The sequence below is a fragment of the Rhizobium sp. AN5 genome (genome assembly GCF_900215255.1).
In the GTDB taxonomy this organism is placed as follows: domain Bacteria; phylum Pseudomonadota; class Alphaproteobacteria; order Rhizobiales; family Rhizobiaceae; genus Agrobacterium; species Agrobacterium tumefaciens.
Genome location: NZ_OCMJ01000003.1, coordinates 1,513,186 through 1,570,732 on the forward strand (window position 1 = coordinate 1,513,186; position 57,547 = coordinate 1,570,732).

Below are 57,547 nucleotides of genomic sequence, written 5' to 3' on the forward strand. Positions count from 1 at the left end.
CGTTGTAGAGGGTTAGCACCAGAACCGGCATGAACATCTGTTTGATCTGTGCCACGAAGCTTCCCCAGTCCGTCACCTGCAGATTGGTGTCGTAGACGGAAGGGAGCCATTGCAGATAGGAGCTGAAGATGACGACCAGCAGCACGCCGGTGAAGAAGGTGGGAACCGAATAACCCACCATCGAAACGAAGGTGCCGATCTGGTCGAAGATCGAATATTGCTTGTAGGCGGAAATGACGCCGATCGGGATCGCCAGAAGCGCGCCGAAGAGATAGGCAAGGCCGACCACCCAAAGCGTTTGCGGCATGCGCTGGATGACGAGATCGACCACCGGGCTGCGCGTTGCCCAGGACAGCACGCGCATGCGGCTGCCGTCGCCGATCTGCCAGCCTGTCAGCTTTTCGAACAGGTTCAGCGGTTCATTGATGAAGAATTGCTGCAGCCACAGCATGTAACGGATGAAGAAGGGCTGGTCGAGACCGAGCGAGGCGCGGATCTGCTCGCGCACTTCGGGTGGAATGGTCAGCGGCAGGTCGCCGGTCGGATCATTCGGCGCCAGATCGAGCAGGGCGAATATGACGAAGCTGATGACGAGCAGCGTCGGTACGGCAAAGGCAAGCCGCCGGAGCGTAAAGGTAAACATCGAAAAGTCTCCAGACCGTCAGGGTCTCGCAAAATGAGCGCGGTCCCCCCGTCAGGGGCGACCGCGCATTTGCGGGTTACTTCTTGCGGGACCAGTCCGCGACGTTCCAGAGTTCCGAATCCCAGGCGTTCATGCGAACGCCTTCGAGTGTCAACGAATGCGAGGAGACGCTGCCGCGATGGATCAGCGGAATATGCGCGCCTTCTTCGGTCAGCATATCGTTCAGCTGCTTGGAAATCTCACCGCGCTTGGCAAGGTCTGCGGTTTTGGAGAGTTCGCCCACCAGCTTGTCGAATTCCGGGTTGCAATAACGCGGAATGTTCTGTCCCTGCCAGCCGTTAGCCGGAGCCGGGATCTTGTCGCATAGCCATTCCGCCAGATATTTTTCCGGGTCGGTACCGTCGAAATTGTTGGTGTACATTTCAACGTCGGCGAAAAATTTCTGGAAGGTGTCGGGGCTTGCCGGATCGCCGCCGAAGAAGACGGAGGCGCTGACATTGCGCAGTTCGGAAGCAACGCCAATCTGCGACCACATGTCCTTCACCAGTTCCTGCGTGGCCTGGCGAACGGAGTTTGTGGAGGTCTGGTAGAGGAAGGACAGCTTCACACCGTTCTTGGCGCGGATGCCATCGGCGCCCTTTACCCAGCCCGCATCGTCCAGCAGCTTGTTTGCGCCTTCCAGATCCTGTTTCAGGCACCAGCTGTCATTCTTCGTCGAAGCGACGGCTTCCGGGGCCGGCACGATATTGCAGGTCGGCTTGCCCGCCTCGCCATAACCTGCCTCGTCGATGATATCGCGGTCGATGGCAAGTGAGAGCGCGCGGCGCACGGCCGGGTCGGAAAGGGCCGGATGCGGGCCGCCTTCCTTGGTGGAGCGCTTGTCACCCAGCGCAGGATCGGCGTTGTACCAGTTGAGATTGATACGCTCGACCTGGGTGCCGAAGGCAGTTTCCAGCTTGCCCTTGCCGGCCGCTACCATGGTGGCCAGAATTTCCGGCTCCACCTGCATGTTCCAGGCGTAGTCGAATTCGCCGGTTTCAAGAACGGCGCGTGCAGCGGAAGCTGCATCACCGCCGCCCTTCAGGGTAGCCGTGGCGAAGGCGGGCTTGGCCGGATCGCGATAATTGGGGTTGGCCACGAAGCTGATGACGTCGTTCGGCTTGAAATCCTTGACCACGAAGGGGCCGGTGCCGATGGGGCCGAAATTGGCGGATGTGCAGCCGGGGGCGGCAGCGCCGACGCATTTTTCAAACTGCTTCTTCTGGATGACAGGCGATTGTGCGCCGACGAATGCGGAGTAGGGGTAGGGCTTCGGTTCGTTGAAGCTGATCTTGATGGTGTGGGCGTCGATCGCCTCGACGTTCTTCACGCCTTCATATTGCGCCGCCTGCGCGCAGCCGCCGTCCGGTGCGATGCAATATTTCCAGGTGAAGATGACGTCTTCAGCGGTAAAGGGCGTGCCATCAGACCATTTGACGTCGCTCTTCAGCTTCCACGTCATGCTGAGCAGATCCTTCGCGATGCCGCCATTGTCGACCGTCGGAATTTCGCTCACCAGCATCGGCACCAGCTCGCCTTTTTCGTCGTAGCGCGCCAGCGGCTCGATCACCATGGACGAGCTGTAGACTTCCTTCGTGCCAGCGGAAAGATATGGGTTGAGTGTCGATACAGCCTGCCAGAAAAGGATTTTCAGTTCGCCGTCACTGCCACGCTCGGCATGGGCGGCAGAGCCTGCCATGGCCAAGGCCGCCACCGTGCTGGCAAAGAGAACGCTGCGCTTCTTCATTGTGATTTTCCCCTTTTAAGATTTTATCTGTTTGAATGTTTGACGCTTTTCCTCAACGTCATTTGCAAGTCTTTTATTTTAAGTGTTTGACTTTGCTAACGAATATTCCTCCGTTCCCAATGATGCTATTGTCAGTTTTTTTGAAATGCAAGCCCCAAACTCTGATTGATGAACAAAATTTGAGCCGATTGGCTTCGGGCCTATTTTTCATTCATCTAGCGAAATTCATACTTGCAAAAGCAGAAATTCCAAACGCAATATGGTTCCCGACAACCCGGCGGGGAACAAAAAAAGGAAAAATGGGAATGCCGATATTGAACCGTGTGGCCGAGATGCAGGAAGAAGTAGCCGGCTGGAGGCGCCACCTGCACGAGACGCCGGAGCTGCTCTACGACGTCTTCGAAACCTCGAAATTCGTGGCGGAGAAACTCAAATCCTTCGGATGCGATATCGTCGAAACCGGCATTGGCAAGACCGGCGTGGTGGGCGTCATCAAGGGGCGGCATGGGGACGGCCCGACCATCGGTTTCCGCTCCGACATGGATGCGCTGCCGATCCTCGAAACCAGCGGCAAGCCCTGGGCTTCCAAGGTTCCGGGCAAGGCCCATTCCTGCGGCCATGACGGGCACACCGCCATGCTTTTGGGCGCGGCGCAATATCTGGCCGAGACCCGTAATTTCAAAGGGTCCGTGGCCGTCATCTTCCAGCCGGCTGAAGAGGGTGGCGCAGGGGCACTTGCCATGCTGAACGACGGCATGATGGAGAAATTCGGCATTTCGCAGGTCTATGGCATGCATAACGAGCCGGGCATTCCGGTCGGCAATTTCGCCATCCGCAAGGGTTCGACCATGGCGGCGGCGGATAGTTTCGAGATCGTCATTACCGGCAAGGGCAGCCATGCGGCGGCCCCCCATCTTTCCGTCGATCCGGTGCTGACCTCGGCCTATATCATCATCGCCCTGCAATCCATCGTCTCGCGGGAAACGGACCCGTTGAAATCGCTGGTCGTCACCGTCGCCACCACCCACGGCGGCACGGCGGGCAATGTCATCCCCGGTTCGGTGACGCTGACCGGCACGGTGCGCACCCTGCTGCCGGAAACCCGCGATTTCGCCGAAAAACGGTTGAAGGAAGTGGCGACAGCCACCGCCATGGCGCATGGCGCGACGGCGGAGGTGAGATACGATCGCGGTTATCCCGTCACCTTCAACCACAATGACGAAACCGAATTCGCAACCAGCGTGGCGGCAGGTGTGGCAGGCGCAAACGCCGTCAACACCAATCCCAACCCGCATATGGGCGCGGAAGATTTTTCCTACATGCTGGAAGCACGCCCCGGCGCCTTCATCTTCATCGGTAACGGCGACACGGCCGGGCTGCACAATGCCGCCTATGACTTCAACGACGAGGCCCTGCCTTACGGCATCAGCTACTGGGTCTCGATGGCCGAAACCGCGCTTGCTGCGTAAGACATCCGGCGGCCTTCATGGCCGCCTTTCGCTTTTCAGGAGATCGGCATGCTTTTGGCGGCAACATCCATGGAACAGACCGGCGGTTCGGTAAGCCCGGTACTTTCGGTTCAAAATCTGACCACGTCCTTCCGCGTTGACGGCGGCTGGAAATCGGTGGTCCGCAATATGAGTTTCGATATAGCGCCCCGCGAGACGGTGGCGATCGTTGGCGAAAGCGGCTCGGGCAAAAGCGTGACGTCGCTGTCGATCATGCGGCTTCTCGATAAGAAAACGAGCCGCATCGAGGGCAAGGTCATGCTCGGCGGGCGCGATTTGCTGGCACTTCCGGAAGAGGAGATGCGCAAGGTTCGCGGCAAGGACATTTCGATGATCTTCCAGGAGCCGATGACCAGCCTCAATCCGATCTTCCCGATCGGCAAGCAGATCGCCGAAGCGCTGACCGTGCACCAGGATATTTCCTCATCTGCCGCCAAGGCCGAGGTTGTCAGGCTTCTGGAAAAAGTCCGCATTCCCAATGCGAAGAACCGTTTCAACGACTATCCGCACCAGTTTTCCGGCGGCATGCGCCAGCGCGTGATGATCGCCATGGCGCTTGCCTCCAAGCCGAAGCTCCTGATCGCCGACGAGCCGACGACGGCGCTCGACGTGACCATTCAGGGCCAGATTCTCGACCTTATCAAGCAATTGCAGGAAGAGGAGGGCATGTCGGTCCTGTTCATCACCCATGATATGGGCGTGGTGGCGGAAGTGGCTGACCGCACCATCGTCATGTTCCGCGGCGACGTGGTGGAAACCGGCACGACGGACGATATCTTCCATCGCGGGAACCATCCCTATACCCGCGCCCTGCTTTCGGCGGTGCCGAAGCTCGGTTCGATGAAAGAGCGGGTGCTGCCCGCCCGTTTTCCGATCATCGATATCAAGACCGGCGAAAGCCAACCGGTCGAAGAGGTCAGGAACACGGTTTCCGGTGGTCGCACACCCATTCTTTCGGTCCGGGACCTGACGACCCGCTTCGATATCCGCTCCGGTCTTCTCGGCCGCAAGTCCGGTGCCGTGCATGCGGTGGAGAAGGTCTCCTTCGATCTGGCTGAGGGCGAGACACTATCGCTGGTCGGAGAATCCGGCTGCGGCAAGTCCACCACCGGGCGATCGATCACCCGGCTGATCGAGCCGACCTCCGGTAACGTGACGCTCGACGGTTACGAGGTGATGAAACTCGACAAGACGACGTTGCGCACCATGCGCCGCAGCGTGCAGATGATCTTTCAGGACCCCTTCGCCAGTCTCGATCCGCGCATGAGCATCGGCACGGCGATCATGGAGCCCTTCATCGAACACCGGCTTGGACCGAAGGCGCAGGCGCGTGAAAAGGCGGCGGACCTGATGGAGAAGGTTGGCCTCAGCCCGGATATGATGCGGCGCTTCCCGCATGAGTTTTCCGGCGGCCAGCGCCAGCGCATCGCCATTGCCCGTTCGCTGATGCTTGACCCCAAGGTCATCGTTGCCGATGAAGCGGTGTCGGCGCTCGATGTCTCCATCAAGGCGCAGGTCTGTAACCTGCTGCTCGATCTGCAACAGAGCCTCAACCTCGCCTTCCTGTTCATTTCCCACGATATGGCTGTGGTTGAGCGTGTCAGCCATCGTGTCGCGGTGATGTATCTCGGCGAGATCGTCGAAATTGGCCCACGCGCCGCCGTCTTCGATAATCCGCAGCACCCCTATACGAAAAAGCTCATGTCCGCCGTTCCGGTGCCGGATCCGGCCCGGCGCCAGATCAGGCGCAACATGGCGACGGACGAGATAAAAAGCCCGATCCGTCCGGTGGACTATGTTCCGCCGCAACGCCATTACCGCGAGGTTTCGGCGGGGCATCTGGTGCAGGAAGCGGCTTGATATAGTGGCAACTGCGCTGGGATAGGTGCCTCTGTGTTCGCGACGTCATCTTCGGTCTTGTGCCGAGTATCTGCCAATGTCTCGTAAATAGGTGCGTTGCAGATGCTCGGGACAGGCCCGAGCATGACGGTGGCAATGTTTTACATCCTCTTTAGAGGTGCCCGGTGCCGCCAAACGCTTCGCTCAGTCGCTGCGCCGTTTGACAGGCGGCCTGAAAAAATGCCAGCAAATGCTCGAACATAATTCTTAGAGGGCGGCGGCATGGCCAGACGGAACGACGCACATGGACGGCTGGATGATGCGGCGCGCGCGGGCTGGCTTTATTATGTCGCGGGTCGCACGCAGGACGAGATCGCCGCTGCCATGGGCATATCCCGGCAATCGGCGCAGCGGCTGGTGTCGCTGGCCGTCGCCGAGCGTCTGATCAAGGTCCGGCTCGATCACCCCATTGCCGCCTGTCTTGAAAAGGCGGAGCGGCTGAAGCAGAAGTTCGACCTTAGATATATCGAGGTGGTGCCGAGCGATCCCGCTGGCGTTTCCTCCACGGTCGGCATCGCCGAGGCCGGCGCGGCGGAGATCGAGCGCTGGCTGAAAAATGCCGATCCCATCGTGCTTGCCATCGGCACCGGCCGTACGCTGAAGGCGGCTGTGGACCAACTGCCGCCGATGGAATGTCCGCAGCACCGCATCGTGTCACTGACAGGCAATATCGGGCCGGATGGATCGGCGGCCTATTACAACGTCATCTTCAGTATGGCCGATGCCATCAAGGCGCGGCATTTTCCGATGCCGCTGCCGGTTCTCTGCTCGTCTGCGGAAGAGCGGGAATTGCTGCACGACCAGTCCATGGTGCGCTCCACGCTGGCGCTGGGTGCCGCCGCCAATGTCACCTTCGTCGGCGTCGGCGAACTCGGAGAAAACGCACCGCTCTGCGTTGATGGTTTTCTCGGTGTCGACGAGATGAAGGCCCTGATGGCAAGCGGTGCGATCGGCGAAATCTGCGGCTGGATGTATGATGCCAACGGCCACATTCTCGACCATTCCGTCAACGAGCGCGTCGCCTCTGTTCCCATCCCGTCCAGAGAGACCTGCACGGTCATCGGCATGGCGCAGGGCGCGCGCAAGAATGCCTCGATTCTCGCGGCACTGCGGGGTGGTCTTTTGAACGGCCTCATCACCGACGAAGCGACAAGTGAATATTTGCTCACGCATTGAGCAAAAATTAATCCATCAAAATCAATGACTTGATTTTTCCATGTGCGCCGCAGCACAGGATGTTGCTTGACTTTTTTCGGCTGCGGGTGAGTAAATGCCCCAGAGCAAAGCGAATGCTCATAAATTTCTTCTGGGAGGAAGATATGACATTGAAGACCATTTTGCTGGGCGCATGCTCGGCACTCGCCTTTTCGACCCTTGCTTCCGCCGAAACGCTGACCATCGCCACCGTCAACAACGGCGACATGATCCGCATGCAGGGTCTGACCTCCGACTTCACCACCAAGAACCCCGACATCAAGGTGGAATGGGTCACGCTTGAAGAAAACGTCCTGCGCGAGCGCGTGACGACCGATATCGCCACCAATGGCGGCCAGTACGACATCATGACCATCGGCAACTATGAAGTGCCGATCTGGGCCAAGCAGGGCTGGCTGCTGCCGCTCGAAAAGCTTGGCGACAAATACGACGTGGATGATATTCTGCCGGCGATCCGTGGTGGTCTTTCCAGCGAAGGCAAGCTTTATGCGGCGCCCTTCTACGGCGAATCCGCCATGATCATGTATCGCAAGGACCTGTTTGAAAAAGCCGGCCTGAAGATGCCTGAAAACCCGACCTGGGAATTCATCGGTGACGCTGCCCGCAAGATTACCGATCGCAAGACGGATATCAACGGCATGTGCCTGCGCGGCAAGGCTGGCTGGGGCGAGAACATGGCCTTCATCAGCGCGCTCACCAACTCCTTTGGCGGCCGCTGGTTCGATGAGAACTGGAAGCCGCAGTTCGATCAGCCGGAATGGAAGAGTGCTCTTCAGTTCTACGTCGATCTGATGAAGGATGCCGGTCCGTCGGGTGCTTCCTCCAACGGCTTCAACGAAAACCTGACGCTGTTCCAGCAGGGCAAATGCGGCATGTGGATCGATGCCACGGTGGCTGCTTCCTTCGTTTCAAACCCGAAGGATTCGACCGTTGCCGACAAGGTCGGTTATGCGCTCTTCCCGACGCATGGCGAGCTGAAGAACCACGGCAACTGGTTGTGGTCATGGAACCTTGCTATCCCGAAGAGCTCGCAGAAGGCGGATGCCGCCGAGAAGTTCATCTCCTGGGCAACCAGCAAGGAATATACCCAACTCGTCGCTGCCAAGGAAGGCTGGGCAAACGTGCCTCCGGGTACCCGCACCTCGCTTTACAAGAATGCTGACTATGAAAAAGCCGCCGCCTTCGCCAAGCCGACGCTTGCTGCGATGGATGCCGCCGACATCACCAAACCGACCGTAAAGCCCGTGCCTTACACCGGCGGTCAGTTCGTGGCGATCCCTGAATTCCAAGCGCTCGGCACCACGGTCGGTCAGCTGTTCTCGGCGGTTGTTGCCGGCCAGTCCAGTGTCGACGATGCGCTTGCCAGCGCCCAGTCGACAGCGACGCGTGAAATGACCCGCGCCGGTTACATCAAGTAATCCTCCTGAAGATCGCTGTCCGGCGCCAATGCCGGGCAGCGAACCTTGGGGGCGCAAGCCGCGAGCTGCGCGGCGGCCTTTAAGCCTTTCAAATCAAAACTGGAATGAGCCGGTTCTTCCGGATATGCCGGGCGCATATCGTGATGCCCGAGCCCATGGGGAGGTTAGTGCAATGGCAACACGAAACACGAGCGGTCTGGCGCGGGTTATGCTTGCGCCTTCGGTGCTGCTTTTGCTGGTGTGGATGATCGTGCCCCTGGCGATGACGCTGTGGTTCTCGTTCCAGAACTACAATCTGCTCAACCCTGCCAATGTCAGCTTTGCAGGCCTGTTCAATTACCAGTATTTCTATACCGATCCGGCCTTCTTCCAGTCGATCTTCAACACGCTTGCCATCGTCGGCGGCGTGCTTCTGATCACCGTCATCGGCGGTATTGCGATTGCGCTTCTGCTTGATCAGGACATCTTCGGTCAGGGCATCGTGCGCATCATGATCATCTCGCCCTTCTTCGTCATGCCGCCTGTTGCGGCGCTGGTGTGGAAGAACATGATCATGCATCCCGGTTACGGCGTGCTTGCCGATCTGTCGCGCTTCTTCGGCCTGCAGCCGGTCGACTGGTTCGCGCAGTTTCCGCTGCTCTCCATCATCATCATCGTCGCCTGGCAATGGCTGCCGTTTGCCACGCTGATCCTGCTCACCGCCCTCCAGTCGCTCGATGGCGAGCAGAAGGAAGCGGCCGAGATGGATGGCGCCAACTTCATCAACCGCTTCATCTACCTGACGCTGCCGCATCTTGCCCGCGCCATCACCGTCGTCATCCTCATCCAGACGATCTTCCTGCTCGGCGTTTACGCGGAAATCCTCGTCACCACCAATGGCGGACCGGGTTACGCCTCGACCAACCTTGCCTTCCTCATCTATCGCACGGCGCTTCTGGGCTACGACGTCGGCGGCGCATCGGCCGGTGGCATCATCGCCGTCGTGCTCGCCAATATCGTCGCCATCTTCCTGATGCGCGCCGTCGGCAAGAACCTCGACCGTTAAGGAGAAGCGATCATGGCCCGCAAGACAACGACACGCGCAAAGATCGGCTTCACCATCGCGGCATGGGCCGTGGCGTTGCTGCTGTTCTTCCCGATCCTTTACGCCTTCCTCACCTCGATCAAGACCGAGCCGGAGGCGATCGCAGGCTTCAGCCTCATTCCCTCGGGCACGCTCGAAAACTACATCACCGTGCAGACCCAGCGCGATTACTTCAAGCCGTTCATGAACTCGGTCGTGCTGTCGCTCGGCTCGACGATCATCGCGCTCATGATCGCCATTCCCGCCGCCTGGGCCATGGCGTTCTCGCCGACCAAACGCACCAAGGACATTTTGATGTGGATGCTCTCCACCAAGATGATGCCGGGGGTGGCGGTGCTGGTGCCGATCTACCTGATCTTCCGCAATGCCGGCCTGCTCGATACCCGCATTGGGCTGACCGTCATGCTCACCTTCATCAACCTGCCGATCGTGGTGTGGATGCTTTATACCTACTTCCGCGAAATCCCCGGCGAGATCCTGGAGGCCGCCCGCATGGATGGTGCCTCGCTCTGGAACGAGATCGTGCATGTGCTGACCCCAATGGCGGTTCCGGGCATTGCCTCGACGCTGCTCCTGAACGTCATTCTCGCCTGGAACGAATCCTTCTGGACCATCCGGCTGACGACCACCAATGCGGCACCGCTGACAGCCTTCATCGCCTCCTTCTCCTCACCGCAGGGGCTGTTCTGGGCAAAGCTCTCGGCCGCCTCGATGATGGCGATCGCCCCCATTCTCGTCATCGGCTGGTTCTCGCAGAAACAACTCGTGCGTGGCCTCACCTTTGGCGCCGTGAAATAAGGAACGACAATAATGGGCAGCATTTCCCTTCAGAACGTGTCCAAGCTCTTCGGCGAGGCAAAAGTCATCCCGTCGATCGATCTCGATATCCATGACGGCGAGTTCGTCGTCTTCGTCGGCCCGTCCGGCTGCGGCAAGTCAACGCTGCTGCGCCTGATTGCCGGGCTGGAAGACGTCTCCGGCGGCAGAATAGTCATCGACGGCAACGACGCCACCGAAAAGGCCCCGGCCGAGCGCGGCCTTGCCATGGTGTTCCAGTCCTATGCGCTTTATCCGCATATGAGCGTGCGCAACAACATCGCCTTCCCGCTGAAGATGGCCAAGCTCGACAAGGCTGTCATCGACAAGAAGGTCGACGATGCCGCCCGCATCCTCAACCTTACCGATTATCTCGAGCGCCGGCCCTCGCAACTGTCCGGCGGCCAGCGCCAGCGTGTTGCCATCGGCCGCGCCATCGTGCGCGAACCGAAGGCGTTCCTGTTTGACGAACCGCTCTCCAACCTCGATGCGGCGCTGCGTGGCACCATGCGGCTGGAAATCTCCGAGCTGCACAACACACTGAAGACGACGATGATCTACGTCACCCACGACCAGGTGGAGGCCATGACCATGGCCGACAAGATCGTGGTCCTCAACCGCGGCAATATCGAGCAGGTCGGCTCGCCGATGGAGCTTTACCGCTCGCCCGCCAACCTCTTCGTCGCCGGCTTCATCGGCTCGCCGCGCATGAACCTGGTGACCGGCGATTACGCCCGGCAAAAGGGTGCGACCACCGCCGGCGTGCGACCCGAGCACCTGACGCTGTCGAAAGAAACCGGCCTGTGGCAGGGCAAGGTCACGGTTGCCGAACATCTCGGCTCCGACACCTTCCTCCACCTCGACGTCCCCGGCATCGGCCCCATCACCGCCAGAACCGACGGTGAATTCGAATGCAAACACGGCGATACCGTCTTCATCACACCAGATGATGCCAAAATCCACAGGTTCGATGACAAGGGCATCGCGATATGACGCGAAGACCGGAAGGCAAATCCGCGCTGCGTGCCGGGTACCTGTCATCCGGTCCTGGCACAAACAACGTTTCCCCTTCGAGGATCGTGACATGACATGCAAACTCTCCCTCGCCACGCTTGATGAAGCCAAAAAAACCGCGGCGATTCCGGCCTATTCCCGGGCCGATCTTTCCGCGGGAATCGTGCATTTCGGCGTCGGCAATTTCCACCGCGCCCATCAGGCGGTCTATCTGGACGACCTGTTCAACACCGGCGCGGACCACGACTTCGCCATCATTGGTGCGGGTGTACTGCCATCGGACGCGGTAATGCGCGAAAAACTTGCCGCGCAGGATTTCCTGACCACGGTGGTGGAGCAGGACAATAATCGCACCGGTGCGCGCGTCACCGGGCCAATGATCGACATTCTGAAGGTTGGCGATACCCGAGGCATCATCGACACCCTCGCCGATCCGAAAATCCGTATTGTTTCGATGACGATTACCGAAGGCGGTTATTTCATCGATGCCTCCGGCTCCTTCAATCCACAGCATCCCGCGATTGCCGAGGATGGCAGGAACCCGTCTTCCCCGAAAACCGTGTTCGGACTTATCGTTGCCGGGCTGAAGGCGCGGCGCGACAAGGGGCTTTCACCCTTCACCGTCATGTCCTGTGACAACATTCCCCATAATGGCAAGGTGACCAAGAACGCGGTGGTCGGTCTCGCCGCCTTGTCCGATCCGGCCTTCGCCAACTGGATCGGCGATAACGTCGCTTTCCCCAATTCGATGGTCGACCGCATCACCCCCGCCACCGGTGAACGCGAACGCAATATCGCCCGTGACGATTTCGGCATCGAGGACAATTGGCCGGTCTTCTGCGAGGAGTTCAAGCAATGGGTGATGGAGGATAATTTCCCGGCGGGCCGACCGGCGCTCGAAAAGGCGGGCGTTCAGTTCGTCAAGGATGTTGCGCCTTACGAGCACATGAAGATCCGCATCCTCAATGGCGGCCATGCGGCGATCGCCTATCCGGCAGCGCTGCTCGACATTCATTTCGTGCATGAGGCGATGGAGCATCCGCTGATCCGGGCGTTTCTGGCAAAGCTCGAAAAGGAAGAGATCATCCCGGTCATTCCGCCCGTGCCCGATACCGATCTTGGCGAATATTTCGGCCTGATCGAACGGCGTTTCCTCAACCCGAAAATCGGCGATACCATTCCGCGCCTTGCGCAGGATGGCTCCAACCGCCAGCCGAAATTCATCCTGCCCTCCACCGCCGACCGTCTGGCGCGCGGTGAAGATATTGTCGGTCTGTCGCTGGTTTCGGCACTGTGGTGCCGTTATTTCTACGGCACCTCCGACAGCGGCAGGCAAATCACCTTCAACGACGCCAGCGCCGAGCGGCTACAGGCGGCAGCCACAAAGGCCAAGGACGATCCGATGGCCTTCCTTTCACTTGACGATATCTTCGGGGAGGTTGCCGAATCGGAGCTTTTCCGTAAACGCTTCTCTCATGCATTGACGACACTGTGGCACGAAGGCACGGCGAAGACCTTGCAGCTTTATCTGGATGACAAGCTGGCTGAAAAGTGACGTGAGATGCGAGACGGGACCGGACCTCTTCTGATTTTCGACTGCGACGGTGTTCTGGTCGACAGCGAGCCGGTCTCCATCTCAGTTCTTCTAGACATGCTTTCCCATCTTGGCGTGGAGATGGGGGAGGAAGAGGCCTACAACCGCTTTCTCGGTCGCAGCGTTGCCAGCATGACGACGACTTTGTTTGAAGAATACGGTATCGAGACCGACATCGATTTTCTCGAGCATATGCGCGCGACGTTGTTCGAGCGTTTCCGCACCGAGTTGCGTCCCATCGACGGCATTGCCGAAACGCTGGACAGGCTGGTGGCCTTCAAACGCTGCGTTGCCTCCTCAAGTCAACCGGAACGCATCCGTTATTCGCTGGGGCTGACCGGCCTGATTGATAAATTTGAGCCGCATGTTTTCAGCGCCACCATGGTGAAGAACGGCAAGCCGGCACCCGACCTTTTCCTGCATGCGGCGCGACAGATGGGCACTGACCCGCGTCAGTGTATCGTGATCGAGGACAGCCCGGCGGGTATTGCGGCGGCGAAGGCAGCAGGCATGGCGGTTTTCGCCTTTACCGGCGGCTCGCATGCGCGGTTTCCGGCATTCCGCGAAAAGATCGCGGAGCTAGGGGCCGATGCCACGTTTGACGCCATGGAAGATTTGGTTCAACTTGTCGGCGATTATATGGGGAAGGGCGGTTTTGACAGCCAGGTGGAACGTGACGCAGGCTGAAGGAAACCATGCCTGCCACCGCCCGGAGGTCGTTACGCAAGGGATGGAACTGAAGTCTTGATGCGTCAAAATCTCGTCGCTGTCGATGTCGGAACGGCGAGTGCCCGCGCCGGGATTTTCGACCCGACCGGCAGGCTTCTCGCCCGCTCAACCCATCCCATCCTGATGCAAAGGCCGCAGGAAAACCACGCCGAACACGATTCCACCGATATATGGAACGCCGTCTGCCTTGCGGTGAGAGCAGCGCTTGCCGACGCGTGTGTGTTACCGGACAGCATAGCGGCCATTGGTTTTGATGCTACCTGCTCGCTCGTTATCCGTGATGAGCGTGGGGAACCGGTTTCTGTCTCCGTCACGGGCAAAGACCGGTTCGACACCATCGTCTGGCTGGACCATCGGGCAATTGGCGAGGCCGACCGGCTGACGGCATCCGGCCACCGCGTGCTGGATTTCGCCGGTAAAAGCGTGTCACCGGAAATGCAGATGCCGAAGCTGATGTGGCTGAAGGCGAATTTGCCGGCAAGCTGGGCGCGCATGTCTTTCGCCTTCGATCTGGCGGATTTCCTGACATGGAAGGCAACCGGTTCCACCAAGCGTTCAAATTGCACACAGACGGCGAAGTGGAATTTTCTGGCGCAGGAAAATCCCGGCTGGCAGGCGGATTATCTCAATCTTGCCGGGCTTGGCGATCTGAAACAGCGGGCAGGCCTGCCCGAAACGACCGTGATGCCGGGCACAGCCATCGGCCCGCTTTCGCCCGAGGCTGCCGCCGAACTCGGCCTCGACACCGGCTGTCAGGTGGCGGCGGGCATGATCGATGCTTACGCCGGCACGCTGGGTGCGCTTGGCGGATGCCTTTCTGATGATGTGGGTAAACATGTGGCGCTGATCGCCGGCACCTCCAGCTGCCTTGTCGCCATGTCCGAGCGGCAGATGCCAGGCCACAGCCTGTGGGGTCCCTATTGGCAGGCAGTGCTGCCCGGCCACTGGCTGGTGGAGGGCGGGCAATCTGCCACCGGCGCGCTGCTCGATCATATCGTGCGCATGCACGCGGCGGGCGGCGAGCCGGATACGGCGCTGCACGCCCGCATCGTTGCGCGGGTTACCGAATTGCGCGCGCTCGAGGGCGCGGCCTTTGCCGAACGGCTGCATGTACTGCCGGATTTCCACGGCAACCGCTCACCGCTCGCCGATCCGCATGCGGTGGGCGTCATCAGCGGGCTGACGCTCGATACATCCTTCGACAGTCTCTGCCGCCTCTACTGGCGCACCGCCGTGGCGATTGCGCTTGGCGCGCGCCATGTGCTCGATGCGATGGAGCGTTTCGGTTATGCCGTCGAAAGCCTGCATGTTACCGGCGGCCATGTGAAGAACCCGCTGTTGATGGAGCTTTACGCTGATGTGACCGGTAAGCGCATCGTCGTGCCCGCCACAGCCGACGCCGTTCTTCTCGGCACGGCGATGACAGCGGCAGCCGCCGGCGGTGTGCATGCGGGCCTTGCAGCGGCGGGTGCCGCCATGTATCCGGGCAATACGGAAATCTCAGGCAATCCGGCGCTCACACCGCTTTACGAGCGGGATTATCGCCGTTTTCTCGCCATGCACCGCCATCGCCAGGAGCTGGAAAGCCTCTGATCTTCGCCGACAACGGCAGGTAAGGTCGTGGCGGACGGGCGCGGCCTGTTTCCTCCCACAGAGGGTCAGATGCCAAGCGAGCGTTTCAGGCCGGTGAGGTTTTTCATGCGTGCCGTGCGCTGCTCGTCGGCTCCGGCAATCAGGCTGCAGAGGGTGAATTCCATCAGTGCAACGAGCTGCAGCAGGCCTTGTCCGCCGGTCTGGGTGTGCGGCATGGCAAGACAGATATCGGCGCTTTCCGGTCCCCATTCATAGAACCGGGTGGTGATCAACAGGGTTCTGTAGCCGCTCTTTCGTGCCGTCGCAGAAAGGCTCTGCAAGGGCGTGATGCTGCCGCCGCAATCCATGAGGATGAGAAGCGCTTCTGCGGGATCGAAGTCCCAAAGGGCGATATAGGCGGCGCTGTCGCTGCCGAGGTAGTGCACGCGTCTGCGATATTCCAGCAACCGCCCGTGAAAGTGCCTTCCAGTGCCAAGGCCTTCCGGTGACGTTGCCAGAAAAACATCTGCCGCCGAAGCGATCTCGCTCATGGCGACGCGCCATATCGGCTGGTCCGTCATTTCGAAAGCAGCCTGAATGGCCTGGATCTGTTGGGAAAGCAGTTGCGAAAACGGATTGGACTTCTGATCGCCGCTTTCAACGATAGCGGGCTGGTCCACGCTTGCGGATTCTTCGGCGTGGCGCAGATCGATGCGAATATCGCTGAATTGCCGGTATCCGAGCGAGCGCAGAAAACGGCCAACCGTCATCGGACTGAGACTGAGCTTGGCAGCCAGCGTCTGCGCCGTTTCAAACGGCAATTCGTCCAGATGCTCGATCAGATATTTGGCGATCTTGCGCTCTGAAGGCGTACCGGCCTTCATGGCACGGGTCAGATTCAACAGTAGCTGTTCCACCAACGCCTCATTCTTTTATATTTATGAACGATGATGCATCCGCGCGCCCGGGCGAGCGTGCGAACCGCGACTTGTCGGTGGGGGCGAGCTTTTCCGGCCTTGTCCTCCACCGGACCGGAATGCGAATTCTAATAGATAGATTATTATATTTTAGAGAAGTCTTTTATTCAAGGGAAATTCCATCTGCGGTTTAATTCCCAACAGCGACGTCTTCATTCCTGTCTTGCGGAGCGGATGGGCGGCGCCTATCTCTCCTGAACACCAGTTCTAAACGCGAGAGGCGGCACAGGAGTTCCGAATGATTTTTAATGCGGCGAGGCTTGCCTTCAGCAATCTTTTTGCCACCGAGACCCGGTCGGTGTTCTGGAAGGTTCTGGGGCTGACGCTTCTGGTGCTGGCAGCGCTGTGGTTCGCCATCCGCTCTGTCTTCATCTATTTCGCCTTGCCGTGGGTGGATACGCTGATCCCCAGCGTGCCGGACTGGGCGGGATGGCTGACTTTCGTTTTCGCCATTTTCGCCGGAATCGGGCTGGCTTTGGCGTTGGCCCTGCTGATCTCGCCGGTCACTGCCGTTATTGCCGGACTGTTTCTCGACGATGTCGCCGAAGTCGTGGAGAAAAAGACCTATCCCGATGATCCGCCGGGCAAGGCGATGCCCATCGGTGAGGCCATGGTGTCATCGATCAAGTTCTTCGGCGTCGTCATTGCCGGCAACCTGATTGCGCTTTTGTTGCTGCTGGTGCCGGGCGTCAACCTCATCGCCTTTTTTCTGGTGAACGGTTATCTGCTGGGCCGGGAGTTCTTCGAATTTGCGGCCATGCGTTTCCGCTCGCCTGCTGACGCGCGGCTTTTCCGGCTGAAACACCGCACAACCGTGTTCATGGCCGGGCTGGTGATTGCAGCGTTCCTTGCAATCCCCTTCCTCAACCTTCTGACGCCGCTTTTTGCGGCTTCGATGATGGTGCATCTGCACAAGGCCGTCAGCCGCCGCGATCCGTCATTCGCCGCTGGCCGCACCGAACAATTGCGCGGGTAATTCCACCAGCGGAGCTGGAATATCGAAGGTCTTTTCCGGTGATTTGCAGATATCGGCAATCACGCAGCGCTCGCATTCCGGTTTGCGCGCCTTGCAGCAATAACGCCCGTGCAGGATCAGCCAGTGATGGGCATGGAACAGATATTCTTCGGGAATGATGCGGACGAGCCGGTCTTCCACTTCATCCGGGGTTTTCCCCGGCGCAAGACAGAGCCGGTTGGCAATACGAAAAACATGGGTGTCCACGGCGAGTGTGGGCACACCGAAGGCCATCGACATCACCACATTGGCCGTCTTGCGGCCGACGCCGGGCAGGGTCACCAGCTCGTCGCGCGTCCTCGGCACCTCACCGCCGAAATTGTCGATCAGCATCTGTGACAAAGCGATAACGTTCTTGGCCTTGTTGCGGTAAAGCCCGATGGTCTTGATATGGCCGATCAGCTCCTCCTCGCCAAGTGCCTGCATTTTTTCCGGCGTATCGGCCACCTTGAACAACGCCCGCGTCGCCCGGTTCACGCCCACATCGGTCGCCTGCGCCGAAAGCGCCACGGCCACCAGCAGGGTAAAGGGGTTGGTATGTTCCAGCTCGCCTTTCGGCTCCGGCCGCTGAATGGAGAAACGGCGGAAGATTTCGTTCAACTCGTCCTTCGAATAGATCGTCTTCACACGCGCCGGTCTGCGGGCGGATGTCGCATTTGACTTTTTCAATGTTTGGGTGCTGGATCGTTTTTTGGCGACTGTCATGACCTATCTATAGCCAGCCCGCCCTGAGGAAATCAACGTGGATACGCTCAACGATCAGCCGATTTTTGCGGCGGAACTCGTTCCGCACCGTTCGCTCGGAAGAAGGGGTTTCCGGCTGCTTCTCGCCTTGTCCGGGCTTGCCTGCCTCCTATATGGCGGCTTTTTCCTCACCACCGGCGCATGGCCCGTCGGCCTGTTCCTTGGGCTGGATTTTCTGCTGCTTTATGTCGCCTTCCGCGCCAATTACCGGGCAGCGAAGGCGCGGGAAGAGGTGAGCGTCTCGCGCACCAGCCTGTCTATCCGCAAATTCTCCCCGACTGGCCGCGTCGTCGAGCATCGTTTCAACCCCTTCTGGGCCCGCTTCAGGGTTCAGCGGCACGAGGAAATCGGCATCGTCTCCATGCATGTAACGGGTGAAGGCAAGGCAACGGATATCGGCTCGTTTCTCAATCCTGATGACCGGGAAAGCTTCGCCAAGGCTTTCGGCGGTGCGTTGGCGACGGTGCGGCGGATGTGAGTGGATAATTCCGCTTACAACCCGTCATATCGGCTCGAGGCAGGTATCTCGGCAGAAACTGAGTACGGCGCAAGAAACGGGTGGAGACCGACGCGCTTTGATGGTTTTCTGTGAAGCGTTAGGAGACATGCGATGAACGCCAATATCATGCTGAATGAAGACATCACCCCCATCGGTTCGGATTACGATACGGTGCGCGGGGTTATCGAGCTTTTGACGCTGGATTATCGCGACCAGCCCTCCCTTGAAGCCATTGCCGCAAGGCTCGGCCAGTCGCCAACGCAATTGCAGAAGACCTTCACCCGCTGGGCCGGTCTTTCCCCCAAGGCGTTTTTGCAGGCCGTAACGCTCGATCATGCCAAAAGGTTGTTGCGCGAAGAGGATCTGCCGCTGCTGGAAACCTCGATCGAGGTCGGCATGTCTGGGCCCGGCCGCCTGCACGATCTGTTCGTCACCCACGAGGCCATGTCTCCAGGCGAATGGAAGGCCAAGGGCGGTGGGTTGACGATCCGGTACGGTTTCCATGTTTCACCCTTCGGTCTTGCATTGGTCATGGTGACCGATCGCGGCCTTGCCGGCTGCGCTTTCGCCGATCCCGGCGAGGAAAGAGCCTGTTTCGAGGACATGGCAGGTCGCTGGCCGAATGCGGATTATGTCGAGGATCGTGAAGCCACCGCGCCCTATGCTGCACGCATCTTCGACCCGTCCATGTGGTCGGAGGACAAGCCGCTGCGCGTCGTGCTGCTCGGCACGGATTTTCAGGTGCGGGTATGGGAAAGCCTTCTGAAAATTCCCATGGGCCGCGCCGTCACCTATTCGCACATCGCCTGCGATATCGGCCAGCCAACCGCCTCCCGTGCGGTCGGTGCAGCAGTCGGCGCCAACCCCGTCTCCTTCGTCGTGCCCTGCCATCGCGCCGTCGGAAAAAGCGGGGCGCTGACGGGTTATCACTGGGGCCTTACCCGCAAGCGGGCGATGTTGGGATGGGAAACGGGGAAGGTGTGACGGGGTTTTGATTGTCTTTGCCGATCCGTCGAGGATCGGCTATTCTTTGTCCATGAAGAGCACGATCGAACTTCCCGATGATCTGAAGCGCCGGATAGACCTTCTGGCCGAGCGCTCGAATTTGAGCCCCAGTCGCATCATAGAAGATGCGCTGTCGCATGGCCGTTCCTTGGCATGGCAGGAGAAGTGGACAAGCGGTGTCAGGGCTGGGCTGGCTGAGGCAGAAGCCGGAGAGTTCGTTTCCGAGGAAGAGATTGACGCTGTTTTGAACAAATATGCCAAGGCCTGAAACGCGTGCGGTTGGTCTGGACGCCGCGTTATCTTAAAGAACTTGGCGGTATCGGCGACTACATTGCGGGGCGTAATCCGCGTGCGGCGGCAAAGGTCGTTCGGGCAATCCACCAGACAACGGCACGCCTTCTGTCCGCCAATCCTTATCTCGGTCGTTACGGTGAAATCGAAGGGACGAGGGAGCTGGTTATTTCCGGTCTGCCCTACATCGTGGCTTATCGCGTGACGGACAGGCAGATCGAGGTCCTATTCGTTCAGCACGCTGCCCGGGAATGGCCCGAGAAAATCTAAACCAGTTCCATCAACGCCCTTGCCGCCGCCTCGTCTGTAATCAGCGTATTGCACCCGATGCGCTTGATGGTGGCGCGGATGGCGATGGCGCGGTGGGCGCCGCCGGAGGCGAGCACGATGTGTTTGGCCTTGCGCAGCGTGTCTAGATCGATCGCCATGGCGCGCTCGTTGATCGGGTGATCGACGGAGCGGCCTTCCGCGTCGATGAAGTTGAACATGGTGTCGCAGACGCAGCCGGCATCGATGAGTTCCTGAAGCGTTTCCTTCGAAATGAAACCTTCCGACAGCGAAGTGGAATGTGGGCCGATATCGCCGCAGGAGACGATGGCGAGGTCGAGCGTTTCGGCCAGATCATAAAGCGTTGCAAGTCCGCATTTTTCAATCAGCGCCCGTTTGGTCTCGACGGAGTCCACCAGCAGCGGTGCAAGGAACATGTAACATTCCGCCCCGAGCGCGCTTGCCAGCCGCCAGGTGTAATCAAGCGGGTTTGTCTGGTGCACGGCGACGATACCGCCGAGCAGCGAGACGACCTTGCAGTTTTCCCGGCGCGGTGGGCGAAAGCTGGATAGCGAGGCGGTCATGGTGCGGCCCCAGCCGACGCCGATGGTGGCATCGTTCGGCACCGCTTCGGAAAGGAATTGCCCGAGCGCCAGGCCAACGGCCTTGGCCGTGCCTTCGGCATTCGCCTTGCCGGGGAATTGGCCGGGGGAGGGAATGATCACCGCCTCATCCAGCCCATAAGCTGCCTCCAGCCTGCCGGCCAGATCGACGAAATCCTCGATGCCCTCGTTGATCCAGATCTGTACTTCGGAGCGTTTCATCGCCTCGTCCAGAAGGCGTATGACAGTGGAGCGGCTGATGCCGAGCTTCTCGGCGACATCTTTCTGCGTCAAACCCTGATTATAGTAGAGCCATGCGGCACGCAGCCTCAGCGAAGCCGCTTCCGAATAGGCCGTATGGGTTTCTCTTCTCAGTTTCGCCACGGTTTTTGTCACTCTCTTTATGGGGCGGAGTATCGCAGGCGTGAAACTTATGTCAATTGCGATGCGCAAATGTCTTGACTTTCGACCTTGCCGCTTGCGATAGTCGGAGCCGGACAAAACCGTGATTTCGGCCTTGGGCGCACCATGGTGCGGGAACGAAAAGACGGCTGTGCAAGTTTACAAGAGATCATGAAGGATCATTCGCCATGACGTCCAAACTCGAACAACTTCGCGCTATTACCACGGTCGTTGCCGATACCGGCGACATCGAGGCGGTTGCGCGCCTGAAGCCGGTGGATTGCACCACCAACCCCACCATCGTTCTGAAGGCGCTCGGCACCCCCGCTTTTGCGGATGCGGTGAAGGAAGCCGTTGCCTGGGGCAAGAAGCAGGGCGGCCAGTCTGACGCTGTCGTTGCTGCCGTTGCTGACCGTCTTGCCATTTCCGTCGGTGCGGCCCTTGCAGGTCTGGTTCCCGGCCGCGTATCGACCGAAGTCGATGCCGACCTGTCCTTCGACACGCAGGCCTCCATCACCAAGGCACGCCACATCATCGCCTCCTACAAGGAGCGCGGCATCGAGCGTGAACGCATCCTCATCAAGCTGGCTTCCACATGGGAAGGCATCAAGGCTGCGGAAGTTCTGCAGTCCGAGGGCATCGACTGCAACCTGACGCTGCTGTTCTCGCAGGCACAGGCCATCGCCTGCGCGGAAGCCAAAGCTTTCCTCATCTCGCCCTTCGTCGGCCGTATCCTCGACTGGTACAAGAAGTCGACCGGCGAGACCTACACCGCCGAGACCGATCCGGGCGTCGTTTCGGTGCGCAGCATCTACAATTATTACAAGGCCAATGGCATCGGCACCGTCGTCATGGGCGCATCGTTCCGTAATGTCGGCGAGATCGAAGCGCTTGCCGGTTGCGACCGCCTGACGATCAGCCCGGCGCTGCTGGAAGAGCTGGACAAGGACACCGGCACGCTTGAGCGCAAGCTTTCGTCCGACAATGTGAAGGCCGAGCCGCTGCAGTCGCTCGATGAAAAGGCGTTCCGCTGGGCAATGAACGAAGACGCGATGGCAACCGAGAAGCTCTCGGAAGGCATCCGCCTGTTCGCCAAGGATCTGGTAACGCTGCGCGAAATGGTCCGCAAGGAACTGACGCTGGCTGCCGCCTGATAACAAAAAGGGGAACCATCCCGGTCCCCTTTGCGTTTAAGATACAGAAATCTCCAGTCACTTTAAACGCGATCGGTCCCTGCCGGTCGCGTTTTTTTGTGCGTCTCAGAGGGTTCCCTGACCCGTCGCCACTTCGGAAATGCGCCTTGCCGCATCGCGGATCAGTACCTCGCAGGCCTCGCGCGTCGGGGCCTTGCCGCCAAGCGGGGTGATATAGGGGCAGGTGATGACGGCAAGTGCCGTACCATCAAGTGTCAGCACGGGGGCGGAAATATTGCGCACGCCTGCGGTCTGCATGCTGTCCATGGATTCGAAGCCATTTCTGCGAACTTCCGCCAGCCGCTCCTCAAGGTCTGAAGGCTCGGTTTCCCCGCCACCGCGCACCTGCTCGGTGATCATGATCTTGCGCTGTACCTCGTTCTGGAAGGCCAGCAGCACATGGCCGGAACCGGTTTGGAAGAGGCTCATCTGCGCGCCCACCCGCATGGACATGGCCCAATAGGTGGAGGACTCCTGTTGGGCAATGACGACAACACTGCCGCGGTCGTAAACGGCGAGATGACAGGCCTGCTCGGCGCTTGCGGAAAAATCGCGCATCACCGGGGCTGCGAAAGAGACCAGCCGGCGCACCGGCGCGTGGAAATGTGCGAGCCCGAACATTTTCAGCGTCAGCGAAAACCGGTCACCCTCCAGCCGCTGCACGTAACCACGGCGCACCAGCCGGTCCAGCATGCGGTAAAGCTCGTTCGGGGTTTTGCCTATGGCTTTGGCAATCTCGATCTGCGTCAGCCCGCCATCCGTCCGGGCGAGAAGTTCGAGAATGTCCAGACCCTTGTCGAGGGCGGGGGCGCGATATCTTTCGCTGTCGTCTTCGGTCATCTTGCCTCGGTGGCGTTTTGCAAGGATTGGCTGGCGGGAAATGCACTTTGGAAATACCGTTGCCGCACGCTGCCCTTTTGCGCAAGCCTGCTTGACGTTACATGAATACCGCGTTTACATATGAATTGTCGATCCATATTTGAGATCAATGAAATTCACTGGCGAAATTCAGCGGCTCGGCCCCAGCGGGCGGGTGCGCCGTAGCGGGAGGCTATTGATGGTGCAGGATTTTAACGGGCGGACAGTGGTGATCACCGCAGCCGGCCAGGGTATCGGCCGTGCGACGGCGGAGCGATTCATATCGCTCGGCGCGCGCGTCATCGCCACTGATATCAACGAGCAGGCGCTTTCGACCCTGAAAGGTGCGGAAACGCGGGTTCTGAACGTGCTGGATGGCGATGGTGTGAAGGCTTTTGCTGCCGATATCGGCCATGCGGATGTTCTGTTCAACTGTGCCGGTTTCGTTCATTCCGGCACCATTCTCGATTGCGAGGAAAAGGACTGGGATTTCTCCTTCGATCTCAATGCCAAGGCCATGTACCGCACCTGCCGCGCCTTCCTGCCAGGCATGCTGGAAAAGGGTAAGGGCGCAATCGTCAACATGTCCTCAGTCGCATCCAGCGTGAAGGGCGTGCCGAACCGTTTCGCCTATACCGCCTCCAAGGCTGCCGTTGTCGGTCTGACCAAGGCAATTGCTGCTGATTTCGTCACCAAGGGCATTCGGTGCAACGCCATTTGCCCGGGCACGGTGGACAGCCCGTCCTTGCATGACCGCCTGCGCGCCACCGGCAATTACGAACATGCCCTGGCCGACTTCATTGCCCGCCAGCCTATGGGCCGCATTGCCACGCCGGAAGAAATCGCCGCACTCGTCACCTATCTCGCTTCGGATGAGGCAGGTTTCACCACTGGCCAGATCCATGTGATCGACGGTGGCTGGACAGGCTGATAATTCTATACGGGAGAGAGGAGAAGGCGACCGGCCCGAAAGCCGGTCGCCTTTTTTATTACGCCACCACGCTTCCAGCGATCAGTGCAAGCACGAGGAAGACCAGGAAGATCACGACGGCGATGAAGAACAGGATACGGGCAATGCCCGACGCCGCTGCCGAAATGCCGGTAAAGCCGAATACGCCCGCGATCAACGAAATAACAAAGAAAATAAGAGCCCATTTCAGCATGGAGCTTCCCCTTTCGCTTAATTTTCATGAGTTTGCCGCTTGAGGGCAAGCTCATGAAAATGACGCGCAAAAGGCGAAAATGTTCCACGCGCCCGCAAAAATCGTTCTTTTACACCACCGTTTCATTGGCGGCGTCGATCCGGCGGGCCTTGAGGCTGGTGCGAATGAATGTCGCGACGAATGCCAGGCTCATGAACAGTACAATGGTCGGGGCTGGCGCGCTGTCGATCAGGAAGCTTAGCCATATTCCTGCAAGCGAAGAGAGAACTGCAACCGAGATGGCGACCAGGAGCATGGCGGAAAAGCGCCGCGCCAGCAGAAAGGCGATGGCGCCGGGGGTGACCAGCATTGCGACGGAGAGGATGATGCCCACAGCCTTCAGCGCGCCGACCACGGCAAGCGACAAAACCATCAGCAGACCGTAATGCAGGATGCGAACGGGCAGGCCGATTGCCTTGGCATGCTGCGGATCGAAGGCATTGACCAGCAGGTCCTTGCGCAGCACCCCGAGGAACAGGGTGGCGAAAAGCGCGATCAGCCCGGTCTCCAGCATGTCTGAAGGCGCAATGCCCAGCATGTCGCCGAAGAGGATGTGATCCAGATGCATGTCGCTCTGCACCTTTACGTAAAGCACCAGCCCCAGCCCGAACATGCCGGAAAAGACGATGCCGAGCACCGTGTCTTCCTTGATGCGGCTGTTTTCCTTGATGAAACCGGTGCCGAGAGCGCAGATCATACCGGCGGTGAACGCGCCGATGGAAAGCGGAATTCCGGCAATGTAGGCAATCACCACGCCGGGCAGCACGGCGTGCGAAACCGCGTCCCCCATAAGCGACCAGCCCTTCAGCACCAGAAAACACGAGAGCATGGCCATCGGCACGGCAATCATCAGGGTGATGATGAAGGCATATTGCATGAAAGGCAGCTGAAACGGCAGGATGGCGAGTTCAAGATATTCGCTCATTGCGCTTCTCCCAGTGCCTTGCGGGCTTTGGCGCGCGAAGCGAGCAGCCCGTGTTTGGGTGCAAACACGAAAGCGGAAAGGAAGATCGCTGTTTGCAGCACGACGATAACGCCGCCGGTGGCGCCGTCGAGGAAGTAGCTGAGATAAGCGCCGACGAAGCTGGTGGTCGCGCCGATCACGAGGCTCATCAGGATCAGCCGCTCGAAACGGTCGGTCAGAAGATAGGCGGTCGCGCCTGGTGTCACCACCATGGCAACGACAAGGAAGGCACCGACGGTTTGAAGGGCTGCAACCGTGGAGGCGGCAAGCAGGGTGAAGAAGATCACTTTCAGCACTTCCGGTTTCAGCCCCACTGTGCGGGCATGGTTCTCATCGAAGAAGACCACCATGAAGTCGCGCCATTTCAGCGCCAGTACGATGAGGCTGATGCCGCCGATCAGGGCAAGCTGGATCGTGTCTTCGGTGGTAATTGCCAGAATATTGCCAAGTACGATGGTCTGGATATTGATCGAGGTGGGCGACAGCGACACCATGAACAGCCCCAGCCCGAAGAACGAGGTGAAGATCAGGCCGATGATCGCGTCTTCCTTGAGCCGGGTTTTCTGATTGAGGAACAGCATGGAGCCAGCCGCGAGCCCGCCGGAAAGAAAGGCGCCGAGCGAAAAGGGCAGCCCCAGCATATAAGCGCCCGCAACGCCGGGAACGATGGCGTGCGAGAGCGCGTCGCCGATCAGCGACCAGCCCTTCAGCATAAGATAAGCGGAAAGAAAGCCGCAGACGCCGCCCACAAGTGCGCTGACCCAGATGGCGTTCAGCATGTAGCCATAGGTGAAAGGCTCAAGAAGGCTGTTTATCATCGGCTTTTTCCTTCGGAGCCTGCGGATCATGTCCGTTCTGGCCGTTCTTTCCGTAGATCACGAAAGGCCGTTCATCGTCGGTAATCACCTTCACCCGGCGCGGATCGGCATCATCATGCAGTTCGGCCCCACCGAGAACGAAGTGGCGCAGGCTGCCGCCAAAGGCTTTTTGCAGGTTCTCTTCGTTAAAGGTGTCCGCTGTTTTGCCAGACGCCAGAACGGTGCCCTTGACGAAGACGGCGCGATCGCAGAATTCCGGCACGCTGCCGAGATTATGGGTGGAAACCAGCATGACGCGGCCCTCGTCACGCAGTGCCTTCAACAGCGCGACGATCTGTTCTTCCGTCGTCACGTCGACGCCGGTGAAGGGCTCATCCAGCAGGATAACCTGACCTTCCTGCGCCAGCGCGCGGGCCAGAAACACCCGCTTCTTCTGCCCGCCGGAAAGCTCGCCGATCTGCCGCTTGCGATAATCAAGCATATTGACGCGCGTCAGCGCTCTCTCGACCATCTCGTGATCGTGTTTCGACGGAATACGGAAGAAGTTCATATGGCCGTAACGGCCCATCATCACCACGTCCTCAACCAATACGGGAAAACTCCAGTCCACCTCTTCAGCTTGCGGCACATAGGCGACGAGGTTTTTTCTGAGTGCATCCTTCACGGGTAGGTCGAAAATAGAGACGGAACCGGCGGCCAGCGGCACGAAACCCATGATTGCCTTGAAAATCGTGGACTTGCCGGCGCCGTTGACGCCGACAAGTGCAGTGATCGTGCCGCGTGGAATGGAAAAGCTGGCATTTCTTAATGCGGTGTGGCCGTTGCGATAGGTCACTGTCGCATTTTGAACCGTCAGGCCGCCGCCGCTTTTGTTGCTGCCCATTCTCATGAAGACAGTCCTTTGGCAATCGTGCTGCTCGTCACGCGCAGCAGGTCGAGATAGGTCGGAACAGGGCCGTCGGCCTCGCTCAGCGAATCCACGTAGAGTATGCCGCCATAGGCCGCTCCGGTTTCCTTGGCCACCTGCCGGGCGGGATCGGCGGAAACCGTGCTTTCGCTGAAGATGACCTGAATATTATGTTCGCGCATGGCGTCGATCACGCCGCGCACCTGTTGCGGCGTACCCTGGCTGTCGGCATTGACCGGCCACAGGAACAGTTCCTTCAGCCCGAAATCCCGGGCGAGATAGGAGAACGCCCCTTCGCTCGTTACCAACCAACGCTTGTTCTCAGGAAGCGCGGAAAGCTCATCGCGGATGGGCTGCACGGTGGCACGGATCTTGTCGGAATAGGCCTTGGCATTGGCGGCGTAAATCTTGGCGTGGGCGGGATCTATTCCAGCGAGTCCCTTGCGGATATTTTCCACATAGATCAAGGCGTTATCGGGTGACATCCAGGCATGTGGGTTGGGTTTTCCCTGATACGCTCCGCCATTGATCGCCATCGGTTCGATGCCGTCGCTGACAGTCACATCAGGCACGCCTGAAAGATTGGCCAGAAACTTCTCGAACCACAATTCCAGATTGAGGCCGTTGCGCAGCACCAGATCGGCCTTGCGAGCCTTGAGAATGTCGCGCGGCGTTGGCTGGTAGTTGTGAATTTCAGCGCCTGGCTTGGTGATGCTCTCCACCTCTGCCGCATCGCCCGCAACATTGCGCGCCATATCGGCAATGATCGTGAAGGTGGTGACCACCTTCGGTTTTTCCTGCGCGACAGCCGCAGCAGGCAGGAAAAGCGAAAAAGCAAAAAGGGCATGGCGGATTTTATGGAGATTCACGTCTGTCACCGATTTTTGTTGCGATCAACTCGCAACACCATCTGTCATGGAATCACACTTGTCAACGCTATTGCAAATCATTCGCAATTTAGCGGATTTCAAAAATGTCTGAAAATGGTGCGCTTTTGCCCGCACGGCGCCGGGGGGATTAAACTTTTTTCAATGAGAAAGCGGCACTATCGCAAGGCTCGGACAACGAGGTCCCGAGCTTATCCCGCGTGTGTTCCTCATCCTTCGAGCCACGTTCCGGGGTGAGGGCGATAGGCGGGGTACTGAATGTCAGGATTTTGCGCGTGAAGGCTGTATTCGGACGAATGCGGTTTTCGCGCAAACTCGTTATGATCGGAGGCGGGATCCTGCTTTTGGCAGGTGCGACCGGTTCTGCTGCCGTGTTTATCGGCAGCGAGCGGCTGCTCGGGTCCACCTATGCCTCCGCCAACGGGCTTTCCTGCGACGCAGTCCAGACAGTCAACATCCGCAAGAACGGTTCCCTGTGGGTCCGCAAATTCATTCGTACTGACGGCGGCAACGGCACGGACCGGTTGAAAACGGCGCTGCGCGTCGCCAGGGCAGTTTACGACAAACAGAAGCCCGATCTGGTACAGGTTTCCGTGCTGGATAAAAACGGCCCGCAATTGCGCTCGGAAATGCGCGGCCGCGCCATCGCGGCCCAGGTGGTCTTTATTGCCGACCCGGCGAAAATTCCCGAAGGCGCCGATGCCCAGCGTTATTCCGCCTTTTATTACGATGGTGCATCAAACGGCAGCGGCCAGTTTTACGGGCTGCGCATCGATCTGCCGCTGGAAGATGCCGAAGCAATGGCCGCAAGCCTGAGTGATGCAACCGACTGCGCGACACCTGCTTTGGACGCCGCGCCCGAAGGGCATGGCGGAAAGGCCGCGAAAGGCGCGTCGGGCCACGGCGAGACCAAGGGCGAGGGCGGCGGCGGCCACGATGCTGCGCCGGCGCAAACGCATGAGGGCGGACCCGGTGCGGAAGCCCACGGCGAACCCGTAGCTGACGAAGAACTTCTGACCTCGACCCCGGAAGCCGATGGCGGCAGCATCTTCAGCATCAGCTATCTGAAATCACTGATCTTCGGAAAAGGCACAACGACCGCGCAGGCGGCAGAGGGAAAACTGGCCGAGAGCGAGATTGCACCTGCGGAAGAGCCGGGTGCCGAGAAGGCGAAGACGGGGCATTAGTTGCCAAGTCCTTGCCCTAGATCGTTTAACAGCGGTGGTCGAAGATCATGGACCCTATCGAACAGAACCTCGTTAACTGGAAAGAATCGCTTTTCGCAAGCATTCCTGTTGGTGGATTGCTGTCTCGCAACTCGGTTGTCTACAAATGGAAAGCAGCTTTCCGAATATGGATGCTCAGAGAAGCCATCTTTTGGCGATTGAGCGACCTAATGACACAGTCCTATGCGTTGCATAAGCAGGGACATGGTTTGGGTGCGCGTATCTTGTTGCGGAGTGGGTTGGAGACCCTCGCGACGCTAATTTACTTAAACCAACTCATGCAAGATGTACTTGAGCGGAAGTTAGATTTTCACGCATTCGGAGAGAAAACGGCCGTTTTGTTGCTTGGGTCGCGGAATAACGCCGATATGCCATATTCGCTAAACATCGTTACAGTTCTGAGTAAATGTGACAAGCGTTACCCTGGAATAATGGCGCTGTATGCCGACCTTTCCGAAAGCTCCCACCCAAGCTACGAAGGGCTCTGTATGGGGTATTCCAAGATTGACCATGAGGAATACGAAGCACATTTCTCTAATCGGTGGATGGAGATATTTGGCAGCAGGCACCTACGGCCGATGGAACTGTGCATGGAAATATTCCAACACGAATATAACGACGTATGGTCTAGTCTGATGGAAAAACTGGAGGACTGGATTGAGGCGAACGACGCGGAGCTCGAGGCGACGAAAAATTCTACGGATGGTGCTTAAGGGCGGCCGACCGACCGCCCAGTTTTGGCATGTACCCTATACGCTCAGTCCGCCTTGTTGCGGCGGGCCGGGAAGAGGATGACGTCTCGGATCGAGGGGGCGTTGGTCAGGAGCATGATCAGGCGATCGACACCGATGCCGAGGCCGCCGGCGGGTGGCATGCCCTGGTCGATGGCGTCGAGGAATTCGTCGTCCAGTTGCTTGTCCTTTTCACCGCGGGCATGGGCCTGCTCAAGCTGCTCCACCATGCGGCGGCGCTGCTCTTCGGGATCGTTGAGTTCGGAGAAGGCATTGCCCACTTCCCAGGCGTTGCAATAGCTCTCAAAACGCTCAACGAGGCGCGGTTCGCCCGGCACTTCCTTGGCGAAGGGCGAGATATCCTTCGGGAAATGCGTGACGTGGCTCGGCTGGATAAGCGTACCTTCGACCTTCTCTTCGAAAATGAAGGCAAGGCATTCACCCCAGGTCCAGTCCTTCTCGACGGCGAAACCGGCAGCCTTGGCGGCGGCGCGGGCTTCCTCGTCAGTCTTGATTGCAAGGAAGTCGATGCCGGTCGCTTCCTTCACCGCATCAGGCATGGGCACGCGCTTGAATGGACCCTTGAAGGAAATTGTCTGGCCCTGGAATTCCACCTCGGTCGTGCCGTGGAGGGCAATCGCCAGCGTCTCGAACAGCCGTTCCACGAGGCCCATGATGTCTTCGTAGTCGGCATAGGCCCAATAGCACTCCATCATGGTGAATTCAGGATTGTGCCGGGTGGAGACGCCTTCGTTGCGGAAGTTGCGGTTGATTTCGAACACCTTGTCGGAAAGGCCTGATACCAGCGTGCGCTTCAGGAACAGTTCCGGCGCGATGCGCAGATACATGTCCATCTTCAACGTATTGTGGAAGGTCTTGAACGGATCAGCCGTCGCACCGCCATAGACGGTCTGCAGCATCGGCGTTTCCACTTCGAGGAAGCCTTCGGCCTCCATGAAGCGACGGATGCCGGACAGGATCTTGGAGCGCTGCAGGAAGCGCAGCTTGGAGTCCTCGTTCGCGAGAATATCGAGATGGCGCTTGCGGTAACGCAGCTCGATATCGGAGACACCGTGCCATTTTTCCGGCATCGGCAGCAGCGACTTGGTGAGCATGGTGATTTCTTCGGCGTTGATCGTCAGCTCGCCGCGCTTGGTGCGGCGCACCTTGCCGGTTACGCCGATGATGTCGCCAATGTCGATCATCGGCAGAAGATTGCGCGCCGTTTCCGGCGTCGTATCTTTGTGAGAGAAGATCTGCACCTTGCCCGAGGCATCATGGATATCCATGAACATGCCGGAATTGCGCGACGAATAAACGCGGCCCGCCACCGTTACCGTGTCGCCGGTTTCCGTGTCCGGTTCGATATCGGCATATTTTTCCGCCAGCTCCGCATTGGTCAGCGTGCGATGGAAATGCGCCGGATAGACATCGCCGATCTGCTCGCGCAGCAGCGCAAGTTTCTGGCGGCGCACTTCGGTGGCGTCGGAGGAAAGGGCGGTGGTTTCGGTCTTGGTGTCGGTCATGTTTTTTGCCTTTAGCGGGCTTGTTCGTTGCGGTTACCCCCCTCTGCCCTGCCGGGCATCTCCCCCACAAGGGGGGAGATCGACAAGCGGCTGGCACCTTGCCCATGGAACGAGCGGGTTCAGCATCTGATCTCCCCCCTTGTGGGGGAGATGCCCGGCAGGGCAGAGGGGGGTATTCTAGGATGCTGCCGTAGCGGTCAGCATTAAATTATCAGCTTCCGCTGCCAACCATCGTGGCCACAACGGCAATAGCGACCTTCAGGCGCTGGCGCACCACGGAGCGGCCGAGTAGCGCCATGGAGTCAAACAGCGGCAGCGAGCGCGAGGAACCGGAGACGGCGACGAAGAGCGGCGGGGTGACGACGCGCAGTTTCTTGCCCGTGCGTTCGGCAATGTCGCGCAGCTCGGCCTCGATGGCTTCAACGTTCCAATCAGGCATTTTTTCCAGATCGGTGGCAACCGTGGTGAGGATTTCGTGGATTTCCTCGGGCTTGCTTTTGAGACCGGTAAAGGAGGCGGGCGTCAGGCCAACGTCGCTCGAAAGCAGGAAGCCGGCAAGGTTTGGCAATTCGCCGAGCTTGGAAATGCGGCTCTGGGCAAGCTTCAGGCCTTCGGTCAGGCGTGAATTTTCCAACGCCCATTCCAGCGTGCGGGCAATGAAGTCCTCAGGCGTGAGCTTTTCGCGCAGCCAGCGGCCGTTCAGCCAATCCAACTTCTGGATATCGAAGATGGCGCCGGCCTTGGAAAGTGCTTCCGGATCAAACTTCGCAGCCAGCTCTTCCATGGTCAGCAGCTCTTCGCCTTCGGCGATCTGGATGAAGAACAGGCCGAGGAAGTTCATCAGCGCTTCCGGCAGGTAGCCGAGCGCGGAATAATAGGAGATCGACGTCGGGTTCTTGCGCTTGGAAAGCTTCGATTTGTCGGCGTTGCGCATCAGCGACAGATGCATGAATGTCGGCTGGTCCCAGCCGAAATAACGGTAAAGCAGGATGTGCTTGGGCACTGAAGCCAGCCACTCTTCGCCGCGCGCCACATGGGTGATCTTCATCAGATGGTCGTCGATGACGTTTGCCATGTGATAGGTCGGCATGCCGTCGGCCTTGATCAGCACCTGCATGTCAACCGAATCCCAGGGGATCGAGACATCGCCGTAAACGCCGTCATGGAAATCGCACGAACCTTCGGTCGGGATTTTCATGCGCACGACGTTGGCTTCGCCGGCGGCGACGCGGGTGGTCACTTCTTCAGCCTTCAGGTGGAGGCAGAGCCCGTCATATTTCGGCGGCTTGCCAGCGGCGCGCTGCGCTTCGCGCATCTGCTCAAGCCGCTCGGGCGTGCAGAAACAACGGAAGGCATGGCCTTTTTCCAGCAATTCTTCGGCATATGGCCAGTACATCGGCTTGCGCTCGGACTGGCGGTAGGGACCGTAGGGGCCACCAACGTCAGGGCCTTCCGACCAGGTGAGGCCGGTCCAGCGCAGCGCCTCCAGAACCTTCTGCTCATATTCCAGCGTCGAGCGGGTGGCGTCGGTATCCTCGATGCGCAGGATGAACTCGCCGCCGTGTTTCTTGGCGAAGAGATAGTTGAACAGCGCGATGTAAGCGGTGCCGACATGCGGCTCGCCGGTGGGGGAAGGTGCGATGCGGACGCGAACGCCGGAAGTGGTCATGAAATTCACTCGTCGTGACGGGGTGGTGACATCGGGGCGGCTTCACCCTTCTATCACGAAGTTTTCGTTTGAATGCGGCGGGAAAGGGTGCGGAAAGGCGTGTTGAACGCACTTTTGCATATTTCCGTTCGGCATCGGCTTAGGCCATATTATGCCGCAGGCGTCAAGGAAATATGGCGCTTGCGATGTCTTCGCCCGGACGTAAACCGCCCCTAATTCACCGGCCAGACATAAAGCAGCATCGGAATGCTGGCAATGACGATCATGATCGACAGCGGCAGTCCAAGGCGCGGATAATCGCTGAAACGATAACCGCCCGGACCCATGACTAGCGTGTTGCACTGGTGGCCGATGGGCGTGAGGAAATCGCAGCCGGCGCCGATCGCCACCGCCATCAGAAAGGCCTCCGGCCGAAAGCCGAGCGTGGTGGCGAAACCGGCGGCGATGGGCGCCATGACCAGCACGGTTGCAGCATTGTTGAGGAAGGGCGTTACCGCCATGGCGGTCAAGAGGATCATGCCGAGTGCTGCGAAGGGCGGCAGTCCTTGTGCGGCATGGCCGAGCCAGGCGGCGATCAGCTCGCTGGCGCCGCTGGTGCGCAGACTGTCGCTGACGGGAATGAGGGCGGCGAGCATGACGAGGATCGGCCCGTCGATCGATTTATAGACTTCGGTCAGCGGTATCGCGCCGACGACGATCATCAGGAAGGCGGCGGCGAAAAAGGCGACGGATACCGGCACCAGCCCGCTGCCGGCGGCAATCATGGCCGCGGCAAGCACGATGACGGGCAAAAGCGCCCGACGCTGCACCCCAAGCAGGATTTCCCGCTGCGCCAGGGGCAGCAGCGAAAATTCCTGCAATACCTGTGGCAGGTTCTTGCGGCTGCCCTGCAGGAGAATGACGTCGCCCGCCTGCAAGGTCAGGTCGGAGAGCCGCTGGCTGACGCGCTGGCCGCGACGGCTGACTGCAATCAGATTGACGCCGCGGGTGTAGGATAGCGCCAGTTCGCGCGCGGAAATCCCGTTGAGAACGGATTCGTTGCTGATAACCGCTTCCATGGAAATAAGGTCGGCGGTCTTCTGGCCGTTTTCGGTGAGCGGCTTGCCTGACAGCAGCAGCTTGGCCTGCGAGACGATACGGTCGAGGCCTTCCGGGTTGCCTTCGAGAAGAATGGTGTCGCCCGGCTTAAGATTGACATCGGGGAAGGGGGAGATACGCCGGGGTCCGCGCAGGATCGTGCTGGCGATTACGTCGCCATCCGCCTGTTTCAACAGCTCCCGCAGCGGCTTGTCGGCGTAGGTGCTGTCGGCGGGAAGCGTTGCTTCGGCGGTATAGGCCGACTGGTCCAGAATATCCTCCACCGATGCCTGCTGGCGGTTGCGCACCGGCAGCAGCCGGTAACCGAAGGTCAGGAAGATGATGCCGATCACGGTCAGCCCGGCACCCACCGGGGTGAAATCGAACATCGAGAAGCTGTGCCCGGTCATTTCCTCACGCAGCCTGGAAACGACGATATTGGGCGAGGTGCCGATCTGCGTCATGAGTCCGCCCAGGAGGGCGGCGAAGGCCATGGGCATCAGATAATAGGAAACAGGGCTGCCGGATTTGCGGGCGAACTGGAAAGCAACCGGCATCATGATGGCAAGCGCGCCGATGTTCTTGATGAAGGCCGACATGATGGCGACAACGATCATCAGAAACGCCAGTTGCAGGGTTTTGGAGTGCATATCCGGGAAATATTTCTTGATCGTCATATCGACGACCCCTGAACGCGCCACGGCCGAACTGACGATCAGCGCACTGCCGACGATGATGACGATATCGTCCGAGAAACCGGAGAAAGCCCTGTCGAAAGGCACAACCCCAACCGCGACCGCCACCAGCAACGCGCTGCATGCGACCACATCATAGCGGAACCTGTCCCATATGAACGCGACCATCATGCCGGCGATCACGGTAAAGGCGAGGATCTGGTCGGTCGTCATGCTTGCTTATGCTTTCGAAGGAGAGACGGTGGGACGGACTCTTCCGGTAGGGATGTCGAAGAACGCGAGGCGGGGCATGCGGTTCCGACTGGCCGGCGCTTTCCACACGTTCGCGTCATACCGGCCTTGAGCCGGTATCCAGCCGCCGCGCGGCGGCGCGGCGGGAAGTGTCCCTTCAGCCCAAGGGCTTGGGCGGAAGGGATGCCGGATCAGGTCCGGCATGACGGGTGAGGGCAATCAGTGCGGTTTGGCCGCCTGTGCTTTCTTGCGCTGTCTGGCGTTACGCGCCAGCATGTTGAGCAGTTCCACCAGCGCCGAAAACGCCATGGCGGCATAGACATAGCCCTTGGGAACATGGAAGCCCATGCCTTCGGCGATCAGGGTCGTGCCGATCATCATCAGGAAGGCGAGTGCCAGCATGACGATGGTGGGGTTGCGCTCAATGAAGTTGGCGAGCGGCGTTGCGGCGAGCAGCATCACGGCAACGGCAAAGATCACGGCCACGATCATGATCGGCAGATGCGGTGTCATGCCAACCGCGGTGATGATGCTGTCCACAGAGAACACGAGGTCGAGCAGCAGGATCTGGCCGATGGCGGCGCCGAAATTCATCGCAACCGGGCCGCCTACCATGTCTTCCTTGTGATCTTCAGGATCGACATTGTGGTGGATTTCCTTGGTGGCCTTCCACATCAGGAAGAGACCGCCGGCGATGAGGATCATGTCCTTCCACGAGAAGGCGTGGCCGAAGATTTCGAAGACCGGCGTGGTGAGCTGCACGATCCAGGCCACAGTGCCGAGAAGGCCGAGACGCATGATCAAGGCAAGCCCGATGCCGATCTTGCGGGCTTTTTCGCGCTGTTCAGGCGGAAGCTTGTTGGTGAGAATCGAGATGAAGATCAGGTTGTCGATGCCAAGCACGACCTCCATGACGATCAGGGTGACCAGCGCCACCCAGGCAGCGGGGTCGGACAGAAGAGGGAGAACGGACTCCATCAGGGAATTTTTCCTTTCAGCAACAAGGCCACCCGAAACATTCGGTTCGTGGAATTTATAGCGCAATACGCGAGAAACAAGGAGACCGCGCCTGTGATAGGCAAGATTTCATCGAAATTTCGCGCAAACCGCGTATCAGGCCCCGTGCCGTTGCCGGTCCGGTCGCCCGTTGCTGAATGATTTCAGGCCTTGTCGGTTCCGTAAGCCGCCATGAACACCATGATGGCGCTGTCGATCACCCGGTCCAGCTCCTCTTCGGGAACCGGGCCTTCGAGTTCTCCGAACAGGCGCAGCTTGAAGAAAGTGCCCGTGGAAAGCTCGATATATTGCCGGGCGGCAAGTTCGACGTCATCGACCTTGAGATGGCCGAGCGAGACCTGATGCTCGATGAAATCCTGAAGAACGGTGCGCACGTTGTTGGGTGCTGCGATGAAGAAACGCTGCGCCAGCTTCGGCATGCGGTCGATGACGCCGATCACCGAGCGCATGGCCGGTATCATTTCGGAGCAGATCATCTTGTTGGCGAAAGCCTTGCCGAACTGTTTCAGGCCGTCACGCACCTCTTCGGTGCCGGCCAGAATGTTGCGCATGGAGGTCGCGAATTCCTGCCGGTGATGATCGACAAGGGCGGCGAACAGGTCTTCCTTGTTGGAGAAATAGACATAGATCGTTCCCTTGGAAACGCCCGCTTCCCGCGTGATGTCGTTCATGCTGGCGGCATCGAAGCCCTTGCGCTTGAACACGCGCCAGGCGCCGGCAACAATCTGCTCACGCTTGGCCGGGTCTTCGCCCGCAGCAAAACGCCCGGCGGGGTTTCCCGGACAGCCCGTTTCGGTTTCCGTCTCCATATCCATGTCTTCACCTGCCATCGTTACCGGTTCCTAGCACTGCAATGGCGTAAAAAAAATTAACCGAACGTCGAACCAATCAGTTCGATTACACTTGATATGTGTCAGGAAAGGGATTATGTCAATCGAACCGAACGGTTCAGTTCGAAAAAACTTTCTTCAATTTATCACGGTACAATCTCATGTCGGCCCAGAAGAATAGCGCGGTTCGCGCCGTCAACGATGCGGAAGAGGCGGACGTTTCCGCCAAGGCCGAGACCTCTCCGGCAAAGCCGGTGGAGGCCCCGCCGCAACAGCCGCCACAGACAATTGCCGCACCGAAGAAGAAGCGTTCGCCGCTTCTGCCGATCTTTGCGATCGCCCTTCTCGCCGGCGCCGGCTGGTACGGTTATAACTGGTGGATCGACGGTCGCTTCATGGTTTCGACGGATGACGCCTATATACAGGGTGATATCGCGGTCATCGCGCCCAAGGTTTCGGGTTACATCGCCAAGGTGAACGTTGTCGAAAACCAGGAAGTCAAGGCGGGTGATCCGCTGGTTACTCTGGATGACGGCGACTATCGCATCGCGCTTGAACAGGCCGACGCGCAGATCCGCACCGAGGAACTGTCGCTGAAGCGCATCGATGCGCAGATCATCGGCGGCGAGGCAGCGCAGGAACAGGCCGTTGCCCAGAAGGGCGCTCTGGATGCGGCCCTTCGCGGCGCGGAAATCACCCAGAAGCGCGCCACCGAATTGCAGGCGAAGGATGTCGGCACCGTTGCCGCTTCCGACAGCGCGCAGGTCGCGCTCGATCAGGCCAGGGCGAATGTCGTGGCCGGCGAGGCGGCGATCTCGTCCGCGAAAGCCAATGTCGAGCTTCTTCGCGCCCAGCGCGAGGAAGCCGAAAGCACCATCCGTTCGCTGCAGCTTTCCAAGGACAAGGCGGCACGCGATCTGGCCTTCACCGTGCTGAAAGCGCCCTATGACGGCGTCATCGGCAATCTGGCGGTGCAGACGGGCGATCTCGTCTCGGTCGGCAAGCGCCTTGCTTCGCTGGTGCCGTTGAACGAGCTTTATATCGACGCCAATTTCAAGGAAACGCAGCTGGCCCGTGTGGTGCCCGGTTCGAAGGTCCGCGTCCATGTGGATGCTTTCGACGACGAGACCATTGAAGGCACGGTGCAGTCGATCTCGCCCGGTTCCGGTTCGGTCTTCTCGATGCTGCCGCCGGAAAACGCCACGGGTAACTTCACCAAGGTCATCCAGCGCGTGCCGGTGCGTATCGTCTTCTCCAAGGAAGATCTCGCCAAGCACAATCTGCGTGCGGGCCTGAGCGTCGTCGTCGATGTGGATACCCGCACGGCGCCGGAAAACACGAAAACGGCGCACGTTAACCCATAGGCCAACCAGGGCGTCGTTGAGGGCAAGATCATGGCGGCTACGGTTGTCGGCACAGGCGGGGTATCTGTCCCCGTCGATCCACCCATGGACAAGCGCAGGCTAATCGCGTTCTTCGCGATGGTCTTCGGCATGTTCATGTCCATTCTCGATATTCAGATCGTCTCCGCCTCGCTTGCGGAAATCCAGGCAGGTCTCGGGGCGGGCTCCGACGAGATCGCCTGGGTGCAGACATCCTATCTGATCGCAGAAGTCATCATGATCCCGCTCTCGGGCACGCTGGCGCGCATCCTGTCCACGCGCGTGCTGTTTGCCACCTGTGCCGCCGGCTTCACCCTGTCGAGCGCGCTCTGCGCCACCGCGACCAATATCGACCAGATGATCGTCTACCGGGCGATCCAGGGCTTTATCGGCGGCGGCATGATCCCGTCGGTCTTTGCGGCCGCCTTCACCATTTTCCCGCCCTCCAAGCGTTCGGTCGTCTCGCCTATCATCGGTCTCGTCGCCACGCTTGCACCCACCATCGGTCCCACGGTCGGCGGTTATCTTTCCAATGCCTTCTCCTGGCACTGGCTGTTCCTCGTCAACATCATTCCCGGCATCATCGTCACCATCCTGACATGGAGCCTGATCGATTTCGACAAGCCTGAAACCTCGCTCTGGAAGAAGTTCGACTGGTGGGGGCTGATCTCAATGGCGGTCTTCCTCGGCTCTCTGGAATACGTGCTGGAAGAGGGCAACAACAAGGACTGGTTCAACGACGAGCATATCGTCATCGGTTCGGTGGCCATGGTCATCGGTGCGGTGGTGTTCTTCTGGCGTGCCTTCAAGGTGGACTTCCCCGTCGTGGACATCCGCGCCTTTGCGGACCGAAATTTCTCCATCGGCTCGCTGTTTTCCTTTGTGATGGGCATAGGGCTTTACGGGCTGACCTATCTCTACCCGCTCTATCTCGGCCGGGTGCGCGGTTACGATGCGCTGATGATCGGCGAGACCATGTTCGTTTCCGGTCTTGCCATGTTCTTCACCGCGCCGATTGCCGGCAAGGTGTCCACCAAGCTCGATCCGCGCATCATGATGGCCATCGGCTTCATCAGCTTCGGTTGCGGCACGTGGATCATGACCTCCGTGACGACCGACTGGGATTTCTACGAGCTGCTGATCCCGCAGATCCTGCGCGGTTTCGGACTGATGATGTGCATGGTGCCGATCAACAACATCGCGCTCGGCACGCTTCCGCCCGCGCGCATCCGCAATGCCTCGGGCCTGTTCAACCTCACCCGCAACCTCGGCGGCGCGGTTGGCCTTGCCGTCATCAACACCTTGCTGTCGCAGCGCACCGACGATCATTATGTGCGGCTGGCGGAACATGTCAGCTATTCCAATCCGCAGGCGCTGGAGTGGCTGAACAATGTCGGCGCGAACTATGATTCCTACGGGCTGGACGGTGCTTCCGTCGCGATCAAGAAGCTGGTCGGCATGGTCTCGCAGCAGGCGTGGATACTCGCCTTTGCGGATGTGTTCTTCGCGCTGACGCTGCTGTTCGGCAGCCTGATCTTCATGACCGTGCTGATCCAGAAACCCAAGGCAGCGCCGCCACCAGACGCGGCGCACTGAACAAAATCCCCTCCCATCCACCGCAGAGCTGGGGCCGTCGGAAATGACGGCCCCTTTTTTGTCTGGTTCGCGATACCATTCCGTCATGCCGTCCTTGAGCCGATATCCAGCCAGCCCAAGTCCTTGGCCCAAGGCTAAAATGACGGAAGTTGTTGGTCAGCCCCGATAATCTGCAGCCTGTTGATTTTATTGACGTGTCTAAATCCTTGGGAAAAGCCCAAGGGTGACGACGGGCAAAGGCGCACACCCGCAGTTCAAAGATGGAAATAGAGTGAAATCATTGTCTTGCTGAAAATGTGAGGTACGTACATCATTTTTCGGTTTACGACGGCAGCAAAGCTGGATATTCAAATGGCACGGGAGGAAACATGAAGCCGACAGTTCACGATATCGCCGAGCGGGCGGGTGTCAGCCTTGCCACCATAGACCGGGTGCTGAACATGCGCCCCGGCGTTCACGCCGCTACTCGAGCGCGGGTAGAGGCGGCGATTGCCGAGCTTGGTTATGTGCGCGATATCGCTGCCGCCAATTTGGCCAAGGGTCGCAATTATTCACTGGTCTTCATCCTTCCCGGAAACGACAATTCCTTCATGGCGACGCTGAGAGCCGAAGTTCGTGCCGCAGCCGCCCGTGCCCATCTGGAGCGCACGGCGATCCGCGTTATCGAAGTGCCGCCCTTCAATGCCGCGGCACTGACAGAGGCGCTGGAAGTCGCGCGGCGGGAAAAGCCGTCGGGCGTCGCTTTCGTCGCGACCGATTCTGAGGATGTTGCCGAAGCAGCAGACCGGCTGACCGAAGATGGCATCGCCACCGTCACGCTGGTTTCCGATCTCTCCGGTTCGCGCCGCGACCATTATGCCGGTGTCGACAACGTTGCGGCCGGGCGCACGGCGGCAAGCCTCATGGGGCGCTTCCTGTCCGGTCGCGGCGGCGATATTGCTGTCGTTGCCGGCTCGATGCTGGTGCGCGACCATCGCGAACGCCTCGACGGGTTCCGCTCCGTCATCGAAAGCGAATTTCCGGACCTGCGACTATTGCCGGTCCTCGAAGGCCGGGACGATCCCGTCACCGTCGAGGCGCTGGTCACCAAGGCGCTTGCGAGCGACGCGCTGTCCGGCATCTACAGTCTCGGCGCCGGTAATCGCGGCCTCATCCGGGCGCTCAGAGCATCATCAGGCGAAAGGTCGCCATCCGTCATCGCCCATGAGCTCACCGAAAACACGGCCAATGCGCTGCGGGAAGGGGTGCTCGATGCCGTACTCAACCAGGATGCAGGGCATGAGGTGCGCAGCGCCATCCGCGTGTTGAAAGCGCGCGCCGATGGTCTGGCTGTCATCGCCGCGCAGGAGCGTATCCGCATCGACATATTCCTCAGGGACAATCTGCCCTGAGACAAGCCTGCTGAAGTGGCGCAAGGAGCGCCGGAATGGAGAATTACATGTATCTCGGTCTCGATCTTGGAACATCAGGTGTCAAAGCCCTGCTGATGGACGGCGATCAGAAGATCGTCGGCTCGGCCAACGGCTCGCTGGAGGTCTCGCGTCCGCATCACGGCTGGTCGGAACAGGACCCGGCAGACTGGATTGCCGCAACGAAAACTGCAGTCGAAGGTCTGAAGCAGAAATTTGCGAAGGAACTCGCTGCCGTGAAAGGTATCGGTCTTTCCGGCCAGATGCATGGCGCGACGCTGATAGACGCCAGCGGCAATGTCCTGCGGCCGTGCATTCTGTGGAACGACACGCGCTCCTATGCCGAGGCTGGCGAACTCGATGCCGATCCGCGCTTCCGCAAGATCACCGGCAACATCGTATTCCCCGGTTTTACCGCACCGAAACTGGCCTGGGTGGCGACGAACGAACCTGAAATCTTCGCGAAGGTGGCCAAGGTACTGCTGCCGAAGGATTACCTGCGACTGTGGCTGACGGGTGAATATATCTCCGAAATGTCGGATTCCGCCGGCACCTCCTGGCTCGATACCGGTGCGCGCAAATGGTCTACCGATCTTCTGGCGGCGACCGGCCTTGAGGAAAAACACATGCCGTCGCTGGTCGAAGGCACCGAGGAGGCAGGTGTGCTGCGTGCCGAGCTCGCCTCGCAATGGGGCATTGCGGGCAAGGCCGTGGTGGCCGGCGGTGCGGGTGACAATGCCGCTTCCGCCTGCGGCATGGGCACGGTGAAAGAGGGCCACGCCTTCGTTTCGCTCGGCACTTCCGGCGTGTTGTTTGCCGCCAACGCCTCCTATCTGCCGAAGCCGGAAAGCGCCGTACACGCGTTCTGCCACGCGCTTCCCAACACATGGCACCAGATGGGCGTCATCCTGTCCGCTACCGATGCACTCAACTGGTATTCGCGCCTCACCGGCAAGTCCGCAGCCGAACTGACGGGTGAACTGGGCGACGAGCTTCTGGCGCCGAGCGGCGTCACTTTCGCACCCTATCTTTCCGGCGAGCGCACGCCGCATAACGATGCCGCCATTCGCGGCTCTTTCATTGGCCTTTCGCATGAAAGTGACCGCAAGGCGCTGACGCAGGCCGTGCTGGAAGGCGTGACTTTCGCTATCCGTGACAATCTCGAAGCGCTGAAGTCGGCCGGTACCTCCATTTCCCGCGTCACCGCCATCGGCGGCGGTTCGCGCTCGGCCTATTGGCTGGCCTCGATCGCGACTTCGCTCGGTGTGCCCGTGGATATTCCCGCGGAGGGCGATTTCGGCGCCGCTTTCGGCGCCGCCCGCCTCGGTCTCATCGCTGCAACAGGTGCAGATCCGGTTGCAGTCTGCACGCAGCCTGAAACGGCGCGGACGATCGAGCCGGTGGTGGCGCTTGGCGATGCTTATGAGGAGGCCTACCAGCGGTATCACGCGCTTTATCCGGCGATCAGGGGGCTTTCGCGGTGAGGCTCCGCACTCGCGGCTTACCCCCCTCTGCCCTGCCGGACATCTCCCCCACAAGGAGGGAGATCGAATCGCTGCACCGTCCCGGCCATCTCTAACGCTGCGGAGGATGCGCCGAAGTTATCGTCTTGCCGATCTCCCTCCTTGTGGGGGAGATGTCCGGCAGGACAGAGGGGGGTAGCCACACCCTCCATCAATTAAACCCAACCCACCAAGGAGGAACCACCCAATGACCACAGGCTTCTTCGGCGATATCGCCAAGATCAAATATGAAGGCCCCGACAGCACCAACCCGCTCGCCTTCCGCCATTACAACCCCGACGAGATCGTTGCCGGAAAGCGTATGGAAGATCACCTGCGTTTTGCCGTGGCTTACTGGCACACCTTCACCTGGCCGGGCGGCGACCCATTCGGTGGGCAGACGTTCCAGCGTCCGTGGTTTGAAGACACCATGCAGGCCGCCAAGCTGAAGGCCGATGTCGCCTTTGAATTCTTCTCGCTGCTCGGTTCGCCGTTCTATTGCTTCCACGACGCCGATGTGCGCCCGGAAGGCAGGAACTTTGCCGAAAACACCAGGAACCTCAACGAGATCGTCGACTACTTCGCGCAGAAGCAGGCTGATACCGGCGTGAAGCTTTTATGGGGCACGGCGAACCTGTTCTCCAACCGCCGCTTCATGTCGGGTGCCGCGACCAATCCGGACCCGGATGTCTTCGCATTCTCGGCTGCGACGGTGAAGACCTGCATGGATGCAACCAAGAAGCTCGGCGGCGCCAATTACGTGCTATGGGGCGGTCGTGAAGGTTACGAAACGCTGCTCAACACCGATCTTTCGCGCGAGCTGGACCAGCTCGGCCGCTTCCTCAATCTGGTTGTGGAATACAAGTACAAGATCGGTTTCGAAGGCACGATCCTGATCGAGCCAAAGCCGCAGGAGCCGACCAAGCACCAGTACGACTACGACGTCGCAACCGTTTACGCGTTCCTGCAGAAGAACGGTCTCGAAAAGGAAGTGAAGGTCAATATCGAGCAGGGTCACGCCATCCTCGCCGGCCATTCCTTCGAACACGAACTGGCCATGGCCAATGCCTTCGGCATTTTCGGCTCCATCGACATGAACCGCAACGATTACCAGTCCGGCTGGGATACCGACCAGTTCCCCAACAACGTACCTGAAATGGCGCTGGCCTATTACCACGTGCTGGCCGGCGGCGGCTTCACCAATGGCGGCACAAACTTCGATTCCAAGCTGCGTCGCCAGTCGCTCGATCCGCAGGACCTGCTGATCGGCCATATCGGCGGCATGGATTGCTGCGCCCGCGGCCTGAAGGCGGCGGCGAAGATGATCGAGGACGGCGCGCTGTCGAAGCCGCTTTCGGAGCGTTACGCGAAATGGGACGCACCTGAAGCCCAGAAGATGTTGCGTGGCGAGCTGAAGCTCGAAGAAATCGCAGCGCTGGTCGAGCGCCAGGATATCAACCCCGAGCCGAAATCCGGTCGTCAGGAATATCTGGAGAACGTCGTCAATCGTTACGTTTGACGGGCTGGTACGTTCATAAACAAAGGACGGGGGAGCATCCCCCGTCTAGAGGCTGGTTAAAGCCGCAAAACCTCTTCTCCGTCATCCTCGTGACACGCCCGAGGATGACGTCGTATCTGCGGTGTACGACGCCGTGCGGTCTCCGGGCCCGATGCTGCAGATAACATTCCATAAAGTGAGACTAAGAAGGTCGCGATAGCCGGATGACGGGGCCTGCTCGCCGTCTGCTGCCAAAGGCGAGAACAGTTCCGCGCCACCCCTCCTTTCTTTCCAGTCACTTACCGCAAAACCTTTCCCCGCATGTCCCCACCCGTCTGTTTCGCTGCATCATTCCCCTGCAACCGGAACGGAAGGGCGATACGCGCGGTGCCTTTCGCGGACCGGCTGCCGGCATCGACAAGCGTGGTTCTGGCAAACCACGTTCCGGAAAGGCGTCCCGCAATTGCCAGCAGCGGGAAGGGCCGATCCGGTAGGTGTCGTGAAAAGCTGTCACCGATGGACCGGCATTCCGGTCAAACGGGACGCGGCCCGGCAGATGCAAGACTTTCCACCACCCTCAACTCCCATCCGCATTTGCCGGGCTGTCGTTTCTCCCGTCGCCGGGAAACCGTTGCGGCGACTTTCGTGTACCTAAAGCGCTTTGGATATCTTAACCCCGCTGCTGAAACGTTGCAGATTTTGCGTGCTTGCGGCTGTACCTCATTGCTGACTTGGTCTAAACCGCTCTCCATCTTTTGACGCTCGATGGATGACGAAAGGGCCTATCCGATGACCGATCACAAAGCGCTTGCAGCCCGTTTCCCCGGCGATTTCCTGTTCGGCGTGGCGACCGCCTCCTTCCAGATCGAGGGTGCCACCAAGGTTGACGGCCGCAAGCCATCCATCTGGGATGCCTTCTGCAATATGCCGGGCCATGTCTTCGGGCGCCACAATGGCGACGTTGCCTGCGATCACTATAATCGCTGGGAGGATGATCTCGATCTCATCAAGGAAATGGGTGTCGAGGCCTATCGTTTCTCCATTGCCTGGCCGCGCATCATTCCCGATGGCTTCGGCCCGATCAACGAGATGGGGCTGGATTTCTACGACCGCCTCGTCGATGGCTGCAAGGCGCGCGGCATCAAGACCTATGCGACGCTTTACCATTGGGACCTGCCGCTGACACTGATGGGCGACGGCGGCTGGGCCTCGCGTTCCACCGCCCACGCCTTCCAGCGTTACGCCAAGAACGTCATGGCACGGCTGGGCGACCGGCTGGATGCGGTGGCGACGTTCAATGAACCCTGGTGCGCAGTCTGGCTCAGCCATCTCTATGGCATTCATGCGCCGGGCGAGCGCAACATGGAAGCAGCCCTTGCGGCCATGCACCACATCAACCTTGCCCATGGTTTCGGCGTCGAGGCGTCCCGCCATGTGGCGCCCAAGGTGCCGGTCGGACTGGTGCTGAACGCCCATTCCGTCATTCCCGCTTCCGATAGCGAAGCCGATCTCAAGGCTGCCGAACGCGCATTCCAGTTCCACAACGGTGCCTTCTTCGATCCGGTCTTCAAGGGTGAATATCCGGCGGAGATGATGGAAGCGCTCGGTTCACGCATGCCGGTGGTGGAGGCGGAAGACCTGTCCATCATCAGCCAGAAGCTCGACTGGTGGGGCCTGAATTATTATACACCGATGCGCGTTGCCGACGACGCGACACCGGACGCGGAATTCCCCGCCACCAAACCAGCTCCGGCCGTCAGCGATGTCAAGACCGATATCGGCTGGGAAGTCTATGCGCCAGCGCTGCATTCGCTGGTGGAGACGCTCTACGAGCGCTACGAGCTGCCCGATTGCTACATCACCGAAAATGGCGCCTGCTACAATATGGGCGTCGAAAACGGCGAGGTGGACGACCAGCCCCGTCTTGACTATTACGCCGAACATCTTGGTATCGTTGCCGATCTGGTGAAGGACGGTTACCCCATGCGCGGTTACTTCGCCTGGAGCCTGATGGACAATTTCGAATGGGCAGAGGGTTACCGCATGCGCTTTGGCCTCGTGCACGTGGATTACGAAACGCAGGTCCGTACGTTGAAGAACAGCGGCAAATGGTACAGCGCGCTGGCCTCGGGTTTCCCGAAGGGGAACCACGGTGTGATGAAGGAATGAGGCTTTCACCCTCATTCCTGTGACAAGCACAGGAATGAGGGTGGAGAGGCTGGCTCGTGTGTGAACTTTACCTGCCGTATTCCTCACCATGAGTACACTATCGCTCTCCCCAATAAAGTTCTTCCACCTTACTATCAGTTTTCCAAACTTTTTTGCCAGTTACCCGGCGGTGCCTGCTTGCGCCTGCCATCCTGTCTCCTATGTCAGGCAGGCTACGCAGACGTAGCGCCCGCTGCTGCCTCATCCGGAGCGGTGCGGGCTGGTCCTCCCAGGGAAAACGAACATGCTTATCGAAAAACTCAACTGGCGTTATGCCACCAAGAAAATGGATCCTTCCAGGACTGTTGCGGAAGACAAGGTCGAGCGCATCGTCGAAGCCGCCCGGCTGGCGCCCACTTCCAGCGGGTTGCAGCCGTTCGAAGTGATCGTCGTTACCGATCCGGAAGTGCGCGCAAAGATCCGCGAGATCGCCTGGAACCAGGCGCAGGTCACCGAAGGTTCGCATCTTCTGGTGTTTGCGGCGTGGGATAACTACACGCAAGAGCGGATCAACCATATGTTCGATCTGGTCAACGAAGAGCGCGGCGTCAAGAACGAGGGCTGGGAAGCGTATCGTCAGAAGCTTCTCTCCTCCTATCCGCAGCGTGATGAGCAGGTGAATTTCGAACACGCAGCCCGTCAGGCCTATATCGGTTTCGGCATGGCGGTGGCGCAGGCTGCTTTCGAGGGTGTGGATTCCACACCGATGGAAGGTTTCGATCCGGCCAAGCTGGATGAAATCCTCGGCCTGCGTGAAAAGGGCCTGCGCTCCGTCACCATCCTGCCGCTCGGATACCGCGAGCCGGAAGGCGACTGGCTGGTGAACCTGAAGAAGGTCCGCCGCCCGCTTGAGGAATTCGTCAGCCGCGTCTGATTTCACGCACTCGCGAAGTCTTGACTGCCGCAGGGCCGCACAGACGGCTTTGCGGTAGATTTTTTCTCTGATTTCAGATAATTGAAAAATCATCCCTGTTAAAAGATGGCGCCTGCGGGCAAGTATGCGCCATCGAATTGCCGATCCCCGGCATTTCTGAGTGAAAGCCTGACGAAATGACCCGGAAAATCAGCTGTCATCGAATGTGCCAGAAGGCTGCATGAAGAGAGCGGTTCAGCACCGCAACAGGATTTTTTGAGACCCGATCCGTCAAGAGTTTTCGCAGAGTTCCCAATGAGTTTTTCATCCAACGCGACATCGCTCGCGCGCGCACCGCAGACTGCCAAGGACGCGATGGTCACGTTTGAAGGCGTGACCAAGACCTTTGGCGGCAGCGATGGCAAGCCGGGCTTCGCAGCCCTTGCCGGCATTGACTATGTCGTGCCGAAGGGTTCCATCACCGGCATCATCGGCCGCTCTGGTGCCGGCAAATCCACCCTCATCCGCCTCGCCAACGGCCTTGAAAAACCGTCGTCCGGCCGGGTGGTCGTCGACGGTGTCGATGTTGCTGCCCTTGATGAGAAGAGTCTGAGGACCCTTCGCCGTTCCGTCGGCATGATCTTCCAGCACTTCAATCTCCTGTCGTCGCGCACCGCTTTCGACAATGTGGCGCTGCCGCTAGAAATTGCCGGTCTCGGTAAAAAAGAGATCGAAACGCGGGTAACGCCGCTGCTCGAACTCGTCGGCCTTTCCGACAAGGCGAAGCGTTATCCGGCGGAACTGTCGGGTGGGCAGAAGCAGCGTGTCGGCATCGCCCGCGCGCTTGCGACGCAACCCAAGCTGCTGTTGTCGGACGAGGCGACGTCCGCGCTCGATCCGGAGACGACCCAGTCAATCCTTGAACTCTTGAAGCGCATCAATGCCGAACTTGGGCTGACAGTGCTGCTCATCACTCACGAGATGGAGGTGGTGAAGACCATCGCCTCGCAGGTCGCCGTCATCGACAGGGGCCTGATCGTGGAGGAGGGGCGCACCTTCGATATTTTCACCGCGCCGAAACATGAGACTACCCGCAGCCTGCTGTCGTCCTCGGTCGGGGTTAAGCTGCCGCACTGGGTTACATCAGGGTTGAAGCCGGAAGCCGCGGAGGGTGATCGCGTTCTCGTGCGGCTGGTGTTCTTCGGCGAAACGGCATTCCAGCCGCTGACCGCGCGTCTTGTTGCGGAAATCGGCCCTGACGTGAACATCCTTGCCGGCACCATCGAGGAAATTTCCGGCGAACCCTTCGGCTCGCTGGTTGTGTCCTATCCGGCCACGGCGGAGATCACCGCCCGCGCCGGCCGCTTTTATACTGAGACCGGTCTTCACACGGAGGTGCTCGGTTATGTCGCCTGATATGCTTTTCAACCTTCTGTCGAAGGGTCTTCTGCAAACGCTGCACATGGTCGCGGTCGCCGGCATCGTCGGCTCCATCATCGGCGTGCCGATGGGTGTTTTCCTTGCCACCAGCGGCAAAGGCGAACTCTTCCCCGCGCCGATGACGAACCGCATCCTCGGCCTTGTCGTCAATGCGGCGCGCTCCACGCCCTTCATCATTCTGGTGGTGGCGATCATTCCCTTCACGCGGCTGGTCGCCGGCACTTCCATCGGCACCAGTGCGGCCATCGTGCCGCTGACGGTTGCCACCGTGCCCTTCATCGCACGGCTGGTGGAAGCGGCGATCCGCGAGGTCGACAAGGGCCTGATCGAAGCGGCCCGCGCCATGGGCGCAACACCGTTGCAGATCGTCACCAAGGTCCTGCTTGCGGAAGCAAAGCCGGGCATCACGCTGGCGCTTACCCTCACGCTCGTCAGCCTCATCGGTTATTCGGCCATGGTCGGTGCTGTCGGTGGCGGCGGGCTGGGTGATCTCGGCATTCGCTACGGCTACCAGCGCTTCATGCCTGACGTGATGCTGGTCGTGGTGCTGGTGCTGATCGTACTCGTGCAACTCGTGCAGAGCGCCGGCGACCGGCTTGCCCGCAGCTTCGACAAGCGCACCCGAAAGAACTGATAAAACCGTTCAAGAACAACAAACCCAAGGAGACATCCATGAAGAAAATCATCCTCGCGGCTTCGCTCGCCGCTCTCTTTACCGCCGGTCAGGCGCTGGCCGAAACCATTAAGATTGGTGTTACACCAGCCGAGCACGCGCAGATCATGGAACAGGTCAAGAAGATCGCCGCAGCCAAGGGACTGGACATCGATATCGTCGAGTTCTCCGACTACGTCGTGCCGAACCAGGCGCTGGCAGACGGTGAGCTTCAGGCCAACTCCTTCCAGCACCAGCCTTACCTCGACAACCAGATCGCTGACCGCAAGTTCGATCTCGTCAGCGTCGGCACCACCATCACCACCCCGATGGGCGTTTATTCGAAGAAGGTGAAGAACCTTGACGAGCTGAAGGACGGCGCGACGGTCGGTATTCCGAACGACCCGACCAATGGCGGCCGTGCGCTTCTCGTTCTCGCTTCCAAGGGTGTGCTCAAGGTCAAGGAAGAAGCCGGTCTGAAGGTAACGCCTGCCGACATCACCGAAAACCCGAAGAACATCCAGATCGTCGAACTTGACGCTGCCCAGTTGCCGCGCTCGCTGGATGACACCGACGCTTCGGTCATCAACACCAACTATGCCACGGCAGCAGGCCTGAACCCAAAGAAGGACGCCATCGCCATCGAAAGCGAAAAGTCCCCTTACGCAAACGTCATCGCCGTTCGTGCGCAGGACAAGGACAAGCCGTGGGTGAAGACGCTGGTGGAATCCTACCACAGCCCGGAAGTGAAGGCCTTCATTCTGGAGAAGTTCAACGGCACGGTCATTCCGTCCTGGTAATCCGGCCTGACACGATTGAAGTTGCGGCCTCTCCCGTTCGCGGGGGAGGTTTTTTGTTTGCGGGGCGGACGCATCCGCGGTTTTCATGAAAATCCCCCACCATTGTGGGGGGAATTTTTCTCTTTTTCACCCGTACTGTCGTTTTATACCCGTTGTTTTTTGTGGCGTCGCCACAATCCAACTTAACGGCTTTTGAATGTTTCCTTCGCAAGATGATGCTTTCGAAGGGGATTTTATGCGGATTGCGCCGCGAAACATTGGGGAATATTTGCCGGTCGGTCGTAGAGCCGCCGTCGGCGTCGTATTGTCCACCTTTGCGCTGGTGCTTCTCATCGTCACCGCGCTGGTCTTGTCTGCTCTGAGCCAGGTCAGGGAAAGGGCGAACTCGCTCGACAATGCCCGCTCGCGCGAGACGACGGCGGGCGCCCTTGTCACCTTCCGCGACCAGCTTGGCGCGACGCTGAACGACTACGCCGCCTGGGACGATGCCGCCGACTATGTCTACGCCCCCGACAGGTTCGACTGGGTGGCGAGCAATTATGGCGAGATGACGGTCAACAGCGATCTTTTCGATACCGCCGTCGTCCTCGACGAAGACGGCAAGGTTCGCATGGCCTACCAGAACGGCAAGCCGGTTGCCTGGAAGCCCCATGACTATTTTGCGGAAGGCCTCAAGGAGATGATCGAACGGGTGCGCTCCATGCGTCCCGGCATCGCGTCGCAGGTCACCGGTTTCGTGAAAACCCGCGACGGCGTCGCGGCTACGGGTGTCGCGCTGGTGCGGCTCAAATCCGGGGTCTTGCCGCCGGTTGGGTCCGAGCGGCGATATCTGATTTTCGCGCGCCATCTCAAACAGGCGACGGTGGACAAGCTGGCCCGCAACTACGTCATCGATGGTCTGCAACTGCAATATGGCGACGGACCGGCGACCAACCATGTGGATGTCGTCAATCCGCTTGGCGATGTGCTGGCGCGGCTCGTCTGGCGCTCGCAGCTGCCGGGGGACGTGAGCTTCCATGAGGCCCGGCCGGTCGTCTTCACGGCACTCGGCATTGCCGGAACGTTCTTTCTCGTACTTCTCATCATCGGTTCGGCAACGCTCGACCGGCTGAAGGCTGACGAGGCGGCGGCGAGGGAAGAGGCGCTGCGCGATCGACTGAGCGGGCTCAGCAACCGCGCCGGGCTGTTTTCCAAGCTGAACCGCATGGTGGGCAAGGCCCGCCACGACAAGACCGATATCAAGCTGCTTTACCTCGATCTTGATGGTTTCAAGGAGATCAACGATTCCTACGGTCACGCTGCCGGCGATCGGCTGATCAAGGGCGTTGCGGCGGCGCTCAGGGTGCTTGTGCCGGAAGATGCCGTGCTTGCGCGGCTCGGCGGCGACGAATTCGCCATCGCCATTCAGGGCAACGACGTGTGGTCGGAAGGCCGCAAGCTCTGCCAGGCGCTGCTCGAACTGTTCACCGAGCCGTTCAGCATCGGCGAGCGGGTGGCGAGCATCGGTTGCAGCATCGGCACTTCCGTCTCCAGAGCCGGTGATATCAACGGCGAGGAACTGCTGCGCCGCGCCGACATGGCCATGTATCAGGCCAAGGAAAACGGGCGCGGGCGTTATGTCGCCTACGAGCTGAAAATGGATGCGCTGCGCGAGGAAAAGCTGCAGCTTGAGGCCGATCTGCGTTATGCCATCCTGAATGACGAGATATCGGTGGTCTATCAGCCGGTCGTCAATGCCGCCACGCGCAGCATAACCGGGGTGGAGGCGCTTGCCCGCTGGCAAAGGCCGGGATACGGCTTCGTGCCGCCGGATATCTTCATCGCCGCTGCCGAAACCAGTGGCCTTATCGAGAGACTCGGCCTGCTGGTGCTGCGCAAGGCCTGCGAGACGGCGGGTCAATGGCCCTCCATCAAGCTCTCGGTGAATATTTCACCCGTTCAGTTTCGCAATCCGGCCTTTTCCGGCAACGTGGCGGATATTCTCGCTGCCACGCAGACGCCAACCGCAAGGCTGCGGCTGGAAATGACCGAGGGCTATTTCATCCAGAATCCGGAGCGGGCAAGTGCGGCAATCGACAAGCTGAAACAGCTTGGTCTGCATATAGCGCTTGACGATTTCGGAGCTGGTTTCGCCAGCGTCGGATATCTGCGCCGCTTCGGTTTCGACCGCATGAAGATCGACCGGTCGCTGGTCATGGCGCTGGAGCAGGGTGGGCGGTCGCTGGAAATGTTGCAGGCAACCGTGGCGCTTGCGAAATCTCTCGATATTCCGGTCACGGCGGAGGGCGTGGAGACAGAAGAACAGGCGGCTATCCTGCATCTGTGTGGCTGTGACGAATTGCAGGGCTACCTGTTCTCAAAACCCGTCGCCGCTGAAGAGATTACCGCCATGCTGGAGGAGCAGGCGGCGCCGCTGTTTGCGCTTCGGGCAGGGGCAAAAGGGTGATCCATACTCCGTCACCCCGGACCCGATCCGGGGCCCGGAGCGATCAAGTCGTTAATCGCGTAAGAGCTTTCTTACCGTGAAGACGTGCCGTGGCTGGATGCCGTATCAGGCCCCGCATGACGGCGGACAGCTGACCTCTCCTACATCGCGTCAGGACTTTGCAGTCCTCTGGCCGCCGATCGGCTTTACCGCCCCAGATGGCGCTCGCCGCGCTTCTTTGCCAGTTCGATCTGCTGCTGCCGGTCGCGGAACCGCTGGCGGTCTTCTTCTGTCCGGTCGTCGTAACAGCTCGGGCAGGACACACCTTCCTCGAACAACGGGGATTGGCGCACCTCTGATGTGATCGGGTTGCGGCAGGCGTGGCAGAGCTTGTGATCGCCTTCGGCAAGACCGTGGACGACGGAGACGCGCTCGTCGAACACGAAGCAGGCGCCTTCCCACAGGCTCTCTTCTTCCGGCACCTCTTCCAGATATTTCAGGATGCCGCCCTTGAGGTGAAAGACCTCATCGAACCCCTGTTCCTTCATGAAGGCGGTCGCCTTTTCGCAGCGGATGCCGCCGGTGCAATACATGGCGATCTTCGGCTTGTTGTGCAGGCCGGGATTGTTCTTTACCCAGTCGGGAAACTCGCGGAAGGTCTTGGTCTTCGGGTCCACCGCGCCCTTGAAGAGACCGATCGCGGTCTCGTAGTCGTTGCGGGTGTCGATGACGATGGTGTCCGGGTCGGAGATCAGCGAGTTCCAGTCGCGCGGATCGACATAGGTGCCGACGATGCGGTTGGGATCGATATCCGGCACGCCCATGGTGACGATCTCTTTCTTGAGCTTCACCTTCATGCGCACGAAGGGCATGTTCGATGCCCGGCTTTCCTTGTGTTCCAGTGCCGTAAATTCCGGCTGCGCACGCAGGAAGGCAAGTATGGCGCGCACACCCGCATCCGGCCCGGCAATGGTGCCATTGATACCTTCCGCCGCCAGAAGCAGCGTGCCCTTGACGCCGTTTTCCCGGCAAAGCTGAAACAGCTCGTCGCGCAGGCTTTCAAACCGCGGCAGGCGGGCGAAATGATAAAGCGCAGCCACGAGAAAATCGCCAGTGGGGTGAGGGGCGGATTCCGGGCGGGGGAGAATGGTGGTGTCGGTCATGGGCGCTGAAATACAGCGGCGGCGGCCGCAAATCAATATTTATCCGCCGCTGCCGGTATTTTGAAAATCGTCAAATTCTCAGTCTCTTCGGGCTTTCCGGTCTACTTCGCCGCCTGCCGCCATAAAAGGCCGACGATGCGGCTTTCGGTTCTGGCGGATTCGGAGAAGACTTCGTTTGCCAGCTCAAGGCCATCTCCGCGCAGCGCCTGCTGCCTCTGAATGATGGCATCGAGAAGCAGAGCCAGTCGCTCGCCATTGCCGAAACGCTCCGGTTCCCGGTCGGCAAAGGCTGCAAGGACCGAAAGATCGTGCTCGTGTCCGAGGATATCCACCAGCCGCTTGGTGTCGGCCCGCTTGGCGCGCATGGCCGATGGCCAGAGGCGGCGCAGAAGGCCGAGATGCATCCAGTAGGCCTGGCCCGCCTTGCGCAATTCGTGGAAATGTTCGACGTCGGCCTGCTCATGGCAGTCGGCAAGTGCTTTACGCGCCCTCTTCCTCTGCTTCGCCCAGCCGGTCTTCACCAGCCTTGTCACATCTTTAAGCTCGTCCGGCAGCGACACTGCCTTCAGCTTCTTGCGTGCTTCCTCGCAGCCGGCGATGGCGGCCGCAATGGCGTCGTCGAGACCTGCCTCATGTTCGATGGCGTGGTCGCGGCGCTTGCGCAGGACTGTCGTGATCGATCGCAGCGCCTTTCCTTGCGTCGTGGAGGCCGCGAAAGTCTCGAGATACTCCACCGTCTCCACCAGCGCCGTCGCTTCCCGCGCAAAAGCAAGCGAGCGGGCGATATCGCGAAAGCGGGCGTTTTCCTCTTTGCTGAAATCGGGTGCTGCCCTGGCGATGAGGCGGTAGAGCGCGCGCAGCCGCTTGAACCGCTTGCGGGCATCGTGCACGGCCTCATGGCGCCCGGAAGGCTGGTCGCGAAGGCTGGTTATCGCCTCTTCGATCAGTTCCAGTCCCGCGCGGCGGATTTCATCGTCGAAAGGTTTGTTCGGGTCAATCCTGAAGGGCATCCGCCAAGTCTCCGTGGGGACAGTCCATGGCGAGCGACTGGTTGGAGAAGCGACGGTCGCCCGTTACCTCCTTGCCAAGCCAGGAGGGCAGATCGGGGTTGGCGTTCTCGTCGTCCATCTCTACCTCCGCCACGATCAGCCCCTTGTATTTACCCTCGAAAACATCGACTTCCCAGGTGAATCCACCGTGATCAACCGTGTGGCGCATCTTCTCGATCACCACGCCGGGGGCGCTGGCCATCAATTCTTCCGCGTCATTCAGTGGAATGGAATATTCATATTCATCGCGGACGAGCGAACTCGCGCCGATCTTGATGGTCAGTGTCGCGTCAAGCCCGTTGACGATCCTGACCCGGACCGAACGATTTTCCAGCGAGGCGACATATGCCTGCCGGAAAGCCATGCTATGCGTCACTTCATTACGCCATTCATCGCCTGCAACCAGAAACTTCCGCTCGATTTCCTTGGCCATGCTGTCTCCGTAAACCGGTGCGCCAGATTATCGCATGAAGACGTCATAAAGAAGCGAATAGATTGAAGTATCTGGATAAAAATGGTCTTGCCATGCCTCGACATCAAGGCCGGGGCAGGCTAATCGATAAACCGGATTTCAATCGTTTCAATCGCGCAAGGGAGGCTTATCTTGGCCCAGGACTCCGAAAAACTGCTCTCCATCCTCAAGCTGCAGCCGGTCGTGCCGGTGCTGATCGTGGATGATGCCGCTTCCGCCGTGCCGCTCGCGCGCGCGCTGGTCGCAGGTGGCCTGAAGGCAATCGAGATCACCATGCGCACGCCGGCGGCACTCGATGCCATCCGTGCGGTTGCGGCGGAAGTGGAGGGCGCCCATGTCGGCGCCGGCACCATCCTCAACGCCAAAGATTTCGAGGCGGCCGCCGAAGCCGGTTCCACCTTCATCGTCAGCCCCGGCATCAACAAAAGCGTGCTGGAAGCTGCGCGCGCCTCCAACGTGCCGCTGCTTCCGGGGGCCGCCACGGCAAGTGAAGTCATGGCGCTGCGCGACGAAGGCTACAAGGTGCTGAAGTTCTTCCCGGCGGAACAGGCCGGTGGCGCGCCATACCTCAAGGCACTGTCCTCGCCGCTCGCCGGTACGGTGTTCTGCCCGACCGGCAGCGTCTCGCTGAAGAATGCCAATGACTATCTTTCCCTGCCGAACGTTGTCTGTGTCGGCGGCTCCTGGGTTGCTCCGCGCGAACTGGTGGCAACGGCTGACTGGGCCGGCATCACCAGGCTCGCCGCCGAAGCCGCAGCACTGCGCGGCTGATCTGCCGCTTCTTCAAACCCGTTCACGAAGGCGTGAGCGGGTTTGTCATTTGTATTCGTGCCATGGCTCCCTATCTTCCCGTGTAGACTTTACCCTCACAGGAGATTTTGATGTTCGACGCCAAGAAGCTTCTTGAACAATTCCTCGGCTCACAGGTGCCGGGCCTTTCGGGAAGCGTCCGTGACAGAGCCGGGCAGGCCGCCGATATCGCCAAGAACAATCCGATGAAGGCCGGTGCGCTCGCCGCCGCCATTCTGGGCACCAAGACCGGCCGCAAGCTCGCCGGCAATGTCGCCACCATCGGCGGCGTCGCGGCCATCGCCGGTCTCGGTTATCTCGCCTACAAGAATTACAAATCCGGGCAGGCGCCTGAAGCAGCACCAAAACCCGAGCCGGAGCTTCTCGCCCCGCCCGCCGATTCCGCCTTCCATCCGCAATCCCCCGCCCTTTCCAACGATTTTGCGCTGAAACTCATCCAGGCGATGATTGCCGCTGCCAAGGCAGACGGCCATATCGATGAAAAAGAGCGCGCCAACATCATGGATAAGGTGCAGGTGTCCGGCCTCGACACGGAAGCCGAGCGGTTCCTCGAAAAGGAACTGGCCGATCCGCTGGATATCGACGCGCTGGTGGCTGCTGCCCGCACAGAGGAGCAGAAGGTGGAAATCTACACCGCCTCGCGTCTTGCCATAGAGGCCGATACGCGGGCTGAGCGCGGTTATCTCGATCTGCTTGCCGGGCGGTTGGGGTTGCCCGATGCGCTGGTGGATCATATCGAGTCGACGGTGGTGGCGGCGAAGGTTTGAGGTAGGCGGTTAGCTGTTTAGCCTCGGCGGGCGTGGTTACCCCCCTCTGCCCTGCCGGGCATCTCCCCCACAAGGAGGGAGATCAGCCAGAAGGCAACGCCCGCTCACTTAAAACGTTGGAGACGGCCGAGAGGCCGCCGCGTGTCGATCTCCCCCCTTGTGGGGGAGATGCCCGGCAGGGCAGAGGGGGGTGAGCCACACCCGCCAAGGGTAGTAAGCACACCCACCCTAGACCACCGCAACGCCACCACATCCACTGTTGTCATCCCGCCCCGCTTGGCCTAATCCTTCTCCCCAGACAATGGGGAAGAGAATGCGCGATCTGAGTGATTTTAAGGGATGTCCGGCGCCGCAGCCGGTGACGCTGAAGGGCCGTTATGTGACGGCGGAACCGTTTGATCGCGACAGGCATCTTGCAAGGCTCTGGACTGCGCTTGGTGGTGAGGGGGTCAATGCGCTTCTCAAATATTTCCCGCAAAGCGGCTTTGCCGATGCTGCAGCCTTTGGTGACTGGCTTGTCAACGCGGGTGAGAAACTCAACTGGGTGACATTGGTTTTCGTTGAAAATGCCACCGGTGACGTCGTTGGCATGGCAAGCTACATGCGGCCC

52 protein-coding genes (2 of these 52 running past the window's edge) are annotated in these 57,547 nt (G+C 59.6%); 33 read left to right on the plus strand and 19 right to left on the minus strand.

What is annotated here, in order from left to right; all coding sequences use genetic code 11:
- Together CRP02_RS10365 and CRP02_RS10370 are read right to left on the minus strand one after the other, a co-directional pair.
- A protein-coding gene (locus tag CRP02_RS10365) for an ABC transporter permease (RefSeq protein WP_097171005.1) crosses the window boundary here: on the minus strand, positions 1-643 show its 5' portion. The gene continues 368 nt to the left of window position 1, outside the view; the window shows 643 of its 1,011 coding nt (coding positions 1-643); the start codon lies at positions 641-643; its stop codon lies off the left edge, out of view.
- A gap of 76 nt (positions 644-719) precedes the next feature.
- Positions 720-2,429 (minus strand): peptide ABC transporter substrate-binding protein, encoded by a 1,710-nt coding sequence (locus CRP02_RS10370; RefSeq protein WP_097171006.1) that lies wholly within the window; start codon positions 2,427-2,429, stop codon positions 720-722.
- A 305-nt stretch (positions 2,430-2,734) separates the two neighbouring features.
- On the opposite strand from CRP02_RS10370, the gene CRP02_RS10375 reads away from it, so the two are divergent.
- The 10 genes from CRP02_RS10375 to CRP02_RS10420 all read left to right on the plus strand — a co-directional run bounded on the left by CRP02_RS10375 (position 2,735) and on the right by CRP02_RS10420 (position 15,299).
- Entirely contained in the window at positions 2,735-3,898 is a 1,164-nt protein-coding gene (locus tag CRP02_RS10375) for a M20 aminoacylase family protein (protein ID WP_097171007.1), read from the plus strand.
- Positions 3,899-3,946: 48 nt separating this feature from the next.
- A complete protein-coding gene (locus CRP02_RS10380; RefSeq protein WP_097171008.1) occupies positions 3,947-5,797 on the plus strand; it encodes an ABC transporter ATP-binding protein in 1,851 nt (616 codons plus the stop codon).
- A gap of 261 nt (positions 5,798-6,058) precedes the next feature.
- Positions 6,059-7,012 carry a sugar-binding transcriptional regulator gene (locus tag CRP02_RS10385; protein ID WP_097099518.1) on the plus strand — a complete coding sequence of 318 codons (954 nt, stop codon included), beginning with the start codon at positions 6,059-6,061 and terminating at the stop codon, positions 7,010-7,012.
- 143 nt (positions 7,013-7,155) lie between these two features.
- Positions 7,156-8,469, plus strand: coding sequence for an ABC transporter substrate-binding protein (locus tag CRP02_RS10390; RefSeq protein ID WP_013762306.1), 1,314 nt, complete (start codon positions 7,156-7,158; stop codon positions 8,467-8,469).
- A gap of 172 nt (positions 8,470-8,641) precedes the next feature.
- Positions 8,642-9,514 carry a carbohydrate ABC transporter permease gene (locus CRP02_RS10395; protein WP_013761441.1) on the plus strand — a complete coding sequence of 291 codons (873 nt, stop codon included), beginning with the start codon at positions 8,642-8,644 and terminating at the stop codon, positions 9,512-9,514.
- 12 nt (positions 9,515-9,526) lie between these two features.
- Complete coding sequence (locus tag CRP02_RS10400; protein WP_003510506.1) at positions 9,527-10,351, plus strand: carbohydrate ABC transporter permease; 825 nt, start codon at positions 9,527-9,529, stop codon at positions 10,349-10,351.
- A gap of 12 nt (positions 10,352-10,363) precedes the next feature.
- Entirely contained in the window at positions 10,364-11,362 is a 999-nt protein-coding gene (locus tag CRP02_RS10405; RefSeq protein ID WP_013761442.1) for an ABC transporter ATP-binding protein, read from the plus strand.
- A 91-nt stretch (positions 11,363-11,453) separates the two neighbouring features.
- Complete coding sequence (locus CRP02_RS10410; RefSeq protein ID WP_097099517.1) at positions 11,454-12,938, plus strand: mannitol dehydrogenase family protein; 1,485 nt, start codon at positions 11,454-11,456, stop codon at positions 12,936-12,938.
- 6 nt (positions 12,939-12,944) lie between these two features.
- On the plus strand, positions 12,945-13,664 hold the full coding sequence (locus CRP02_RS10415) for an HAD family hydrolase (RefSeq protein ID WP_097171009.1): 720 nt from the start codon (positions 12,945-12,947) through the stop codon (positions 13,662-13,664).
- Positions 13,665-13,724: 60 nt separating this feature from the next.
- A complete protein-coding gene (locus CRP02_RS10420) occupies positions 13,725-15,299 on the plus strand; it encodes an FGGY-family carbohydrate kinase (RefSeq protein WP_179783983.1) in 1,575 nt (524 codons plus the stop codon).
- A gap of 65 nt (positions 15,300-15,364) precedes the next feature.
- Here CRP02_RS10420 and CRP02_RS10425 read toward each other — a convergent pair whose 3' ends face one another.
- Positions 15,365-16,198 carry a MurR/RpiR family transcriptional regulator gene (locus CRP02_RS10425; protein ID WP_174004309.1) on the minus strand — a complete coding sequence of 278 codons (834 nt, stop codon included), beginning with the start codon at positions 16,196-16,198 and terminating at the stop codon, positions 15,365-15,367.
- A gap of 295 nt (positions 16,199-16,493) precedes the next feature.
- Here CRP02_RS10425 and CRP02_RS10430 point away from each other — a divergent pair, with 295 nt between their 5' ends.
- Complete coding sequence (locus CRP02_RS10430) at positions 16,494-17,231, plus strand: sulfate transporter family protein (protein ID WP_097099513.1); 738 nt, start codon at positions 16,494-16,496, stop codon at positions 17,229-17,231.
- On the opposite strand, the gene nth is transcribed toward CRP02_RS10430, so the two are convergent.
- Positions 17,193-17,975 (minus strand): endonuclease III, encoded by a 783-nt coding sequence (gene nth / locus CRP02_RS10435; RefSeq protein ID WP_097171012.1) that lies wholly within the window; start codon positions 17,973-17,975, stop codon positions 17,193-17,195. The genes CRP02_RS10430 and nth overlap by 39 nt on opposite strands.
- A 37-nt stretch (positions 17,976-18,012) precedes the next feature.
- Between nth and CRP02_RS10440 the strand changes: the two genes are divergently transcribed.
- The 4 genes from CRP02_RS10440 (at position 18,013) to CRP02_RS10455 (ending at position 20,079) form a co-directional block, all read left to right on the plus strand.
- On the plus strand, positions 18,013-18,492 hold the full coding sequence (locus tag CRP02_RS10440; RefSeq protein WP_097171013.1) for a DUF2244 domain-containing protein: 480 nt from the start codon (positions 18,013-18,015) through the stop codon (positions 18,490-18,492).
- A 132-nt stretch (positions 18,493-18,624) separates the two neighbouring features.
- The gene (locus CRP02_RS10445) at positions 18,625-19,497 is read left to right on the plus strand and encodes a methylated-DNA--[protein]-cysteine S-methyltransferase (RefSeq protein WP_097171014.1); all 873 of its coding nucleotides are present in this window, start codon (positions 18,625-18,627) and stop codon (positions 19,495-19,497) included.
- A gap of 52 nt (positions 19,498-19,549) precedes the next feature.
- The gene (locus CRP02_RS10450) at positions 19,550-19,786 is read left to right on the plus strand and encodes a CopG family ribbon-helix-helix protein (RefSeq protein ID WP_035212907.1); all 237 of its coding nucleotides are present in this window, start codon (positions 19,550-19,552) and stop codon (positions 19,784-19,786) included.
- 5 nt (positions 19,787-19,791) lie between these two features.
- Positions 19,792-20,079 (plus strand): type II toxin-antitoxin system RelE/ParE family toxin, encoded by a 288-nt coding sequence (locus CRP02_RS10455; protein WP_097099510.1) that lies wholly within the window; start codon positions 19,792-19,794, stop codon positions 20,077-20,079.
- Here CRP02_RS10455 and CRP02_RS10460 read toward each other — a convergent pair.
- Positions 20,076-21,062 (minus strand): sugar-binding transcriptional regulator, encoded by a 987-nt coding sequence (locus tag CRP02_RS10460; protein WP_174004316.1) that lies wholly within the window; start codon positions 21,060-21,062, stop codon positions 20,076-20,078. The two genes, CRP02_RS10455 and CRP02_RS10460, sit on opposite strands and share 4 nt — an antisense overlap.
- Before the next feature lie 206 nt (positions 21,063-21,268).
- Between CRP02_RS10460 and tal the strand changes: the two genes are divergently transcribed.
- Entirely contained in the window at positions 21,269-22,234 is a 966-nt protein-coding gene (gene tal, locus CRP02_RS10465) for a transaldolase (RefSeq protein WP_097171016.1), read from the plus strand.
- Between the two features lie 105 nt (positions 22,235-22,339).
- Here tal and CRP02_RS10470 read toward each other — a convergent pair whose 3' ends face one another.
- On the minus strand, positions 22,340-23,113 hold the full coding sequence (locus CRP02_RS10470; RefSeq protein WP_097171017.1) for an IclR family transcriptional regulator: 774 nt from the start codon (positions 23,111-23,113) through the stop codon (positions 22,340-22,342).
- A gap of 217 nt (positions 23,114-23,330) precedes the next feature.
- On the opposite strand from CRP02_RS10470, the gene CRP02_RS10475 reads away from it, so the two are divergent.
- Positions 23,331-24,062, plus strand: coding sequence for an SDR family oxidoreductase (locus tag CRP02_RS10475; protein WP_097171018.1), 732 nt, complete (start codon positions 23,331-23,333; stop codon positions 24,060-24,062).
- Positions 24,063-24,120: 58 nt separating this feature from the next.
- On the opposite strand, the gene CRP02_RS10480 is transcribed toward CRP02_RS10475, so the two are convergent.
- From CRP02_RS10480 to CRP02_RS10500, 5 genes are all read right to left on the minus strand, one after another.
- Entirely contained in the window at positions 24,121-24,294 is a 174-nt protein-coding gene (locus CRP02_RS10480) for a DUF1328 domain-containing protein (RefSeq protein WP_003516193.1), read from the minus strand.
- A gap of 109 nt (positions 24,295-24,403) precedes the next feature.
- Positions 24,404-25,258 (minus strand): metal ABC transporter permease, encoded by an 855-nt coding sequence (locus tag CRP02_RS10485; protein ID WP_019566953.1) that lies wholly within the window; start codon positions 25,256-25,258, stop codon positions 24,404-24,406.
- Positions 25,255-26,115 carry a metal ABC transporter permease gene (locus CRP02_RS10490; protein ID WP_003516197.1) on the minus strand — a complete coding sequence of 287 codons (861 nt, stop codon included), beginning with the start codon at positions 26,113-26,115 and terminating at the stop codon, positions 25,255-25,257. Before CRP02_RS10490 ends, CRP02_RS10485 begins: the two co-directional genes overlap by 4 nt.
- Positions 26,096-27,004 (minus strand): manganese/iron ABC transporter ATP-binding protein, encoded by a 909-nt coding sequence (locus CRP02_RS10495; protein WP_323455344.1) that lies wholly within the window; start codon positions 27,002-27,004, stop codon positions 26,096-26,098. The genes CRP02_RS10490 and CRP02_RS10495 overlap by 20 nt, the downstream gene beginning before the upstream one ends.
- Positions 27,001-27,891, minus strand: a complete 891-nt coding sequence (locus CRP02_RS10500; protein ID WP_179783984.1) for a metal ABC transporter substrate-binding protein — start codon at positions 27,889-27,891, stop codon at positions 27,001-27,003. The genes CRP02_RS10495 and CRP02_RS10500 overlap by 4 nt, the downstream gene beginning before the upstream one ends.
- Before the next feature lie 314 nt (positions 27,892-28,205).
- On the opposite strand from CRP02_RS10500, the gene CRP02_RS10505 reads away from it, so the two are divergent.
- Together CRP02_RS10505 and CRP02_RS10510 are read left to right on the plus strand one after the other, a co-directional pair.
- A complete protein-coding gene (locus CRP02_RS10505; RefSeq protein WP_179784000.1) occupies positions 28,206-29,096 on the plus strand; it encodes a hypothetical protein in 891 nt (296 codons plus the stop codon).
- A 47-nt stretch (positions 29,097-29,143) separates the two neighbouring features.
- Complete coding sequence (locus tag CRP02_RS10510; protein ID WP_097171022.1) at positions 29,144-29,848, plus strand: hypothetical protein; 705 nt, start codon at positions 29,144-29,146, stop codon at positions 29,846-29,848.
- Positions 29,849-29,892: 44 nt separating this feature from the next.
- On the opposite strand, the gene lysS is transcribed toward CRP02_RS10510, so the two are convergent.
- The 5 genes from lysS to CRP02_RS10540 form a co-directional block, all read right to left on the minus strand.
- Positions 29,893-31,392, minus strand: a complete 1,500-nt coding sequence (gene lysS, locus CRP02_RS10515) for a lysine--tRNA ligase (RefSeq protein WP_080864540.1) — start codon at positions 31,390-31,392, stop codon at positions 29,893-29,895.
- 211 nt (positions 31,393-31,603) lie between these two features.
- Positions 31,604-33,061 carry a glutamate--tRNA ligase gene (gltX, locus tag CRP02_RS10525; protein WP_097171323.1) on the minus strand — a complete coding sequence of 486 codons (1,458 nt, stop codon included), beginning with the start codon at positions 33,059-33,061 and terminating at the stop codon, positions 31,604-31,606.
- 212 nt (positions 33,062-33,273) lie between these two features.
- Positions 33,274-35,046, minus strand: a complete 1,773-nt coding sequence (locus tag CRP02_RS10530) for an SLC13 family permease (RefSeq protein ID WP_097171024.1) — start codon at positions 35,044-35,046, stop codon at positions 33,274-33,276.
- Positions 35,047-35,283: 237 nt separating this feature from the next.
- Positions 35,284-36,042: a TerC family protein gene (locus CRP02_RS10535; protein ID WP_003516210.1), complete on the minus strand. Its 759-nt coding sequence runs from the start codon at positions 36,040-36,042 to the stop codon at positions 35,284-35,286.
- Between the two features lie 182 nt (positions 36,043-36,224).
- On the minus strand, positions 36,225-36,911 hold the full coding sequence (locus CRP02_RS10540; RefSeq protein ID WP_003516212.1) for a TetR/AcrR family transcriptional regulator: 687 nt from the start codon (positions 36,909-36,911) through the stop codon (positions 36,225-36,227).
- 161 nt (positions 36,912-37,072) lie between these two features.
- Between CRP02_RS10540 and CRP02_RS10545 the strand changes: the two genes are divergently transcribed.
- From CRP02_RS10545 to CRP02_RS10605, 11 genes are all read left to right on the plus strand, one after another.
- Positions 37,073-38,275 (plus strand): HlyD family secretion protein, encoded by a 1,203-nt coding sequence (locus tag CRP02_RS10545; RefSeq protein WP_097171025.1) that lies wholly within the window; start codon positions 37,073-37,075, stop codon positions 38,273-38,275.
- A gap of 30 nt (positions 38,276-38,305) precedes the next feature.
- Positions 38,306-39,889, plus strand: a complete 1,584-nt coding sequence (locus CRP02_RS10550; protein WP_097171026.1) for a DHA2 family efflux MFS transporter permease subunit — start codon at positions 38,306-38,308, stop codon at positions 39,887-39,889.
- Positions 39,890-40,257: 368 nt separating this feature from the next.
- Positions 40,258-41,280, plus strand: coding sequence for a LacI family DNA-binding transcriptional regulator (locus CRP02_RS10555; protein ID WP_097171027.1), 1,023 nt, complete (start codon positions 40,258-40,260; stop codon positions 41,278-41,280).
- A 47-nt stretch (positions 41,281-41,327) separates the two neighbouring features.
- On the plus strand, positions 41,328-42,782 hold the full coding sequence (gene xylB, locus CRP02_RS10560) for a xylulokinase (RefSeq protein WP_097099502.1): 1,455 nt from the start codon (positions 41,328-41,330) through the stop codon (positions 42,780-42,782).
- 226 nt (positions 42,783-43,008) lie between these two features.
- Positions 43,009-44,319, plus strand: a complete 1,311-nt coding sequence (gene xylA / locus CRP02_RS10570) for a xylose isomerase (RefSeq protein ID WP_097171028.1) — start codon at positions 43,009-43,011, stop codon at positions 44,317-44,319.
- 768 nt (positions 44,320-45,087) lie between these two features.
- Positions 45,088-46,467 carry a GH1 family beta-glucosidase gene (locus CRP02_RS10580; protein WP_097171324.1) on the plus strand — a complete coding sequence of 460 codons (1,380 nt, stop codon included), beginning with the start codon at positions 45,088-45,090 and terminating at the stop codon, positions 46,465-46,467.
- 283 nt (positions 46,468-46,750) lie between these two features.
- Positions 46,751-47,380: an NAD(P)H-dependent oxidoreductase gene (locus CRP02_RS10585; protein ID WP_097171029.1), complete on the plus strand. Its 630-nt coding sequence runs from the start codon at positions 46,751-46,753 to the stop codon at positions 47,378-47,380.
- 294 nt (positions 47,381-47,674) lie between these two features.
- Positions 47,675-48,775, plus strand: coding sequence for a methionine ABC transporter ATP-binding protein (locus CRP02_RS10590; protein WP_013762329.1), 1,101 nt, complete (start codon positions 47,675-47,677; stop codon positions 48,773-48,775).
- Positions 48,765-49,433 (plus strand): methionine ABC transporter permease, encoded by a 669-nt coding sequence (locus tag CRP02_RS10595; RefSeq protein WP_003516230.1) that lies wholly within the window; start codon positions 48,765-48,767, stop codon positions 49,431-49,433. The genes CRP02_RS10590 and CRP02_RS10595 overlap by 11 nt, the downstream gene beginning before the upstream one ends.
- 38 nt (positions 49,434-49,471) lie before the next feature.
- A complete protein-coding gene (locus CRP02_RS10600; protein WP_097099499.1) occupies positions 49,472-50,251 on the plus strand; it encodes a MetQ/NlpA family ABC transporter substrate-binding protein in 780 nt (259 codons plus the stop codon).
- 196 nt (positions 50,252-50,447) lie between these two features.
- Positions 50,448-52,697 carry an EAL domain-containing protein gene (locus CRP02_RS10605; RefSeq protein WP_179783985.1) on the plus strand — a complete coding sequence of 750 codons (2,250 nt, stop codon included), beginning with the start codon at positions 50,448-50,450 and terminating at the stop codon, positions 52,695-52,697.
- Positions 52,698-52,882: 185 nt separating this feature from the next.
- On the opposite strand, the gene CRP02_RS10610 is transcribed toward CRP02_RS10605, so the two are convergent.
- The 3 genes from CRP02_RS10610 to CRP02_RS10620 all read right to left on the minus strand — a co-directional run bounded on the left by CRP02_RS10610 (position 52,883) and on the right by CRP02_RS10620 (position 55,321).
- A complete protein-coding gene (locus tag CRP02_RS10610; protein WP_097171030.1) occupies positions 52,883-53,839 on the minus strand; it encodes a rhodanese-related sulfurtransferase in 957 nt (318 codons plus the stop codon).
- 101 nt (positions 53,840-53,940) lie between these two features.
- On the minus strand, positions 53,941-54,849 hold the full coding sequence (locus CRP02_RS10615; RefSeq protein WP_097171031.1) for a CHAD domain-containing protein: 909 nt from the start codon (positions 54,847-54,849) through the stop codon (positions 53,941-53,943).
- Entirely contained in the window at positions 54,833-55,321 is a 489-nt protein-coding gene (locus tag CRP02_RS10620) for a CYTH domain-containing protein (protein WP_025595043.1), read from the minus strand. Before CRP02_RS10620 ends, CRP02_RS10615 begins: the two co-directional genes overlap by 17 nt.
- A 171-nt stretch (positions 55,322-55,492) precedes the next feature.
- Between CRP02_RS10620 and CRP02_RS10625 the strand changes: the two genes are divergently transcribed.
- From CRP02_RS10625 to CRP02_RS10640, 3 genes are all read left to right on the plus strand, one after another.
- On the plus strand, positions 55,493-56,131 hold the full coding sequence (locus tag CRP02_RS10625; RefSeq protein ID WP_003516242.1) for a 2-dehydro-3-deoxy-phosphogluconate aldolase: 639 nt from the start codon (positions 55,493-55,495) through the stop codon (positions 56,129-56,131).
- 110 nt (positions 56,132-56,241) lie between these two features.
- On the plus strand, positions 56,242-56,937 hold the full coding sequence (locus CRP02_RS10630; RefSeq protein ID WP_097171032.1) for a tellurite resistance TerB family protein: 696 nt from the start codon (positions 56,242-56,244) through the stop codon (positions 56,935-56,937).
- A 313-nt stretch (positions 56,938-57,250) separates the two neighbouring features.
- Positions 57,251-57,547, plus strand: the start of a protein-coding gene (locus CRP02_RS10640; RefSeq protein WP_097099493.1) for a GNAT family N-acetyltransferase. It continues 396 nt past the right edge of the window; only the first 297 of its 693 coding nucleotides appear in the window; it begins with the start codon at positions 57,251-57,253; the stop codon falls past the right edge of the window.

Bases quoted from the DNA above. Each gene is read 5' to 3' on its own strand.
- CRP02_RS10370 (WP_097171006.1), bottom strand. From the start codon at position 2,429: ATGAAGAAGCGCAGCGTTCTCTTTGCCAGCACGGTGGCGGCCTTGGCC.
- CRP02_RS10375 (WP_097171007.1), top strand. From the start codon at position 2,735: ATGCCGATATTGAACCGTGTGGCCGAGATGCAGGAAGAAGTAGCCGGC.
- CRP02_RS10380 (WP_097171008.1), top strand. From the start codon at position 3,947: ATGCTTTTGGCGGCAACATCCATGGAACAGACCGGCGGTTCGGTAAGC.
- CRP02_RS10385 (WP_097099518.1), top strand. From the start codon at position 6,059: ATGGCCAGACGGAACGACGCACATGGACGGCTGGATGATGCGGCGCGC.
- CRP02_RS10390 (WP_013762306.1), top strand. From the start codon at position 7,156: ATGACATTGAAGACCATTTTGCTGGGCGCATGCTCGGCACTCGCCTTT.
- CRP02_RS10395 (WP_013761441.1), top strand. From the start codon at position 8,642: ATGGCAACACGAAACACGAGCGGTCTGGCGCGGGTTATGCTTGCGCCT.
- CRP02_RS10400 (WP_003510506.1), top strand. From the start codon at position 9,527: ATGGCCCGCAAGACAACGACACGCGCAAAGATCGGCTTCACCATCGCG.
- CRP02_RS10405 (WP_013761442.1), top strand. From the start codon at position 10,364: ATGGGCAGCATTTCCCTTCAGAACGTGTCCAAGCTCTTCGGCGAGGCA.
- CRP02_RS10410 (WP_097099517.1), top strand. From the start codon at position 11,454: ATGACATGCAAACTCTCCCTCGCCACGCTTGATGAAGCCAAAAAAACC.
- CRP02_RS10415 (WP_097171009.1), top strand. From the start codon at position 12,945: ATGCGAGACGGGACCGGACCTCTTCTGATTTTCGACTGCGACGGTGTT.
- CRP02_RS10420 (WP_179783983.1), top strand. From the start codon at position 13,725: ATGCGTCAAAATCTCGTCGCTGTCGATGTCGGAACGGCGAGTGCCCGC.
- CRP02_RS10430 (WP_097099513.1), top strand. From the start codon at position 16,494: ATGATTTTTAATGCGGCGAGGCTTGCCTTCAGCAATCTTTTTGCCACC.
- nth (WP_097171012.1), bottom strand. From the start codon at position 17,975: ATGACAGTCGCCAAAAAACGATCCAGCACCCAAACATTGAAAAAGTCA.
- CRP02_RS10445 (WP_097171014.1), top strand. From the start codon at position 18,625: ATGAACGCCAATATCATGCTGAATGAAGACATCACCCCCATCGGTTCG.
- CRP02_RS10450 (WP_035212907.1), top strand. From the start codon at position 19,550: ATGAAGAGCACGATCGAACTTCCCGATGATCTGAAGCGCCGGATAGAC.
- tal (WP_097171016.1), top strand. From the start codon at position 21,269: ATGACGTCCAAACTCGAACAACTTCGCGCTATTACCACGGTCGTTGCC.
- CRP02_RS10470 (WP_097171017.1), bottom strand. From the start codon at position 23,113: ATGACCGAAGACGACAGCGAAAGATATCGCGCCCCCGCCCTCGACAAG.
- CRP02_RS10475 (WP_097171018.1), top strand. From the start codon at position 23,331: ATGGTGCAGGATTTTAACGGGCGGACAGTGGTGATCACCGCAGCCGGC.
- CRP02_RS10480 (WP_003516193.1), bottom strand. From the start codon at position 24,294: ATGCTGAAATGGGCTCTTATTTTCTTTGTTATTTCGTTGATCGCGGGC.
- CRP02_RS10485 (WP_019566953.1), bottom strand. From the start codon at position 25,258: ATGAGCGAATATCTTGAACTCGCCATCCTGCCGTTTCAGCTGCCTTTC.
- CRP02_RS10490 (WP_003516197.1), bottom strand. From the start codon at position 26,115: ATGATAAACAGCCTTCTTGAGCCTTTCACCTATGGCTACATGCTGAAC.
- CRP02_RS10495 (WP_323455344.1), bottom strand. From the start codon at position 27,004: ATGAGAATGGGCAGCAACAAAAGCGGCGGCGGCCTGACGGTTCAAAAT.
- CRP02_RS10505 (WP_179784000.1), top strand. From the start codon at position 28,206: ATGCGGTTTTCGCGCAAACTCGTTATGATCGGAGGCGGGATCCTGCTT.
- CRP02_RS10510 (WP_097171022.1), top strand. From the start codon at position 29,144: ATGGACCCTATCGAACAGAACCTCGTTAACTGGAAAGAATCGCTTTTC.
- lysS (WP_080864540.1), bottom strand. From the start codon at position 31,392: ATGACCGACACCAAGACCGAAACCACCGCCCTTTCCTCCGACGCCACC.
- gltX (WP_097171323.1), bottom strand. From the start codon at position 33,061: ATGACCACTTCCGGCGTTCGCGTCCGCATCGCACCTTCCCCCACCGGC.
- CRP02_RS10530 (WP_097171024.1), bottom strand. From the start codon at position 35,046: ATGACGACCGACCAGATCCTCGCCTTTACCGTGATCGCCGGCATGATG.
- CRP02_RS10535 (WP_003516210.1), bottom strand. From the start codon at position 36,042: ATGGAGTCCGTTCTCCCTCTTCTGTCCGACCCCGCTGCCTGGGTGGCG.
- CRP02_RS10540 (WP_003516212.1), bottom strand. From the start codon at position 36,911: ATGGCAGGTGAAGACATGGATATGGAGACGGAAACCGAAACGGGCTGT.
- CRP02_RS10545 (WP_097171025.1), top strand. From the start codon at position 37,073: ATGTCGGCCCAGAAGAATAGCGCGGTTCGCGCCGTCAACGATGCGGAA.
- CRP02_RS10550 (WP_097171026.1), top strand. From the start codon at position 38,306: ATGGCGGCTACGGTTGTCGGCACAGGCGGGGTATCTGTCCCCGTCGAT.
- CRP02_RS10555 (WP_097171027.1), top strand. From the start codon at position 40,258: ATGAAGCCGACAGTTCACGATATCGCCGAGCGGGCGGGTGTCAGCCTT.
- xylB (WP_097099502.1), top strand. From the start codon at position 41,328: ATGTATCTCGGTCTCGATCTTGGAACATCAGGTGTCAAAGCCCTGCTG.
- xylA (WP_097171028.1), top strand. From the start codon at position 43,009: ATGACCACAGGCTTCTTCGGCGATATCGCCAAGATCAAATATGAAGGC.
- CRP02_RS10580 (WP_097171324.1), top strand. From the start codon at position 45,088: ATGACCGATCACAAAGCGCTTGCAGCCCGTTTCCCCGGCGATTTCCTG.
- CRP02_RS10585 (WP_097171029.1), top strand. From the start codon at position 46,751: ATGCTTATCGAAAAACTCAACTGGCGTTATGCCACCAAGAAAATGGAT.
- CRP02_RS10590 (WP_013762329.1), top strand. From the start codon at position 47,675: ATGAGTTTTTCATCCAACGCGACATCGCTCGCGCGCGCACCGCAGACT.
- CRP02_RS10595 (WP_003516230.1), top strand. From the start codon at position 48,765: ATGTCGCCTGATATGCTTTTCAACCTTCTGTCGAAGGGTCTTCTGCAA.
- CRP02_RS10600 (WP_097099499.1), top strand. From the start codon at position 49,472: ATGAAGAAAATCATCCTCGCGGCTTCGCTCGCCGCTCTCTTTACCGCC.
- CRP02_RS10605 (WP_179783985.1), top strand. From the start codon at position 50,448: ATGTTTCCTTCGCAAGATGATGCTTTCGAAGGGGATTTTATGCGGATT.
- CRP02_RS10610 (WP_097171030.1), bottom strand. From the start codon at position 53,839: ATGACCGACACCACCATTCTCCCCCGCCCGGAATCCGCCCCTCACCCC.
- CRP02_RS10615 (WP_097171031.1), bottom strand. From the start codon at position 54,849: ATGCCCTTCAGGATTGACCCGAACAAACCTTTCGACGATGAAATCCGC.
- CRP02_RS10620 (WP_025595043.1), bottom strand. From the start codon at position 55,321: ATGGCCAAGGAAATCGAGCGGAAGTTTCTGGTTGCAGGCGATGAATGG.
- CRP02_RS10630 (WP_097171032.1), top strand. From the start codon at position 56,242: ATGTTCGACGCCAAGAAGCTTCTTGAACAATTCCTCGGCTCACAGGTG.